This is a genomic window from Bradyrhizobium sp. HKCCYLRH3099 (assembly GCF_051167855.1).
GTDB lineage: Bacteria > Pseudomonadota > Alphaproteobacteria > Rhizobiales > Xanthobacteraceae > Bradyrhizobium.
Window position 1 is genome coordinate 56,266 of sequence record NZ_JBNPTW010000019.1, and the last position, 57,671, is coordinate 113,936.

Sequence of the window (57,671 nt, forward strand, 5' to 3'; positions counted from 1 at the left end):
CTGCGAGATTTCGATCTCAATCCTCATGGTGAGGAGGCGCCCCATGGCGCCGTCTCGAACCATGAGGCCCCAGCAGCGGCCTCGCCCTTCGAGACGCCCGCCTATGGCGGGCTCCTCAGGGTGAGGGGAGGGGGCGGTTCGAGCAGCCCGGGCGCGCGGGGCGGTGCGAAGCTCCGGGCTCATCTCCCGAGCTCTCAGCCGATAGCTGATGTGCGCGCCGCATTCGGAACTCAAACCCTCATGCTGAGGAGCGCCGCCTTGGCGGCGCGTCTCGAAGCACGAGGCCCCAATCGTTCGATGTCAATCCTAGGTCGGAGTCTTCAATGAAAATCACCAAACTCATCAGCACCGCTCTCGCCGCCCTCGCTCTCTCCTCCACCCTCGCCGCCGCCGACTCCATCCCCGGCCTGCGCGGCCACGACCACACCGGCATCACCGTGCCGGATGTCAAAGCCGCCATCGCCTTCTTCACCGACGTGATCGGCTGCAAGCAGGCGATGTCGTTCGGGCCGTTCTCCGACGAGAAGGGCACCTTCATGCAGGACGTTGTCAACGTGCATCCGCGCGCCGTCATCCACGAGATCAGCATGGTCCGCTGCGGCTATGGCTCCAACATCGAGCTGTTCCAGTACGAGTCGCCGGACCAGGCCAAGACGCAGCCGAAGAACAGCGATTTCGGCGGCCACCACATCGCGCTCTATGTCGACGACATCGACAAGGCCGCCGCGTATCTGAAGTCGAAGGGCGTGCGCACCATGCAGGGCCCGATCCCGATCAATGAAGGCCCGGCGGCCGGCCAGTCGATCCTGTACTTCCTGACGCCCTGGGACCTGCAGATGGAGCTGATCAGCTACCCCAAGGGCATGGCCTACGAGAAGAACGCGACGACCCTGCTGTGGTCGACGACGGAGCCGCAGAAGTAATAAGGCGACGAGAAGCCTCTGGCTCCACGCCGGCGGTGCCTCGACTCCCTCTCCCCGTTCTTAGGGGGAGAGGGTTGGGGTGAGGGGCTGCCGCACGGGACGTGCGAGCGGAACGACTTGTCCCTCTCCCACCCGGCTTGCATCCGATGATGCAATCCTCTCGCGTTTGAAGATCGTCGTTTCGCGCTGATCTCTCTCCGTCATGGTGGCCGGGCTTTTCCCGGCCATCCACGTCGTTCGGCACCCGTGGATGGACGTGGATGCCCGAGCCTCCGCCGCGCCGAAGCGGCTTCGGCCGCGCAGGAGGGACAGGCCCGGGCATGACGGAGTCACTCACTTGCAGGATCGTACGTCGCGACAGCCTCACTTCAAGAGAGGAGGGAGCGACCTCGTCCTAATTGAATGCCATCGGCGCCGCGCTGGCCATCCACCCATCCGAGCGCGTGTTGCGCGCCACCCGCTGATAGCGCGACGCACGGGCTTCGCGCGTGGCTCCGGCTGCCGCGCCGAACATCGTCGAACCACCCCGCGGATTCACGATCGTATATCCGGCGATGGAGCGCGGATGCTCGCGGGTGACGTGGCCGCCGGAATTGCCGTCATGCACCAGCCACACATTGCCGGCGACCTGCTGCTGCAGGATCATGACGTGGCCGGAGCGGACGGCCGCCATGCCCGGCGCCGGCATGGCGCGCGGAAAGCGGCGCCAGTTGGACGCGAGGTTCAACTCGGGAATGATCCGGCCAAACGTATAGAGCGACGCTTCGCAGCCGCAGAAGGCATGGGGACATCCCGACGGTCGACCGGCCACGACACGGGCTTCGCCCGGAATCGAAGCCATCGCGTTCATGAAGGAGTGCTGGCGATAGGCGTAGCGGTGATGGGAGGAGTGATGATGATAGGAATAGTGATGATGATGATGACGAGGACGTGCCTCGGCTTGAACGGAGAGAGCCAGCAATGCGGCGACGACAAGAACAACGCGGTACATTCGGAGGACTCCTGTACACTGTGAAATCCCCCTGCCGCGCGCCAATCAACCGGCAAACGTGTCCTCAACGTGACGGAATCGCTCGTGAGCCATGCATTTCTGGGATGCGACTGCCCGCTGCGGCAGTTCCGAATTGATCAATTTGCTTGACTCGGTCTAGCCGCGCGTCGCCGGCGGCCGCTTGTCAGCTCGATGGCAAAAGGAGGAAGAAATGACCGCGTTTCGTGGCAGCTGTTTGTGCGGCCAGGTTGCGTTCGAGGTCGATGCTCCGTTCGATCGATTTCTCAACTGTCATTGCTCGCGCTGTCGCAAGGCCAGCGGCGCGGCACATTCGTGCGAAGTCATCGTCAAAGCGCCGGCTCTCCGCTGGCTGCGTGGTGAGGAGAGCGTCTCGCGCTTCGACCTGCCGCAGGCGCGAAGCTTCGCCACGGCGTTCTGCTCGCGATGCGGCAGCCCGATGCCGCATCTCACGCGCAGCGGCAGGGAGGCGATCATTCCCGCCGGCAGTTTCGATCAGCCGCTCGGCGCTGTGCCGGATCGCCACGTCCACTGGGCGTCGCGCGCGGACTGGTACGTCCATGGTGAGGATCTCCGCGTAGAGGACTGACAGATTGCGGCGCGATGCATGACGGAAAGGGATTCCGCGTCGGCAACCTTTGCCATTCGTGACCGCGCGCGACCTCGTGCAGATGGCCGCTGCGTCACGCGTTGTCCTTTCAAGGTTGTCATCGTGAGGACGGCAAGCTCTCCACGCTCCCTCCCCCCTTGTGGGGCAGGGGGGTAGCCGAGAGGGTGGTGGGTGTGGCCACCCCCCTCCCTAGCCCTGCCCCACAAGGGGGGAGGGAACGAACTCGGGCGAGGAGAGGGCACGGCTCATTGAGCCGGCAGGCATCTGAGCTACGAGCTCATCCGCCTGCCAGTTCGTCCTCGTTAGGAGTGCAAGATCTCCACGCTCCCTCCCCCCTTGTGGGGGAGGGTTGGGGAGGGGGTAGCCGAGAGGACGGTGGGCGTGGCGCCCCCCTCCCTAGCCCTCCCCCACAAGGGGGAGGGAACGACCTCACGCGAGGAGAGTGCACGGCTCATCGAGTCAGCAGCAGGGAGGCCCGCTGTCGGCAGGCCCAGAGCAACGCGCCATCGGCCAGCGCGCAGAATCTGATTTCACCTTTGCGTTCAAGCTGATTTGGGCTGTCCAGTCCTGTTAGTAAAAATATTCCGCTTCGCGATTTCGGAAAATCATGATCTTATCTCCCTCGTCCCGCCTCATCGACGAGGGGCGCTGCGCGGTCGTCACGAAGCGTGGGGTGCGGGATGTGGTGGGCGGGCCGGTTTGCAGCGTGATCACATCGCGCCGACGAACAGATTGGTCCGCACGGTCAAGTCGCGTGGTCCTGACACCCCGATGCTGGTGTCCCGCGCAAGGCGCGAGAAGCGCATTGTCGCGACAAGGTGGCCAGAAAGCCCGGTGCACCTGGGAGAGCGCGAAGCAGCCGTAAAGCCATCGCGCAGGGAGGGCCGGGTCGTTCCGGCTGGACCTGTGGTACCTGCCGCCTGCATTTTTTCCGCAGGCGGGCCACGGGCCTCAGTCGAGGCCCGGCTCTCCCTGCACCCTCGGTGGAGAGGGTGACTGAACGAGCAACACTCGGACGCGAAAGCGGGCGCGAGGATGAATGTCTGTGCCACAATCCGTTGTCGTCCCGGACAAGCCGTGACGCGCAAGGCGCGTCGCGGCGCTGATCCGGGACCCATACTCCGCAGCGTTCGTATGAGGCACGCTGGAGCGGCCAGCTCGCGCAACGACTCCCCCGGTGGCTATGGGTCCCGGGTCGGCGCCACATCGCGCTGGCGCGCGCCGTGGCTTGCCCGGGACGACGGTGGAGAATGCGGCGCGGCCTTCGCCATTGACCGCTCCATCCATTGGCCTATCTCTTCAACATCCCAAGCAACGGAACTGGATACAAGATGACCGCACACCCCCGAAGCTTCGATACCGCTATCGATCCCGTGAAGCTTGACCGCCTTGCCGAGGTGGCGGTGAAGGTCGGGCTGCAACTGCGGCCGGGGCAGGATTTGCTGCTGACGGCGCCGTCGGTGGCGCTGCCGCTGGTGCGCAAGGTGGCCGAGCACGCCTACAAGGCCGGCGCCGGCATCGTGACCTCGTTCTTTTCCGACGAGGAGCTGACGCTCGCTCGCTATCGCTATGGTCACGACACCAGCTTCGACCGCGCCGCGGACTGGCTCTACCAGGGCATGGCCAAGGCGTTCACCGAGAACACCGCGCGGCTCGCGATCGTCGGCGACAATCCGATGCTGCTGTCGGGCCAGGATCCGGCCAAGGTCGCGCGCGCCAGCAAGGCCAACTCCAAGGCCTATCAGCCGGCGCTGGAGAAGATCACCAATTTCGAGACCAACTGGAACATCATCGCCTATCCGAGCCCGGCCTGGGCCAAGCTGGTTTTCCCTGATGTGCCGGAGGAGGTCGCTGTGGCGAAGCTTGCCGACGCGATCTTCGCCGCGTCGCGAGTCGATCGCGAGGATGCGGTGTCCGCCTGGGAGCGCCACAACGCGGTGCTGCGCGAGCGCACCGAATGGCTCAACGGCCAGCGCTTCCATGCGCTGCATTACACCGGCCCCGGCATGGATCTCACGATCGGCCTGGCCGACGGGCACGAATGGGAAGGCGGCGCCTCGACCGCGAAGAACGGCATCACCTGCAACGCCAACATCCCGACCGAGGAGGTGTTCACAACGCCGCATTGCCGTCGCGTGTCCGGCCACGTTCGAAGCTCCAAGCCGCTGTCCTATCAGGGCACGCTGATCGACGACATCCAGGTCAAGTTCGAGGAAGGCCGCATCGTCGAGGCCAAGGCGTCGAAGGGCGAGCAGGTGCTGAACAAGGTGCTCGACACCGACGAGGGCGCGCGCCGGCTCGGCGAGGTCGCGCTGGTGCCGCATTCCTCGCCGATCTCCAAGAGCGGCCTGTTGTTCTACAACACGCTATTCGACGAGAACGCCGCCTCGCACATCGCGCTCGGCCAGTGCTACTCGAAGTGCTTCGTCAACGGCACCTCGCTGTCGCCGCAGCAGATCGCCGCGCAAGGCGGCAACCAGAGCCTGATCCATATCGACTGGATGATCGGCGCCGCCGAGACCAACATCGATGGCGTTCATGCCGATGGCCGCCGCGTGCCGGTGTTCCGCAACGGCGAGTGGGCGTAATCCGATTCGCGTGTTGGCGGTCCGTCGCATGACGGGCCGCCGACTGCACGAGAGCGTGAGTAGAGCTGTTGGGCAGCGCGTAGGTCGACGGGAAATCCCGTAAATCTACTGCATCCATGGGTTGAATTGTTTCGTCGTGCCTATCGTAATTAGTTCGTCATTAAGCAAAACGCATAAAACTCGCCGCTGTTACTTCATAGACGCATAGGGAACAGCGATGGTCGTTTCGGATGTGAGTCCGGCGCGCGGCGGAATTCGATTTGGGCTGAGAGGCCAAATTCTTTGTCTTGGAGTGGCCGGTGTTGCGGTCATCGGCTGCCTGTATTTGGCAGGCCTTTCGATCGAGCGGCGCAGCCAGCGGATCGCCGATCGTGTCGCGACGCTCGCCGGCCTGAGCGGCGGCATCTGGGAGGGGCTGTTGCAGGCCCGGGGGACGGCGAGCGAATTCCTGCAGAAGCCGTCGGACGCGAAGGTCGCAACGCACGACCAGACCGTGGCGTCGATTGCGTCGCGGCTCGACCAGGTCGACCAGATCCTCGCGGCGAACCCGGATGACGAGACCGCGCGGCAGGCCGCTGCGTCGCGCGAGGCCGTCAACGGCTATGCGAGCCGGTTCGCCAACCTCGTCGCCGCGCAGAAGCTCATCGGCTTCAACGAGAACGACGGCCTCCAGGGCAAGCTGCGCGGCGCCGTCCGCTCGATCGAGAGCCAGCTGACGAAATACGACCAGCCGCGCCTCGCCGTGCTGATGCTGATGATGCGCCGGCACGAGAAGGATTTCATGCTGCGCGGCGATCCCAAATACGGCGACGATCTGCGCAAGCGCGTCGACGAGTTCGGCCCCGAGCTCGCCAAGGCCGATCTGCCGGAGGCGGTCAAGGCCGAGATCGTCAAGCTGATGACCATCTATCGCGAGAGCTTCCTCGCCTACATGGCTGGACAAACCAAGCTGATGGCTGAAGCGGCCGAGCTGACGCGGCACTATGACAGCATCAGCCCGACCTTGCAGGCGATCAGGTCCGCGGCCGACCAGCGGCTCGGGGTGGTCAAGGCCGAGCTTGCCGCGGTCAAGGACTACGTGTTCTGGTCGATCTGCATCACGCTGCTGGTCACCGCCGCAGGCGCGTTCCTGTTCGGCCGCTGGCTCGCTTCGCCGCTGCTGCAGATGGCCCGCGCGATGGAGCGGCTGGCGCAGAACGATCTCGACGTCCGCCTCGAGAAGGTCAAGCGCCGCGACGAGGTCGGCCAGATCTCGCACGCGCTCGGCATCTTCCACGGCAAGCTGTTGGAGAACCGCCGCCTCACCGAGGAGCAGGCCAGGGCCAAGGAGGTTGCCGAGCGCGAGCGCAAACGGATGTTCGCCGAGATGTGGGAGCTGCTCGAGACGGATCTCGATTGCGCCGTCGCCGAGGTGATGACGATCAGCAGCGACGCCTCGACGCGCAGCGCGCAGGCCGTGTCGGAGGCGAAGACGATCGCGAGCGAGGCCGGCATGGTCGCGCAGGCCTCCGCCAGCGCGAGCAGCAACGTCACCACGGTGTCGAGCTCGGCGGAAGAGCTGTCGGCGACGGGACGGGAGATCGCGCAGCGCGCGGCCGAGACGGCAGAGCTCGCCAGCCGCGCGGCGCGCGAAGCGCAGCAGGCGGGATCGACGGTCGCTGCCTTGAGCGATGCCGCCGAGCAGATCTCCTCGGTGGTCAGCACGATCGCGGAGGTGGCGGCGCAGACCAATCTGCTGGCGCTCAACGCCACCATCGAGGCGGCGCGCGCCGGCGAGGCCGGCGCCGGGTTCGCGATCGTCGCGCATGAGGTCAAGGCGCTGGCGCGCAAGACGTCCGAGGCTGCCGACGACATCGCTCAGCGCATCGACCGCATCTCGAGCGCCACCTCGGACTCGACCGCCGTGATCAGCAAGATCAGCGCGGCGATCGGCAGCATCGATGGCGCGAGCGCCGCGATGGCCGCGGCGGCCGAGGAGCAGGAGGCGACCTTGCGCGAGGTCGCGCGCAGTCTCGCCGAGGCCTCGTCCGGCGTGGCCCTGGTCGCGGAGAATGTCACCCGGATCTCCAGCCGCTCGTCGCAGATCGAGCAGCAGACCCAGGCCGTGTCGGAGCTCGTGACCGGCACCAATGGCCGGGTCTCGGAGTTGCGCGCCAACCTCATGGTGTCGCTGCGCAGCTCGAGCGTCGGCGACCGCCGGACGTCCGACATGCGCCGGCCCGTGAGCATTGCCGCGCGCCTCCATGGCCGCGGAGGACATATCGACGGGACCGTGCTCGATCTCTCCGCGGGCGGCCTGCGCTTCCGCGCCGCGATGGATGTCGTCGGTCTTGCCGAGCAGCAGCCTGTGAAGGTGGACTGCGCGGCGTTCGGCGCGGTCGAAGGCGAGATCGTTGCGATCGGCAATCGCGACGTTCACGTCAGCTTTCGCGATGCCGGCGAGAGCGAGCATCGCGGTGTCACGGCCCTCCTCGCCAAGATCGACGGCGCCGACCAGGCTCAGGTCGATGCGGCAATGGCGGTGGCCGACAGGATCACGGCCGCGATCGAGCAGTCGATCGCGTCAGGCGAGAGCACCATCGCGACCTGGTTCGATTTCGACTACCGGCGGATTGCGGGCACCGATCCCGAGCAGTTCGAAGCTCCGTTCACGACCCTCTGCGACCGCTTGTTGGCGCCGCTCCAGGAGGCGGCCTTGGCCGCCGATCCGAACGTCGTGTTTTGCGTCGCGATCGACAGGAATGCCTACATCCCGACCCACAACCGCAAGGTCTCGCAGCCGCAACGGCCGGGCGACCAGGCCTGGAACGTCGCAAACAGCCGCAACCGCCGCTTCTATAAGGACCGCGCCGGCATGGCGGCTGCGCGAACGCTCCGCGGGCATCTCGCGCAACGCTACGAGCGCGACATGGGCGGCGGAGTCACGATGATCGTGAAGGAGATCGATGTGCCGATCAGGATCAGGGATCGCCACTGGGGCGGCCTGCGGCTGGCGTTCAAGACGTAGATGAGCGCGAGGTGTCAGAAATGCAGCAACGGGAGGCGGCGCAGCTCGCGGGATCACAAGCTGCGCCGGTCCGGACTTATGGAGACTTCGGACTTATGGAGACTTGGCCTGGGTGCTGGGCTCGACGGTGATGGTGATGCGCTCCGACATGACCGGCTTGTTGTGCGGGATGTGGCTCCAGTCGCCGAGCACGAGCTGCAGCGTGTGCTGGCCGGGCGTCAGGTTGACCGAGGCCTCGGTCTGGCCCTTGCCGAAATGCACGTGGCCGGCGTCCACGGGAATGGCCTCGTTCAGCGCGTCGCCCTCGAGCGCGGGCGCGTCGATCAGGAGGTGATGGTGGCCGGTGTTCGGGGCCTCGGTGCCGGACGGCGCGACGCCCATGCCGGACAGGCCGAAGCGGATCAGGACCGGCGAGGCCACCTTGTCGCCGTCCTTCAGGTTGATGAAGTAGGCCTTGGCGTTGTCGGGAGCCGGCGTCTCGCCGGCCATGACGAGGCTGGCGGCTGCAAGCGTGGTTGCGAGCGTGGCGGCGGACAGCGTGAGGGCGAGTCTCAGTCGGCGCATCCTGGAAATCCTTATCTCTGCGACGTCGGCAAATCTCTAAAGGTGAAGGCACGGCGCAAGGCGGCGGACGGCTACCGGAGGTGGCGCGACCGCATCTTGCAGTGCGGGCAAACAGTAGATCATCAGGTTTGGCGAGGCCGCGAACAAATTGCGGCGCCCGCGTGACGTTTATAGCGCTGGCGTGGTTGTGATGCGACCGCAGGTCGCGGCGATTGGATCAAATCTTAACGACCGCGGAAAGCACCGGTTAGGTGCAACCCGCTACGGTCGCGGGCTCATGCCGGCGCCCGCCGGAACATTTCAGCCCGATGCATTTGAGGTCCATGATGTCGCCGTCCCTGATCGAAACCGCCAATCTCACCGTCGACCTGTCGCCCGCGCCGATCGAGCCGTCCTGGATCATCGAGGGCAATCCGACCGCGACCTCCTGCACCATCGCGCGCAGCAGCGACGGCCTCGGGTCGACCATCGTCTGGCATTGCACCGAGGGCAAGTTCAACTGGTACTACGATTTCGACGAGACAATCCTGATCCTCGAAGGCGCGATCGTGCTGGAGAGCGAGGGGATGCCGGCGAAGCGTTACGGGCCGGGCGACGTGGTCTTCTTCCGCGACGGCGCGCATGCGAAGTGGCATGTCGAGGGCCACGTCAAGAAGCTCGCCTTCTGCCTGAAGACGCAGCCTTACGTGCTCGGGCTGGCGGTGCGCGTGATCAACAAGCTCAAGCGCATGTTCCTGACTCCGGAAGGCCGCCGCGGCACCAGCCTCGCGGGCGCCTAGACCCCGTCCAGGATAATAACGGTCGGGCTCGACGGCAAAAGCTCGCGCGACATCTTCAAGGACCGCTCGGTGCGGCGGTCGATCTCGAACTGCTGGCCGATCTTGCGCATGAACTCATCGAGCGGCGTCGCGAAGCGGTGCATCGGCAGCACCACCGAGGCGCGCAACCGCTTGGTGATCTCCGAGATGCCGTCCAGCGACATCGTGTAGGTGCCGTCGATCGGCACCATCACCACGTCGAGCCGGCCGATCGCGGCGAAATGCGTCTCGTCGAGCTTGACGTGCAGATGGCCGAGATGGCCGATGCAAAGGCCGGCGACCTCGAAGATGAAGATCGAGTTGCCGTCCTTGATCATGTCGGCGCCGAGCGAGTCGCTAAAATAGCGGCGGATGTCGGTGGTGATGTTGCGGACCAGCACGTCGCCGATGCGCTCGAAGATCTGCGCCGGCTTGCCGTCGTCGCCCCAGCCGCGCAGCACGTGCGGAATGCGCGGATCGGGCGCCAGCGTGTAGTGCGTCGAATGCGCCCGGTTCATGGTGATGACGTCCGGCAGCCGCCCGACCTGATAGGCGCCGCTGTAGTCGGTGGCGATGCGGATGCCCATCGGCGTGTCGATGAAGTAGGTCGAATGACCGGCATAGGTGATCGTCACTTCGTTGGCGGCGGCTGTCCGGCGCAGGCTGACAGGCATCGCGCGCGGCGTGTTGCCGGCCATCGCGAGACACTCGCTGGTGCGCGGTCCCGATTGCGCCAGCGCAGGCGTTGCGAACGAGATCAGGACGGCGAGCAGCGAGACCAGCGAGCGCAGCATGTCGGTTCCCCTTCAACGGCAGCTGCGAGTGTAGCGCCTAAACCGCATCTTCACTATCCTCACCACAACGCACCGATCGATGAGGGCGGGTGGACGACGTGGGAGGATGTCATGACTGCTCGACTACAGCCGCTGCGCGAGATTGATGCAGGCGTGCTGCGCATTGCCTATTTCGAAAGCGGACCGGCCGATGGTCCGGCCGTCATCCTGCTGCACGGCTATCCCTACGACATCCACTCCTATGTCGACGTCGCGCCGCGCCTCGCTGCCCAGGGCTGCCGGGTGATCGTGCCCTACGTCCGCGGCTACGGGTCGACGCGCTTCCTTGATCCGTCGATACCGAGATCGGGTCAGCAGGCGGCGATCGGCGCCGACCTCATCGCGCTGATCGATGCGCTGGCGATCCCGCGTGCCGTGTTCGCCGGCTATGATTGGGGCGGACGGGCGGCCTGCGTCGGCGCGGCGCTGTGGCCGGAACGCTGCGTCGGTCTCGTCTCGGTGGGGGGCTATGCCATCCAGGATATCGCGAAGGCGCTCAAGCCTGCTTCGGTCCCGCAGGAATTTGCCTATTGGTATCAATGGTACTTCCAGACCGAACGCGGCCGCGCCGGGCTCGCCGCCCACCGCGCCGAAATCGCGCGGCTGCTGTGGCAGCAATGGTCACCGAACTGGCGCTTCGACGATGCGACCTTCGCGCGCTCGGCCGAGGCCTTCGACAATCCGGATCACGTCGATGTCGTGATCCATAGCTATCGCCACCGCTACGGCCTGGCCGAGGGGGACCCGCGCTATCAGGAGCTCGAACAGCGGTTGGCGGCGCAGCCCGTCATCACCGCGCCCACGATCACGCTCGATGGCGATGCCGATGGCGTCACCCCGGCGACCGACGGCCGTGCGCACGCTGGAAAATTCAGCAACCGGATCGCGCATCGCGTGATCCCGCGCGCCGGCCACAATCTGCCGCAGGAGGCGCCCGAGGCGTTCACGGCTGCCGTCATGGAGGTGCTGCGCTGAAACTGTCAGGCCCGAGCCGGGCTCAGCTTCCAGGCGAAGAACAGCAGCGCTGCGGTCATCAGCCCGCAGATCACGGCCCCTTCGGGCAGCGCCAGCGCGAGCGCTGCAGTCGCAGCCCAGCCGATCGAGGAGAAGGCTTCCGCGAAGGTCGCGAGCCGGGACGAGGTCTGGCGGCGGCGGAACTGGCTGCGCCGCGCCTGGATGCGGAACCAGAGCTGGATCGCGGTGGAGGAGATGGTCGCGATCAGCACGGCCGCCGCCGTGACCGCCGCCTGGGCCGGAGCGACCCAGCCGAACGCGAGCACCAGGGGGGCGAAGATCAGCGTGATCGCGATCAGCACCACTTCGATCTTGGCGCGCACGATCCGCGAGGCGGGCAACGGCGCCGTGGCGACCAGCTCCGGCGCGTCCTCGCCGGAGATCGTGAGCCAGGCCAGGCCGCCGGCGAGCTGGCCGGCGGCCATGACGATGACCGGCGTGATCAGGATGACGGCCTGCGAGCTGTCGGAATAGCTCCGCCACAGCAACAAGGCCGGCGGCACCAGATAGAGCAGCTGCATCAGCGTCTGCGAGATCAGCCAGGGGTCGCGCCGCAGCAGCATGAATTCCTTGCGGCGCAGCGCCTGCTGCCGCGAGCCGCCGCGGAACGCCCGGATCTTCGCGCCGGCGCGGGTCGAGACCCCCTGGGCCGCAGCGCTGATCGCCGTGTCGGCAAAGCGCGGCGAGAACACCAGCATGACGACGCCGAGCAGCAGCAATCCGGCAGCCAGCAGGATCAGCAGCGCCTGGCCGTCGCCGAGCGCCGCGCGCGCCGGCAGCCAGACGAGACTGTCGGGATCGGGCGCGATCGCCGCCGCGGCATCGGAGGTGAGGATGGCGAAGCGCGACAGCGTGCCATAGGACATGATGGCCGCGATCTGCAGCATGATCACGAACCCGGCGCCGATCACCGCGGCCAGGATCTGCGCCACCAGCCGTGTGCGCGCAGGACCGATCAGGCGGAACAGGATGATGGTGATGGCGATGGCGATCGCGGCGGCAGACAGTCCCACCGCTGCGACCACGACGAAGGCCGCGAGCCAGCGCACGCCGCCTTCGATCAGCAGCACGTCGACGAACGGTGTCGCCAGCAGCAGCGCCATGCTGGTCACGGACAGCGCGATCGCGGCAATCCGGACCGAGAAGATTTCGGCGAGCCGCACCGGCGACGACATGATCAAATCGAGATCGGCACGGGCGTAGAACACGCGCGTCACCGACTCGATCGCCTGGGACAACATCAGCGCCCACGACAGCATGATGGTCGCGGTGACGACGATCAGCGCGGTCTTGTCGAGCGGCGGCGCGAGATCGGCATAGCGGCCGACCACGACCCAGGCCGGCACGTGCATGACCGCGCCGAACAGCACGAGGCCGATGATAGCGGCGCGCGTGCGGCGGCGCTTGCCGGCGGTGATCATGCCGAGCCATTCGCGCCAAGCAAGCCTGAGCTCGTGGCGCGCGAACCAGGCCAGCGTCGCCGCCCGCGTCATGCCGCGGGCTCCACCTCGACGAGAGCGATGAACAGTTCCTCGAGGCTGGTGTCGGTGCGGCCATTCTGCTGGCGCAATTCGGCGAGCGTGCCCTCGGCCACCACGCGGCCGGCGGCGATGACGCCGATCCGGTCGGCCATGCGCTCGGCGACTTCGAGGATGTGGGTCGTCATGATCACCGTGCCGCCGCGGCGGACGCGCTCGGCCAGCAGTCCCTTGACGTGGCGTGCGGAGACGGCGTCCAGACCGGTGAGCGGCTCGTCCAGGATGATCAGCCGGGGATCATGAATGAGCGCGCCCGCCAGCGCCACCTTCTGGCGCATGCCCTTGGAAAATCCCTCGCAGCGCTCGTGCAGATGCGGCTCGAGCCCGAGCGAGATCAGCAGATCGCGGGCGGTCTGGCCGGACGTCGAGGGATCGATGCCCCACAGCCCGGCGACGAATTCCAGATATTCGAGCGGCGTGAGCTTGTCGTAGATCATGGGCTCGTCGGAGACCCACGCCATCACCTGCTTGGCGGCGATCGGATCGCGCAGCGCATCGATGCCGAAGATTTCCACCTGTCCGGCATCCGGCCGCAGCAGCCCTGCGACCATGCGCAGGGTGGTGGTCTTGCCGGCGCCGTTGGGACCGACCAGCGCGTAGAACTCGCCCGAACGCACCACGAGGTCGAGGCCATCGACCGCCGGCCGTTCGAAGCATTTGGTGAGACCTCGCACGGCGAGGGCAGGGCTGTCTGGCATCATGACCGCTCGTTGGTTCGCGTCGGCAACTTGAACGCAACTCGTTGCGGCGCGGTGAACGGCCGCTCGATCACGTCGGCGGACGCCAGGTCGCGCCTCGAAGCAACGCGTTCCCTGGCGATTGGACCACCGCGTCCGGACGGGATCACGGCGATGATGGGGGCATCGATCGGATCTTTCCAGCTCGAATGCTGGAGGCTAGCGGGTCAAACCGGCCATCTCCGCCAGCATGGGGGCCGGCTGGAATCGGCCGATGCCTGTCTCGTCGAGCACGAACAAGGGGTGGATACGCTGCGCATCGCTGTCCTCGATCATGGCCATGCGCTGGTTGTCGAGCAGCAGCCAGTGTCCGTCGAGGCGGGCGGCGGCGACGGCGTGATCCTCGCCGCGGACGATGTCGCGCAGGATCACGATGCGCAGGTCGTCCGCGTCGATCCCCGCCAGCCGCAGGGCGACGAACTTGGCGATCGCATAGTCCTCGCAGTCGCCGGCATGGCGATCGAAGGTCGCCAGCGGCGAGGCCCAGACGTCCATCTGGCCATACTGGTCGAGGTCGCTGGCCGGCCGGATGGACAGATTGATGGCGCGGTTGATCTCGCCGAGCCGGGCCCGGCCGGTGCGGAGACGGCCCTGGTCGACGATGGCCAAGAGGCTGAGCGCGGCCGGCGAAACGCAGTGCGCGCGGTCACCGTCGCACAGCGCCAATTGAACCCGCTCGTCGTCGAGCTTGCGCGCGAGCGCCGCCCATTTGCTGGCCAGCGAGCCCGTCTGCAGGTCGACTCGTATCAGCCCGAAAGGTTCTGCCGTCGCGCGAATGGTGGTTGCCAGTCCCAACGGCTGGCCGATCGGGCCTGCCCCTGCCGGATCGCCCGTCCAGACGACCGCGACGGCCGCGGCGACGGCCAGCGACGCGCGCATCAGCTTGAGAATAGTCATGTGACGCCCCATGCCCCAGATCTCCTCCGGCGCAATGCAGCGCCTGGCGGAACCCGATGTTGCATGCAGCATGGGCGGGGACCCCTTGGCCCAGACTTACGGCCGGCGCACGGGCGATCAAATCTCGACCTTCACGCTGAACGTTGTGTTGCGCCGATGCGACAAATTCTAACGAAAGGCGAGCCAGGGTCGCGACCATCTCTCGGATTCGCGGCAAGGTTGTGGCCTGCGTCGAGCCGCAGCTCCTGCTAAATTGATGCAAATCTTTGATTCTTGTTGGCCCGATCACACTGCTCGACTTGAAATCCGATCATAAGGGTACGCCGGTGAGGATGCCGAGGTCAGGAAAGGTAATCATGTCTTCCAAAGTACTTCAGATTACTTTGGTTAGCCAAATGACGCTGACTGAATACTTGTAAGTGTTTTGCGGCGTCAGCCGAAAAGACGGCGAAATCTTGACATTATCGAAGCAATCCCGCGGGAGGCGCAGTTTCCAGCCCTCGGGGGCACAAGCTGAAGATGGTTCCTCCAGGCACCCACCAGTGATATGGACGCTTTGAACGCTCATTCTTATGTATTCATTAACCATAGTTCGGTGGCCCCGTGAATTACGCTGGCAAGTCTGACGCCGCGCTTTTCTCCGATGGCCTGGGCACCCCCGCGCACGCGCCTGTGCGGCTGGACGTGCCACCCGCTCACGCGCCGGCGGATGCGATCGTCGTTCCCGACGCGCATTTTCTGTTCAGTGCCGATTTCAAGCGATCCGGCGTCGATCTGATCCTGTCGTCAGACGGTCGAGACCTCGTGCTCCCCGACTATTTCAAGGGCGAGAAGCGGGCGCCGCTGGCCTCGCCGGATGGCGCGCATCTGACCGGCGACCTCGTCAATGCGCTGTCGGGCGCGGTGCAGGTCAGTCAGGCCGGCGCCGCCGCTGCGGGCGGCAAGGTGATCGGGCACGTGACGAAGCTGGTCGGCACCGCGACGGTGATCCGCAACGGCGTGTCGATCCTGCTTCACAACGGCGACAACGTCGAGAAGGGCGATATCGTCCAGTCCGGCTCGAATTCGACGCTCGGTATCACCTTCATCGACGGCACCGTCTTCGGCCTCTCCTCGAATGCGCGGATGGTGCTGAACGAGATGGTCTACGACCCCAACGGGTCGAACAACTCGTCGCTGATCAGCCTGGTCGCGGGCACGATCTCCTTCGTCGCCGGCGAGACCGCCAAGCATGGCGACATGAAGGTCGACACGCCGGTCGCGACCATGGGCATTCGCGGCACCGCCGTCCTGGTCGAGATCGACTTCAACGTGCCGGGTCAGGGCGGTTTGCCGGACGCCAAGTTTCAGGTGCTGGTCGAGCCCGACGGGCGCACCGGATCCTACGTGCTGTTCGACAAAACGACGCTGCAGCCGATCGCCGTGGTCAACCAGGCCGGCCAGCAGATTCAGATCAGCAACGGCGTGGTGAACCAGAGCGCCGTGCCGCTCTCGCCGGATATCCAGAAGCTCATCAACGACGTGTTCTCGCTGAAGTTCACCGACAACACGAATCCGAAATCGAACACCCACTTCACCGATATCGGCGTGCTGCAGCCGTTGGCGCCCCTGACGCTGCCCAACGGCACCAGCGCGACGCCGATCATCAAGCTGACCGACACCACCACCCCGACCACGCCGTCGAGTACGACGTCCGAGCAGCCGTCGCATCTTCCGGGCGCGCCGGAGGTCCGGATTCTCGACAGCAACGGTAAGCTGACGACGTCGTTCGGTCTGGTCGAGCGCGCCGGCCAGACCGGGAATACGACCGATTTCGACACCGTCCTCAGCCGGGTCAATTTCCTCGACGTCAATGCCATCGACAAGCCGACGGTCTCGGTCAGCTTCAAATCCTACGCCTACAAGAGCGCGGATCAGGCCGATGTCACGGGTTCATTGAACGCCCTGCAAGTGCAGGACGTGATGGCGACGGCCGTGAAGATCACGGTGGTGCCCGATCCCACGAACAAGAACTTCGGCTCGGCAACGCTGACCTACAGCGTTCCGGACAAGTCCTTCGACTTCCTGGCCGCCGGCGAGACGCTGACGCTGACCTACGTGGTGCGTGTCGACAACAATTTCGCGCCGTCCAACGAGTACACGGAGGTGCCGATCACGATCACGGTGACCGGCACCAATGACAAGCCCGAGATCGTGGCGAGCGTCCCGACGGTTGCGTTCGAGGGCGGCACCAGCGTTCCCGGCGGGCCGCTGACATCAGATGATCCGACATCGGGCACGTTGACCTTCAAGGATGTCGATCTCACCGATACCCATACGGTCTCGGCCAAGCTGAGCAGCGCGGTTCTCGAGGGCGGTGGCAGCATCCCGCCGGCTCCGCTGGCGCTGTTCGAGCAGGCGCTGACGGCGTCGCTGGCGTTGGACAGCACCGGCAGCGGCACGGGCAAGATCAATTGGACCCTGGCCGACCTTCCGGTCTATGTCGCCGATTTCATCCCGGCCGGGAAGACCCTGACGCTCACCTACACGGTGACCTTGAAGGATTCGCAAGGCGCGACATCGACGCAGACGGTCACGGTCACCATTACCGGTACCGATGATCCCGCGGTGGTCTGGATTGCCACGACCCAGCCCGATGGGCAGAGCGGCGCCCAGGTCATGCTGTGGAGCGACGGCGCGAATTGGGCGACGGGCCTTGCTCCGACCGCGGCCGACGACGTCATCATCATCACCGATCAGTTGCACGGGTTGACGCCCGCCTTCCCGGTGACGATCGACTCGGCCGCCTTCGCCAAATCGGTGAGCCTGAACGATTTCGGCGGCGGGGCGGTCCCGCAGCTCGATAATCACAGCACGCTGACGATCAGCGGCGCGCTGACGGCCAAGGCCGATTCCCGCATCTACAATTTCTCGGATGCGATTCTCAGCGTCGGCGGGTCGGCGCAACTGCTCGACCAGAGCGAGCTGCACAATTCCGGCACGGTGCTGCTGGCGGGCGGCGGCGTGTTCGGCGCCTCGGCGATCATCAGCAACGTCGGAACGATCGAGCTCAGCGCCGGCACGCTGGTCGTGCATGCCGACGTCGAGAACGCCGGTGAGGATCGCTCCGGCTTGATCCAGGTCGACCTCGGCGCCACCCTGACTCTCGATGGCGGCAGCATCGACGGCGGCACCATCCTGATCCAGGGCGTGCCGGTCATCCAGAATATCGGGACGCTGCAGGACGGCGAGGAGAGTCCGGAGCAGCCCGGCGGGGTGCTGCAGTTGACGGGCGGAGCTGAGATCCGTGGCGGCGAGCTCGATAATTTCGGCACGGTCGATGTATCCGGTACAGGGAACACTCTCTCGAATGAGAGCGTGACCAATGTCGGCCTCATCGACATCAAGGCCGATGGCGAGCTGACGCTTGACGGCGGCACCAGCATCGACAATGCGGGCGGCAGCATCACGGTGGAAGACGCCGCGACGCTGACGTTAACGCACGCGAGCATCACCGCGGGCGTGATCACCAACGAGTCCAGCGGAACGATTGCCCTGGCCGGCCATGGCGCCCTGATCGGAGGTATCGTCGACAATTCCGGCGTCATCGCAGTGTCCGGCAGCGGCAATGCGCTGGACGACGAAACCATCACCAATGCGAATGCCGCGGCCATCACCATTGCGCTGAGCGGCGCGCTGTCGCTGAGCGGCACGACCATCGCGGGCGGGGCCATCACCAGCGCGGGGACGATCTCGGTCGATGGCGACAGCGTCATTGACGGCAGCGCCGTCCAGGGCGGCTCCGTTCTGATCGGCGACAGCGTCGGACAATTCGCGGAAGGTTCGGTGGTCCTCACCCTCGAGGGCGGCGCCGTGGTGACCAGCGTCGACGTGACGATCGGCGAGGGCGCGACGCTCGAGGTCGCGTCGGCCGCGGGCGCGACGCTCGTCGATGTTTCCGTCGACAGCTCCGGCATCGTGCAGGTGGACGAGGGCGCGCTGCTGCTGATCGAGGACAGCACGATCACCGGCGGTGATCTCGTCAATCGCGGCACGGTGCATGTCGAGACCGAGGCGGCGTCCACGTTCGACAATGTCACGATCGACAATGCCGGCGGCGTGATCATCATCGACGAGGCCGGCGATACCCCGGTGCCGTCGACCCTGGTGCTCGACGGCGGCACGAGCCTCACCGGCGGCACGCTGGAGGTCCAGATCGCGGGCACGCTGGAGATCGCCGGCCACGACGTGACTCTGTCCGGCGTGCAGGTCGAGAATGCCGGCGTGTTCACCGTCGACCTCGATGCGATCCTCGCTCTGGTCGACACCAAGGTGAGCGGCGACGGCGAGTTGCACGTCTACGGGACGATCACGGCGAGCGGCGTGAGCGGTCTCAGCGGAACGATCTACAACGAAGGCACGATCGAGATCGTCGCCGGCAACTTCGAGATCACCGGCAACGTCGAAGGCTCGGGCCAGATCAAGGTCGACGCCGGCGCGACGCTGAAGGTTGACGGTCATGTCGATCAGACCATCGACTTCAGCAGCGAGGGAAGCAGCGAGCTCGTCGTCGACGACGCGGGGCTGTCCGCCAAGATCGCCGGCCTCAGCGTCGGCGACAAGATCGACCTGTCGACCATCGCCTGGAGCGCCACGACCACCGCGTCCTACGACGCCGAAACCGGCGTGCTGACCGTGACCGACGGTCAGGGGCACAGCATTGATCTCACTCTTGTCGGCGATTACAGCAACGCCCATTTCGCCGGAAGCACCGATGGGCATGGTGGAACGCTGATCACGCTGACGGCGGAGGATGCCGCGCCGGTCATCGCCGATCCCGATCAGGCGGGCAGCATCGCGGAAACCGCCGAGCAGACCGGGTCGTCCGCTCCGCACACCGCCACCGGCACCATTCACTTCACCGATGTCGATCTGACGGATCGTCCGGCGGCTTCGATCCTCGCCGACTCTCAGCAAGTCAAATGGACTGCGGCCGATCACCAGACCGATCTGTCGAACCAGCTGACATCGACCCAGATCGCGGCGTTGGAGCAGGCGCTGCAACTGAGCCACGGCGCCAACACCAATAATGGCGCGGTGGACTGGACCTATGCGATCGCCGACGGCGCGCTCGATTTCCTCGGCGCCGGCGAGACCGTCATGGTCACCACCAAGGTCACGGTCGACGATCACCAGGGCGGCACCGCGATCTCCACGGTCGTCGTCACCATCACGGGGACCAACGATCAGCCCGTCATCACCTCGGACGTGCAGGCTGCGGAGATCTCCGAGCGCGCGGATACGTCCGGCTCGAAACTCCGAGATACGGCAACAGGCACCATCACCTTCACGGACGCCGACGTCACCGACACGCACGCCGTGAAGGTGACCGGCGTCGCGGTCGAGGGCGCGCATGACGGGCTTCCGTCGGACAGTTCGGTATTGCTGAGCTGGCTGTCGCTGGGGCCGCTGACGGATTCCGGCTCCGGAGGCACGGGATCTCAGTCCTGGACCTTCTCGGCCAAGGACAAGGGCTTCGACTATCTCGGCGTCGACCAGCAGGTGACGCTGACCTACACGGTGGAAATCGCGGACGGTCGCGGTGGCGTGGTCGACGTGCCCATCACCATTACCGTCAACGGCGCCAATGATGCGCCCGTCATCGTCGCTGAAACCAACCCGCCGGTGCAGACCGTGATCCTGGCGGAGCGGGCAATCGAGCTGGCGAGTTCCGCCACCGCCAACACCGCGGGCATGGCAACCGAGACCTTCGATCACAACTCGTGGGACTTCGAAGGCGAGGGCCGCGGCCATGACGGCTTCTACAGCCAGGCCCTGCACGCAACCTTCACGGCGAGCGGCGCCGCGGGGATCGTGCAAGGCTCCTCGTCGGTTTTGTCGGCGCCCTACATGGATGGCGGCCGGGACCAGACCAAATATCTTACCATCGGCGCCAACGCGCACGAGACGATCACCTTCGACAGCATCAAGAACAGTTTTGGGCTGTATTGGGGATCGGTCGATGCCTACAACAGCATCTCGTTCTACAGCAACAACAAGCTCGTCGCGTTCTACACCGGCAGCGATGTCGCGCCCTTGATCGCCAATGGCGGGCAGACGTCGTCTGCGTCGAACGGCTATGTCGAGTTTCTCGGTCTGACGCCGTTCAACAAGGTCGTGCTCGCCAGCAGCCAGAACGCCTTCGAGCTGGACAATGTGTCGGCCGGCTACATCCCGGATCAGCCGGTGAAGCTGTCGAGCGACATGTCCGGCACTCTGACGGTTCGCGACAAGGATATCGGCGATACGCTGACCGCGTCCGTGCTCGGCCAGGGTGTCGTGAAGTACAACGGCTCGTCGAACCTGCCCGAGAATGTCCATGTCGACGCGCTGGCGAGCGCAGCGGCGATCACCTTCGATAGCGCGACCTCCGATGGCCACAAGGAGGTGCTGCACTGGACCTATCATCCGGACGCGGTGAACCTGGATTTCCTCAAGCCGGGCGATACGTTGACCGTGACCTATCAGGCCGTGGTCAGCGATGGCCACGACACGTCTGCTACCAAGCCGCTCACAATTACGCTGGCCGGCGACGGCGCATCGACGATCAACGGCACGGGGCAGGACGACAATTTCGTTAATGTCGGCGGCGGCGTCACGATCTTCGGCAAGGGTGGCAACGACACCTTCGTCTTCAACCCGCATTTCGGCAGCGCCACGATCGGCGATCTCAATCTCAACAAGGACATCGTCGAGATCGACCATTCGCTGTTCGCCAGCGTCCAGGCGATGGTGGATGCGGCGCAGTCCGCCAACGGTGGTCAAGACACGGTCATCACCGATGCCGCGCACGATACGCTGACGCTCAAGGGCGTGACGCTCGACCAGTTCAAGGCACATCACGACGGCTTCCACCTGGTTTGAGCGCCGTCGTGCAAGGCTACGCAGGAGTTCTCTTCGGCATGACCGCTCGTTCCGGTTGTCCGGCCTTGGCGTGATGGCGGCATGAAACGACTGAAGGCAGTGCCCCGATGGTTCGCGCGCCGGTTCGGCTATGCGCGCGTGATGTGCCTGCTGCTGCTGGTCGCCTTCGCGGCGCTACGCGTTGCCGATCCGCCGCCGGTGCAGGAGTTCCGGCTTCGCACCTTCGATAGCTTCCAGGCCTTCAGCCCGCGCCCCAAGACGATCCGGCCGGTCACGATCGTCGATATCGACGAGAAGAGCGTGTCCGATCCCAAGCTCGGGCAATGGCCTTGGCCCCGGACGCGAATCGCTGAGATCATCGATCAATTGACTCGCATGGGGGCGCTCGTGATCGCCTTCGACGTGGTCTTCGCCGAGCCCGACCGGCTCAATCCCGCGCTCGCCGCCGAGACTTTTCCCAATCTCGATGAGACGACACGCGAGAGATTGAAGGCGCTGCCGTCGAACGATCAGGTGCTGGCCGACGCGCTGCGCAGGTCGCGCATCGTGCTCGGCGAGACCGGCAGCCCGGAGCCGCGCGCTGATCTCGACATGACGTTGCCAGTGACGGGGTTCGCGATGCTCGGCGACGATCCGATCCCGTTCATGCAGCCGTTTCCGGGCCTGCTGCGCAACGTCCCGGTGATCGAGCATGCGGCGGCGGGGCGAGGGCTGTTCACGATCCCGCCGGAGCGCGACGGCATCATCCGCCGGGTGCCCATGATCATGCGGGCGCAGGACGTGACGATGCTCGCGCTCAGCTTCGAGATGTTGCGGGTTGTCACGGCGTCCGACACAGTGCTGATCAAGACCGCGGAAGGCGGCATCGTCAGCCTTGGCTTGCGCGGCTTTCAGATCCCGACCGACGGCAACGGCAAAATCTGGGTCCACTATGCCAAGCATGATCCGTCGATCTACGTGTCCGCCATCGATGTGCTCGAGGGGCGGGTCGCGCCGGAGAAGATCGCCAAGAAGCTGGTCCTGATCGGGCCATCCGCGATCGGCCTGAACGACATCAAGACTACGCCTGTCGACCCAGCCATGCCTGGCGTGGAGGTGCACGCCCAGGTGCTGGAGTCTGTCCTGACCGGATCGATCCTGACACGGCCGTATTGGGGCATCGCGGTCGAGTTCGGCGGCGCCGTGGTGCTCGGACTGCTCGTCATTCTGTTCGCACCGCGGCTGGGCGCGATCACGCTGGTGGCGGTGGGAGGGCTGTTTGCGAGCGCGCTGCTGGGCGTCTCCTGGTACTTCTACACCCAGCAGCGAATCCTGATCGACTTCACCTATCCGATGCTCTCGACGACGGCGGTCTATCTGACGCTCATCTTTGCGAACTTCGTGCGCGAGCAGGAGCAGCGGCGGCAGATGCGCTCGGTGTTCGGACAATACCTGTCGCCGGTCCTGGTCGAGCAACTGGCTGACTCGCCGCCCAAGCTCGGCGGCGAGGAGCGCGAGATCACGGTGATGTTCTCCGACGTGCGCGGCTTCACCTCGATCTCGGAGAGCTACAAGCACGATCCGCAGGGCCTGACCCAGCTGATGAACCGCTTCCTCACGCCGCTCACCAACGCCATCATCGCCCGCAAGGGCTATGTCGACAAATACATGGGCGACGCCATCATGGCGTTCTGGAACGCGCCGCTGGCCGACAAGGACCATCAGCTCAATGCCTGCGAGGCGGCGCTCGACATGCTCGATCGGATCGATCGGGTCAATGGCGAGCGTGAGGACGAAGCCGCGCATGGCGGCCACGTCTACATTCCGCTTAAGGTCGGCATCGGTCTCAACACCGGCATCGGCGTCGTCGGCAACATGGGCTCCGACCTGAAGTTCAACTATTCGGCGCTCGGCGACAGCGTCAACCTCGCCTCACGGCTGGAAGGCCAGACCAAGGAGTATGGCTTCCCGATCATCGTCGGCGCGGCGACCGCGATGGAGGTGAAGGACAGGCTCGCGATCCTCGAGCTCGATTTCATCATGGTGAAGGGCAAGAGCGAGCCGGAGGTGATTTATGCGATCACCGGCCGCGAAGACGTGATGCATTCCGAGCGCTTCCAGCTGCTGCGCAACCTGACCATCGAGATGCTCGCCGCCTATCGCAGCCGCGACTGGGAGGAAGCGCTGGCGGCGATCGCGCGAGGGCGCAAGAAGGACGAGGCGAAGGAGCTGGCGAAACTGTTCGATCTCTACGAAGAGCGCATCCGCGCCTATCGGCAGAATCCGCCGCCAGAGGACTGGAACGGCGCTCACGCGCTGACATCGAAGTAGTGCTAACTAAACCCCTAGCAACGATGAATTACCCCCTTCAGGGTGCGGTTGCCGGGCGATGAGTGCAGTGCTTATGAATGCGCCCTCTCCCCTTGTGGGAGAGGGGGTGTAGGACGGCTCGGCGAGCTCGGTTGGGTGAGGGGGTTCTCTCCGCGAGTTGCGCCCCGTTGAAAGAGACCCCTCACCCAACCGCATTCGCGGATGGGCCGCACATGCCCTCTCCCACAAGGGGAGAGGAGAGGGCGCGTTATCTGACAGCCGCTTCGCCGCGAGGCTGGGACGACAGCTCGTTACTCCGCCCCGATCGTCGTCAGGTCCTGGAACCAGTGTTGGGCCTGGACGAACTTCTTCACCTTCGGCGACAGCGCGTGAGGGTTGGTGTCGTGCACGACCCACACCAGCACGGCATCATCCACGACCTGTGCATGCGCCTGCGCGATCAACTCATCCTGCTTCGCCGGATCGAACGTCTGCTTGGCCTCGGCGATCAGCGCATCGACCTTCGGATTCTTATAGCCGCCCCAGTTGACGCCCACAGGCGCGATCTGGTCGGAGGCGAAGAAGCGGACGATGGCGTAGAGCGGATCTGACGTGACGTAGGCGATGTTGTTGGCGGTGATGCCGGCGTTCATCTCGTCAGCCGCGCCCTTGCGCCAATGCGTGTAGAGCGTCTCGAGCTCGACCACCTTGAACTCGATGTTGATGCCGATTTCCTTGAAGCTCTGCTGCAGGTATTCGTTCATTGGCAGCGACAGCATCTGGCCGGTGCCGCCCTGTGCGATGATGAAGGTGGTCTTCAGCGGCTTGGCGGGAGAGTAGCCGGCTTCCTCGACCAGCTTCTTGGCGGCGGCGAGATCATATCTCAGTTCGAAGCTCGGCTTGCCGAACCAGGGACTCGACGGGTCGACCTGGCCCTTCGCCGGCTTGGCGAGACCGTTCATCAGCCCGACGACCTCGTCGCGGTTGATCGCGAGGTTGAGCGCCTTGCGCAGCCGGATGTCGGTCCAGGGCGAGCCCGGCAGCACGCTGAGATGATAGTTCCAGACATGCGGCGTGACGTTGTCGACGAGCTTCATGCCGGCGGCCTTGAGCTGCGGCACCGCGTCCGGCGCCGGCGTCTCGATCAGGTCGACCTGGCCGGCGAGCAGCGCGTTGGTGCGGGTCAGCGCCTCCGGCATCGGCACCAGCACCAGCTTGTCGGTTTTGGGCAGCCGGTCCTTGTTCCAGTATTCGGAATTCTTTGTCAGTTCCGCGAACTCGCGCGGCACCAGCTTGGTCAGCTTGAACGGGCCGGTGCCTGACGGCTGGCTGGCGAACTTGTCCCAGTCCTTGCCGAGCTTCTCATATTGCGCCGGGCTCGAAATCAGGAACCACAGCATCTGATAGGGGAAGAAGGAGTCGACGGTCTTCGTCGTGATCTCGACCGTGGAGTCGTCGATCTTGGCGTAGCTCGCCACCGACGGAAGCCGTGTCTTGACCTGCGCGCTCTGCCGCTTGTCGAACTGTGGTGCCTTATCGTTGAGCACCTTGTCCAGATTCCAGATCACCGCATCGGCATTGAAGTCGCTGCCGTCGTGGAACTTGACGCCCTTGCGCAGGGTGAAGCGCCATTTGGTCTTGTCGGCGTCGTCGACCTTCCACTCGGTGGCAAGGCCCGGGATCAGCTTGCCCGCCTTGTCGGCGACGCTCATGTCCCACGCGACCAGCGGATCGTAGATCGTGTATCCGGTAAACTGATAGGCGCCGGCGCCGCGATCGGGCTGGCCGGTCGTCAGCGGGATGTCGGCCATCGAGATGCCGTAGCGCAGAACCGTTTCAGCATGCGCGGCCATAGTAGAGATGCCGAGCGCAAGCGCAGTCGCCAGCAAGGACAATTTCATACGCATCAGTGTGAAGCTCCGTAAAAACCGGATCAAATTCGACGCGCCAAACCTGCAATACGGGTGCCAAGCCCTCCGGCGGGATCGTTTGAGCACAAACGGTTGTGACCACGCGTCGCAGGCGGGCGCTTGGGAGCACCGCTGGCATAGGCGTTGCATAATGCTGCCCAGAAATTAGCCAGCTGATCGGAGATATCCATCGTGCTTTTGCGTCTTGCGACCTCACTGAAAAAGCGCGCGGCCGTTGCGACCGCGATGATGACGAGCGCCGCCATCCTCATGCTGCCGGCGCAGGCCGGCGCGGAGTCGGTGCTGCGCATCGGCATGACTGCCGCCGATATTCCGCGCACGCTCGGCCAGCCCGACCAGGGTTTTGAGGGCAACCGCTTCACCGGCCTCACGATGTACGACGCGCTGACGATGTGGGACCTGTCGTCCGCGGACAAGCCGAGCGTCGTCATTCCCGGCCTTGCCACCGAGTGGAAGGTGGACGACGCCGACAAGACCAAGTGGACCTTCAAGCTGCGTCCCGGCGTGACCTTCCATGACGGTTCGCCGTTCAATGCCGACGCCGTGGTGTGGAACGTCGAGAAGGTGCTGAAGCAGGACGCACCGCAGTTCGATCCGAGCCAGGTCGGCGTCACCGCCTCTCGCATGCCGACGCTCGCCTCTGCGCGCAAGATCGATGATCTCACGGTCGAGCTGACGACCAAGGAGCCGGACAGCTTCCTGCCGATCAACCTCACCAACCTGTTCATGGCGAGCCCGGCGAAGTGGCAGAAACTCTATGAGTCCGCCACCGGCGCCGATGACAAGGCGAAGTCGCAAGCCGCGTGGGCGGCGTTCGCCAAGGACGCCGCGGGCACAGGCCCGTGGAAGATGGCGAAGTTCACGCCGCGCGAGCGGCTGGAGCTCGTCAAGAACGAGGCCTATTGGGACAAGGCGCGCGTCCCAAAGACCGACAAGATGATCCTGTTGCCCATGCCAGAAGCGAATGCGCGCACCGCGGCGCTGCTGTCCGGCCAGGTCGATTGGGTCGAAGCGCCGGCGCCGGATGCGCTGCCGGAGATCAAGCAGCGCGGCTTCAAGCTCTACGCCAATGAGCAGCCGCATGTCTGGCCGTGGCAGTTCTCGCGTATCGAAGGCTCGCCGTGGAACGACATCCGCGTCCGCAAGGCGGCCAATCTGTGCATCGATCGCGAGGGCCTGCGTGACGGTCTGCTGGCCGGCCTGATGGTGCCGGCGAGCGGCACCTTTGAGAAGGGCCATCCCTGGCGCGGCAACGTGACCTTCGAGATCAAGTACGACAAGGCGGCCGCGCAGAAGCTGATGCAGGAGGCCGGCTACGGCCCGAACAAGAAGCTCGAGGTGAAGACGCAGACTTCGGCGTCGGGCTCGGGCCAGATGCAGCCGCTGCCGATGAACGAGTATCTGCAGCAGGCGCTGGCGGAGTGCTATTTCGACGTCAAGCTCGACGTCATCGAGTGGAACACGCTGTTCACCAACTGGCGCCGCGGCGCCAAGGATGCCTCGGCCAACGGCGCCAACGCCACCAACGTGACTTATGCGGCGATGGACCCGTTCTTCGCGCTGGTGCGCTTCCTGCAGTCGTCGATGGCGCCGCCGGTGTCGAATAATTGGGGCTTCATCAACAACCCGAAGTTCGATGAGCTGGTGAAAAAGGCGCGCCAGACCTTCGATCCGACCGAGCGCGACAAGGCGCTGGCCGAGTTGCATGCGGCCTCCGTCGACGACGCGGCGTTCCTCTACGTCGCCCACGACGTCGGCCCGCGCGCGATGAGCCCGAGGGTCAAGGGCGTGGTGCAGCCGAAGAGCTGGTTCATCGACTTCTCGCCGATCTCGGTGGAGTAGTTGTTGGCGTGGTGGAGTATTCGTCCACGTTCGCAGGCTGATCTCGCCGCTTGCCCCGCTGCGCTCCCTCCCCCCTTGCGGGGGAGGGGTGGGGAGGGGGGTACCCCGGCGGCAGTCTTCGTGGGGACCCCCACCCCCGACCCCTCCCCGCTGCCGATAATCGCTTCGCGATTGCGGCGTGGGGGAGGGGAGCTTTCTTCGTGACGCTTGTTTCTCGCGACTCTCTGCAGCGGTGGAGAGTCAACCGAAGGTGACTCGTGCTCTCTTATGCTGCCAGGCGGATGGTCTATGCGATCCCGATCATCATCGGTGTTGCGCTCGTCTGCTTCATGCTCGTTCACATCACGCCCGGTGATCCCCTCGTCGCGGTGCTGCCGGCTGACGCCTCACAGGAATTGGCGCAGCAACTGCGCACCGCCTACGGCTTCGACAAGCCGCTGCCGGTGCAGTTCGGCCTGTGGCTGTGGCGTGCGATCAATGGCGATCTCGGCAGCTCGATCGCGACCGGCCGCCCGGTGCTCGCCGAGGTCCTGCGCGCCGTCTCGAACACCGTGACGCTCGCGATCGCCGCCGCCATCATCGGCTTCTCGCTCGGCCTGTTCTTCGGCCTCGTCGCCGGCTACTTCCGCGACACCTGGATCGACAAGGTCGCGACCTCGATCGCGATCGCCGGCGTGTCCGTGCCACATTATTGGCTCGGCATGGTGCTGGTGATCATCTTCTCGGTCGAGCTGAACTGGCTGCCGGCTGTCGGCGCCGGTCCATCCGGCTCCGGCGCGTGGTCATGGGACTGGGCGCATATCCGCTTCCTGATCCTGCCGGCGATCACCACCTCCGTCATTCCGATGGGCATCATCACGCGCACCGTGCGCGCGCTGACCGGCGACATCCTGAGCCAGGACTTCGTCGAGGCACTGCGCGCGAAGGGCTTGCGCGAAACCCAGGTGTTCCGCCACGTGCTGAAGAACGCCGCGCCGACCGCGCTCGCGGTGATGGGTCTGCAGCTCGGCTACATGCTGGGCGGTTCGATCCTGATCGAGACGGTGTTCTCCTGGCCCGGATCGGGCCTGCTGTTGAACTCGGCGATCTTCCAGCGCGATTTGCCGCTGCTGCAGGGCACGATCCTGGTGCTGGCGATGTTCTTCGTCATCCTCAACCTCGTGGTCGACATCGCGCAGGCCGCGATCGATCCGCGCATCAAGCGGGGCTAGCGATGAACGTGAGTTCCCCGAGCGCGGTCAACGACCCGTCCCTGCAGGCCGCGCCAATGGCCAACGCGCGCGGCTATTGGGCCACCGTCGGCCGCCGCATCGTCCGGGACAAGGTCAGCATGGTCTGCGTCGCGATCCTGCTGCTGATCTTTCTCTCCGCCTTGCTCGCGCCCTATCTGCATCTCGCCGATCCCTATCAGGGCTCGATGATCCGCCGCCTGCGCCACATCGGCACGCCGAACTATCCGCTCGGCACCGACGAGCTTGGCCGCGACATGCTGGCGCGGCTGATCTATGGCGGCCGGCTGTCGCTCCTGATCGGCATTTCGCCGGTGATCCTGGCCTTCGGCATCGGCACCATGCTCGGCCTCGTCGCCGGCTATGTCGGCGGCTGGGTCAACACGATGATCATGCGCACCATCGACGTGTTCTACGCCTTCCCCTCGGTGCTGCTGGCGATCGCGATCTCCGGTGCGCTCGGAGCGGGCATCACCAACTCGATTGTCTCGCTGACCATCGTGTTCGTGCCGCAGATCACGCGCGTCGCGGAGAGCGTCACCACGGGCGTGCGCAATCGCGATTTCGTCGAGGCCGCGCGGGCGTCGGGTGCGAACGCCTTCACGATCATGCGGGCGCACATGCTGGGTAACGTGCTCGGGCCGATCTTTGTTTATGCGACTGGCCTGATCTCGGTGTCGATGATCCTCGCCGCCGGTCTGTCCTTCCTCGGCCTCGGCACCAAGCCGCCGGAGCCGGAATGGGGCCTGATGCTGAACACTCTGCGCACGGCGATTTACGTCAATCCCTGGGTGGCGGCGCTACCCGGTGTGATGATCTTCGCTGTGTCGATCTGCTTCAATCTGCTGAGCGACGGCCTGCGCAGCGCGATGGATATCCGGAGCTGATGGTGATCATGCTGATTTGGAGCGACAATCGCGCGGCATCGGCAGTGCACCTCGCCCCGCTTGCGGGGAGAGGTCGGATTGCATCGACAGATGCAATCCGGGTGAGGGGGTACAGGTCTCACTTGAGGTACTTCCCGTGCGGCTGCCCCTCACCCCAACCCTCTCCCCGTGAAGAACGGGGAGAGGGAGCGTACCGTCTCTGTCGCGTAAGTTCGGGTGCATCATGAGCGAAGCAGCAACCGTGACCGGTCTCGCGCCGATCGAAGACCTTGGCGGCAAGGCGCAGCCGTTGTTGCGCGTCGACGGACTGACCAAGCACTTCCCCGTGCGCGGCGTGTTGTTCGGGGCGCGCAAGACGGTGCGGGCGGTGGATGATGTCTCGTTCAACATCGGCAAGGGCGAGACGGTCGGCATCGTCGGTGAGTCCGGTTGCGGCAAGTCGACGACGGCGCGGCTGCTGATGCACCTGATGGACCGCGATGCCGGCGAGATCATCTTCGACGGACGTCAGGTCGGGCATGAGATCTCCCTGCGCGAACTCCGGCGCGGCATGCAGATGGTGTTCCAGGACTCCTATGCCTCGCTCAATCCGCGGCTGACGATCGAGGAGTCGATCGCGTTCGGGCCGAAGGTGCATGGCATGGCCGACGGCGCGGCCCGCGCGCTCGCGCGCGAGTTGCTCGGCAAGGTCGGCCTGCGCCCGGAAACCTTCGCCAACCGCTATCCGCACGAGATCTCCGGCGGCCAGCGCCAGCGCGTCAACATCGCCCGCGCGCTCGCTCTCTCGCCGCGCCTCGTCATTCTCGACGAGGCCGTCTCCGCGCTCGACAAATCGGTCGAGGCGCAGGTGCTGAACCTGCTGATGGACCTCAAGCGCGAGTTCGGCCTGACCTATCTGTTCATCAGCCACGACCTCAACGTCATCAACTACATCTCCGACCGTGTGCTGGTGATGTATCTCGGCGAGGTGGTCGAGCTTGGTCCGGTCGAGCAGGTCTGGGCCAAGCCGGCGCATCCCTATACGCGCGCGCTGCTCGCGGCGATGCCGTCCTCCGATCCGGACCGGCGCACCGAGACGCCGCCGCTGTCCGGCGATCCGCCCAATCCGATCGACCCGCCCGCCGGCTGCCGCTTCCACACCCGCTGCCCGTTCGCCGAGGCGCTATGCGCGAATGCCGCGCCAAAACTGACGGAGCTGGATACAATGGGCCATCAGGCCGCCTGCCACATGGCGATCCCAGGCTCGGGACACAGCCGTGCACCGGCCTGACGGACACCAGAAGCGAGACGCGCAGATGACCAGACCCACGCCCCAGCAAGTCCATGCCATCGCGGAGGCCTCCGGCCTGCCGGTCGACAAGGAGGTCGCGACCCGCATCGCCGAGTCGATCGGACCGGCCTTTGACGGCTTCGCCGCCGTCGCCGGGACGCTGCCGTTCGATCTGGAACCGGCGAGCTACGTCGTGGCACAGACGCTGAAGGTGGGCCGATGAGCACCGAACCCGCTCTGATGACGTTGACCGCGGTCGCCAAGGCGATCGCCGAGAAGAAGCTGTCCTCCGTCGAGGTGACGCGCTCCGTCCTGCATCGTATCGCGCAGTGGCAGCCGAAGCTGAACGCCTTCATGGCGATCGAGTCCGAACCGGCGCTGAAGGCCGCCGCCGAGGCGGACGCTGCGCTCGAGAAGGATGGTCCGAAGGGACCGCTGCACGGCGTGCCGCTCGCCCACAAGGACATGTATTACGAGGCCGGTTACGTCTCGACCTGCGGTTCGCTGATCCGCCGCGACTTTGTCGCGACCACCACCTCGACTGCGGTGCAGCGGCTGAAGGATGCCGGTGCGATCCGGCTCGGCACCTTGCAGATGGCGGAGTTCGCGTACGGCCCGACCGGCCACAACGCGCATTACGGTCCGGTGCACAATCCCTGGAAGCTCGGCTACGTCACCGGCGGCTCGTCGTCCGGTTCGGGCTCGGCGGTCGGTGCGCGCCTGACCTTCGCCGCGCTCGGCTCGGACACTGGCGGCTCGATCCGCATGCCCGCGAATTTTTGCGGCGTCACCGGCCTGAAGGTCACCTGGGGCCGGGTCAGCCGCGCCGGCGCGATGCCGCTGTCGCAGTCGCTCGACACAGTCGGGCCGCTGGCGCAGACGGCGGAGGATTGCGCGCTGCTGCTTGGCCTGATGGCCGGCCCGGATCCGGAGGATCCGACCGCCAGCGCCGCGCCGGTGCAGGACTATGTCGCGGCCACCCAAGCCTCGATGAAGGGCCTCAAGATCGGCGTGCCCAAGGCGTTCTATGTCGACGACCTCGATCCCGAGGTCGCGGGCTGCCTCGATGCGACGATCGCGGTGCTGAAGACCGAGGGCGCCGATGTCGTGCAGGTCGAGCTGCCCGACCAGCGCCAGCTCACCGCCGCCTGCCAGCTCGTGCTCGCGGTCGAGGCGGCCGCGTTCCACAAGCGCTGGATGATCGAGCGGCCGCAGGACTATGGCCCGCAGGTGCTGATGCGGTTGCAGAATGCGCTGGCCGTCTCCGGCGTGGCCTATCTCGAAGCGCTGCGCTGGCGCGGCGCGGCGCTGGCCGCGCATGTTGCGGCGACCTCGGGCGTGGATGCCGTGATCGCCCCCGTCTCGCCGCTGGTGACGCCCTCGATCGCTGACAGCGATGTCGGTGGCGCGCCGGGCGCGGAGGCCGTGATCCAGCGCATCACCCGCTTCACGCGGCCGGTCAACTACCTCGGCCTGCCGTCGCTCGCGATTCCAACGGGCTTCACGTCGACGGGGCTGCCGGTCGGCATGCAGCTGATCGGTCGCTCCTTCGACGAAGCCACGATCCTCACGATCGGCGCCGCCTTCCAGCGCGCCACCGACTTCCACGCCCGGGTGCCGACGCTGCCATGATGGGGACCCGTACATCCTGTTCGACGCTCTCACCCTCCGCTGGAGGGGGAGGGTCGATTGCGCATGCAATGCGCAATCGGGGTGGGGTGACAGTCTCTCCTTCACGAAGCGAGTTCATGAAGGGGCCGTCACCCCACCCCGTCTCGCATTCCGCTGCGCTGCATGCGAGCCGACCCTCCCCCTCCAGGGGAGGGTGGCAGTTTGCGTCCCAATGGGGGACGGCGCTCCTGACGGCCAGGTGAGATAGCTTCCAATGACCAACCTCGTCGAGATCAATAACCTCACCATCCGCTTCACCGGCGAGCGCACGGTGCATGCGGTGAACGATGTCAGCCTGTCGCTCGGCGACGGCGAGGTGCTGGGCCTGCTCGGCGAATCCGGCTCCGGCAAGAGCGTCACCATGCGCGCCCTGATGCGGTTGTTGCCGAAGAAGCGTTCGCAGATCTCAGGACAGGTCCATGTGATGGGCCGCGACGTCCTCGCCATGAGCGACGAGGAGCTGTCGCAGTTTCGCGGCCGCACGGTGTCGATGATCTTTCAGGAGCCGGGGCTGGCGCTCGATCCGGTCTACACAATCGGCCGGCAGATCGCCGAGACGGTGATGCGCCACGAAGGCAAGAGCTACGCGGAGGGTATGGCGCGGGCGCTGGAGATGCTCGATGTCGTCCGCATCCCCTCGGCCAAGCGCCGGCTGGAGTCCTATCCGCACGAGATGTCCGGCGGCATGCGGCAGCGCGCGATGATCGCGCTCGCGCTGGCCTGCCGACCGAAGGTTCTGCTCGCCGACGAGCCGACCACCGCGCTCGATGCCACCGTGCAGATCCAGATCCTGCTGCTGCTGCGCGAACTGCAGCGTGAGTTCGGCATGTCCGTCATCTTCGTCACCCACGATATCGGCGTCGCCATCGAGATCTGCGACCGGGTCGCGGTGATGTATGCCGGCCAGATCGTGGAGCAGGGATCCTTGCGCGACATCGTGCGCCAGCCCGTCCATCCCTATGCGCGCGGCCTGCTGGCGTCGACCGTCCATGGCGCCAAGCGCGGCGAGCGGCTGCAGACCATCCCCGGCACGCCGCCGTCACTCGACCAGGCGCCGCAGAGCTGCTCGTTCGCGCCCCGCTGCAGCCACGCCCAGCCGCGCTGCTCGGAGGCGCTGCCGCCGAACGTTCAGCTCGGGCCGCAGCGGCTGGCGCGCTGCGTCCTCGCCGAAGCCCCGGCAAGTGTGGCGGCGACGTAACGGTTCGCGCGAAACAAGCTGGTCGCACGCGGGAACCATGCATCGCGTGTCGAAGCGCCGCAGCCGCCTCGCTAAGGTGCCGCCGCCGGACCGCTTGTCCGAGCCACGTCGAGGACACGCCATGCACGTATCGAACGAAGGTATTCTGGTCATCCTGTTCGTCGGCCTGATCGCGGGCTGGCTGGCCGGCAAGATCGTGCGCGGCACCGGCTTCGGTCTCATCGGCGACATCGTGATCGGTGTGCTCGGCGCGCTCGTCGCCAGCCTGATCTTCCCGCGGCTCGGCATCCGCCTCGGGACGGGCCTGGTTTCCGAGATCGTTTATTCGGCGCTCGGCGCCATCATCCTGCTGCTGGTGGTCCGGCTGGTGCGCACCGGCGGACGTCTCTGAGGCCGCGCATCGACGACGCTGAACGTTTGCGCAGCGCCGCAAGACCTATCGGAGATATCGCCCGTTTACGCTGAATTGAGCGTCGTTGGACGCTCGCCTGAGGAATCAGTATATTTTGCCTTGGTTGCCGCCCGTTTCTGGTTTTGATCGGCGGCCACGCAGCTCATTTGATCGAAAGAGATGGTGGTGATGGCGGCCGCACCTCACGTGAGGCAATCCGAGCTGAGCGATGCCTTGCGCGGTTGCCGCAGCGCCTTCATCGGCGTCGGGCTGATGAGCTGCATCATCAACCTGCTGTATCTCACCGGCTCGATCTTCATGCTGGAGGTCTATGACCGGGTGCTGCCGAGCCGCTCGGTGCCGACCCTGATCGGCCTCATCATCATCGCCGCCGGTCTCTACATCGCCCAGGGCGCGCTGGACATGATCCGCAGCCGGATCCTCGGCCGCATCGGATCGGCGCTGGACGAGAGCCTGAATGCGCGCGTGTTCGACACGGTGGTGCGCTTGCCGCTGTCGGCCGGCGGCCGCAACGAAGGTCTGCAGCCGCTGCGCGACCTCGACAACATCAGGAGCTTCCTGGCGAGCCAGGGGCCGGGCGCATTCTTCGACCTGCCGTGGCTGCCGCTGTATCTGGCAATCTGCTTCGCGTTCCACGTCCTGCTCGGCGTCACCGCGCTGGTCGGCGCGATCATCCTGGTGACCTTGACGCTGATCACCGAGTTCCTCACCCGCACGCCCGCCAAGGAAGCGATGGGCCTCGCCGCCCGCCGCAACGATCTCGCCACCACCAGCCGCCGCAATGCCGAGGTGCTGGTCGCGATGGGCATGACGGGGCGGATGCTGCAGCGCTGGAACGAGACCAACGAGAAATATCTCGCCGGCAACCAGCGCGCCAGCGATGTCGCCGGCGGTCTGGGCGCCATCGCCAAGGTGCTGCGCATGATGCTGCAGTCTGCGGTGCTCGCGGTCGGCGCCTATCTCGTCATCCATCAGGAGGCGACCGCCGGCATCATCATCGCCGGCTCGATCCTGAGCGCGCGGGCGCTGGCGCCGGTCGATCTCGCGATCGCCCACTGGAAGAGCTTTGTCGCGGCACGCCAGAGCTGGCATCGCCTCAACCAGCTGCTGCAGACCATGCCGCAGCGCGTGGCGCCCACGCTGCTGCAGCCGCCGGTCAGCAAGCTCGCAGTCGAGGGTGTCTCGATCGTCGCGCCCGGCGACACCAAGGCGATCGTCCAGGACGTGACGTTCGCGCTGTCGGCGGGCAACGGCTTGGGCATCATCGGCCCGAGCGCATCGGGCAAGTCGTCGCTGGTGCGCGCGCTGGTGGGCGTCTGGCGTCCGGTGCGCGGCCATGTCCGGCTCGATGGCGCGGCGCTCGATCAATGGTCCTCGGACGAGCTCGGCCGCCATGTCGGCTACCTGCCGCAGGATGTCGAGCTGTTCGCCGGCACGGTGGCGCAGAACATCAGTCGCTTCGATCCGCAGGCCTCCGCCGACGGCATCATCGCCGCCGCAAAGGAGGCCGGCGTGCACGACATGATCATCAAGATGCGCGAGGGCTATGACACCCAGATCGGCGAGCAGGGCACAGCGCTGTCCGCCGGCCAGGCGCAGCGCGTGGCGCTTGCGCGCGCGCTCTATGGCAATCCGTTCCTGATCGTGCTGGACGAACCCAACTCCAATCTCGACACCGAAGGCGACGAGGCGTTGTCCCGCGCGGTGCGCTCGGCGCGGGCGCGCGGCGCGATCGTCGTCGTTGTCGCGCACCGGCCGATCGGCATCGAGGCGGTCGATCAGGTGCTGGTCATGAAGGATGGCCGCGCCCAGGCGTTCGGACCGAAGGAGACGGTGCTGGCGCAGGTGCTGCAGCCGCGTCCGCCGGCGCCGATCAAGATCGTGTCCGAGGCGGGAGTGACGAAGTCATGAGCAGCCAGGTGATCACCGGCCCCATTCCAGGCCTGCGCAAGCCGGCGAGTGTGCGCGAGTCGATCCGCCGTCACCTCCTGGTCGGCATGGGCGTCGTCATTGCCGTCGCCGGCGGAATGGGCGGCTGGGCGGCCACGCAGGAGATTTCCGGCGCGCTGATCGCCCCCGGCCAGATCGTGGTCGAATCCAACGTCAAGAAGGTGCAGCATCCGACCGGCGGCGTGGTCGGCGAGCTCCGCGCGCGCGACGGCGACGTGGTCAAGTCCGGCGACATCGTCGTCAGGCTCGACGACACCGTGACCAAGGCGTCGCTCGCCATCGTCACCAAGAATCTGGATGCGCTGCAGGCGCGCGCCGCGCGGCTCGAGGCCGAGCAGCGCGGCTGGGCCAAGATCCTGTTCCCGCCGCAGATCCTGCAGCGGATGAGCGATCCCGACGTCAAGAGCCTGACCGCAAGCGAGACCAAGCTGTTCGAGGTGCGCGTCAACGGCCGCATCGGCCAGAAGGCCCAGCTCCGCGAGCGCGTCGCCCAGCTGAGCGAGGAGATCGAGGGGCTGTCGGCGCAGGTCGCCGCCAAGGACCAGGAGATCGCGCTGGTGCAGAAGGAGCTCGATGGCGTGCGCCAGCTCTACGAGCAGCACCTGGTGCAGCTGTCGCGCCTGACCAGCCTGGAGCGCGACACGGCCCGCCTCAATGGCGAGCGCGCGCAATACATCGCCGCCCGCGCCCAGGCCAAGGGCAAGATCAGCGAGACCGAGCTGCAGATCATCCAGATCGACAAGGACATGGTCAGCGAGGTCTCCAAGGACCTGCGCGAGACCACCGACAAGATCGGCGAGTTCGTCGAGCGCAAGGTCACCGCCGAGGACCAGCTTCGCCGCGTCGACATCCGCGCGCCGCAGGACGGCATGGTGCTGCAGTCCTCGGTCCACACCGTCGGTGGCGTCATCACCGCGGGCGACACCATCATGCTGATCGTGCCGCAGAGCGATGATCTGCAGGTCGAGGCCAAGGTCAATCCGCAGGACATCGACAAGCTTCAGGTCGGCCAGAAGACCCTGCTGCGTCTGTCCGCCTTCAACCAGCGCACCACGCCGGAGCTGAACGGCGTCGTCAGCCGCGTCTCGCCCGACGTCACCACCGACCAGCGCACCGGCCAGAGCTACTACACCATCCGCGTCTCGATGCCGCCGGAGGAGATCGCCCGGCTCGGCGACGTCAAGCTGATCCCGGGCATGCCGGTCGAGGCCTTCGTGCAGACCGGCGACCGCACCGTCATCTCGTACCTGATGAAGCCGCTGCACGACCAGCTGATGCGAGCGTTCCGGGAGAAGTGAGGGCTGCGGCTGTTCACTGGGCCACATCCGGCGCCACACATTCAGTGTCATCCCGGCGAACGCCGGGATCCATAGCCACAGGACCCCGTTGTGGCGCGAGATGCTCGTGACCTCCAGCGTCGCGCCTCACTTCTGCTGCGGCGTATGGGTCCCGGATCGGCGCCCGCCGACGCTTCGCGTCACCGGGCTTGTCCGGGACGACAGCGGGGCTATTCGGCGAGCTTCGTCAACAACAGCTGCAGCGCACTTTTCGCGAACAGCTGCATGTTGGCGGCCCGGTCGCTGCTGCCGCTCTCCAGCGTGACCACAGCGGACGCAGGCCCGGACACTGCAAAACACGCATGTCCCGCCGCATCGCCGTAGCGATTGCCGGTCGGGCCGGCCGCTCCGGTCTCCGACAATCCCCAATCGGTCGCAAAGCGTGTCCGGATCTGCCGCGCCAGCATCTCGGCATACGGCTCGGATGCCGAGCGGATGCCCTTCATCGCCTCGTCCGGAATGTCCATCAGCACGCGGCGGGCATCGCGCGTATAGACCACGGCGCCGCCGAGGAAGTAGGCCGACGCGCCGGGCACCGCAAGCAGTGCGGCCGCGATCAGCCCGCCGGCGGAGGACTCCGCCACCGCGATGGTCTGCTTGCGCGCGATCAGCCGCTTCGCGACCTGCTCGGCAACCACGATCAGTTCATCCATCACAGACCTCGCCTCGGCTTCCGCCGCAAACAAAAAGGGCGGCATCCGATGATGCCGCCCTTGGCGTGAACAGACAACCCGGTCAGGCCGTGACCGGCTCGCGCGCCGCAACCGCCTGCTGGCCGCCGCGATAGACGGTCAGCGCGGCGATGATGCCGAGCACGGCGGCGAGTATCAGCCAGTAGCCCGGCGAGGCCTTGTCGCCGGTCTTCTCGATCAGCCAGGTCGCGGCGAACGGCGTGAAGGTTCCGAACAGCGCTGCGGCGAGTGCGAAGGCCAGCGAGAAGCAGGTGGTGCGGACATGCGCCGGCACGATCTCGACCAGCGCGCCCAGCATGGTACCGCTGTACATGCCGAAATAGAACGAGAACATCATTTCGACCGCGAGCATCTTGCCGAAGCTCGGCGCAGACACCAGCCAATGCAGGGCAGGATAGGCCGTGAGCAGCGAGAGTACCGCAATCGCGACCAGCACCGGCTTGCGGCCGATCCTGTCGGACAGCGCGCCACCAACCGGGTTCCAGATGAAGTTGGTCACGGCGACCAGCAGTGTCACCAGCAGGGCATCCGCCGTCGACAGCTTCAGAACGGTCTTGCCGAAGGTGGGGGTGTAGACCGTGACGAAGTAGAACGTCGTCGTGGTCAGGATCGCGATCATCATGCCGAGCAGGACGATGCGCCAATTGGCGAGCGCTGAGGCGAACACCTCGCGGGCGGTGGGATGCTTCTTCATCGCGAGGAAAGCCGGGGTCTCCTCGAGCGTGCGGCGCAGGAAGAAGATCAGCGGGATGATGAGGCAGCCGACGAAGAACGGGATGCGCCAGCCCCACGCGGTCACGGTCGCCGCGGGCATGGTCTCGCTGAGGAGAAAACCGAGGATCGAGGCGACGAAGATCGCGACCTGCTGGCTCGACGACTGGAACGAGGTGTAGAAGCCGCGATTGCCGGGCGTGGCGATCTCCGACAGATACACCGAGACGCCGCCGAGCTCGACACCGGCGGAGAATCCCTGCAGCAGCCGGCCGAGCAGCACGATGATGGGCGCGGCGATGCCGATGGTTTCGTAGGTCGGACAGAAGGCGATGACGACGGTGCCGGCAGCCATGATGCCCAGCGTCACGATCAGACCCTGGCGGCGGCCGATCTTGTCGATATAGGCGCCGAGCACGATCGCGCCGACCGGGCGCATCAACGCGCCGAGCCAGAACACGCCGAAGGTGTTCAGGAGCGAAGCCGTCTCGTCGGTCGACGGAAAGAACGCCTTGCCGATCGCGGCCGCATAGAACCCGAACAGGAAGAAGTCGAACTGCTCGAGGAAATTGCCGCTGGTGGCGCGCAGGATCGCGCCGACCCGCGACTGGATGGTGGCGGGCGGGGTGGCAGAGGTGGATGACACGCTTAGAAGCTCCTACCGTCGAATGGCTCGTGCGGAGGGACGTCTGCGCCGGCCGAGGGGATGAGGTGCGGCAATCTGCCACGCCAGGCGGCCCTCGGCCAATCGATTTTCCGTCGATTCCTTAACGCAGTGACGGCTCTGCCGCGCGGTTCTGCTGCGCCGCACCCTTCAACCACTGCCGGAACGCCTTCAGCTTCGGCGGATCGGTGCGGCCCTCGGGCGTGACCAAGTAAAAGCCGGCGTCGCTCGGCAGCGTCATCTTGAACGGGACCACCAGGCGCCCCTTGGCGATGTCGTCCTGGACATAGGCCGTGCGGCCGATCGCGACGCCAAGGCCGTCGATCGCGGCCTGGACGGTCATCAGCGACAGGTCGAAACTCAGCCGGCTCTGCCGGGACATCTCGACCGGCAGGCCCGCGGCAGTGAGCCACAGCCGCCAATCATCGTCATAGCCGCCGCTCGCCTGCAGCAGGGTGTGATGCGCGAGGTCTTCGGGGCAGCGCAGCGGCTTCGGTCCCTGCAGCAGTGTCGGGCTGCACACCGGAAACAGCTCGTCCGCCATCAGCCATTCCGCGCGCACGCCCGGCCAATGGCCGCGGCCATAGCGGATGGCGGCGTCGACATCGTCCTTGCGGAAGTCGACCAGGCTGGTCGAGGTCGTGATGCGCACATCGATCGTCGGATGGGCCTCCTGAAAGGTGGTCAGCCGTGGCAGCAGCCATTTGGCGGCCAGCGAGGCGATGGTCGAGACCGTCAGCACCTTCGCATTGTCCTTGCGCACCAGCCGCTCTGTCGCCAGCCGGAGATCGTCGAAGGCGGCGCGGACCAGCGGAAGGTAGTCGCGCGCCTGCGGTGTCAGCGCGAGGCTGCGGTTCTGGCGGACGAACAGGCGAATGCCGAGTTCGTCCTCCAAGCGCTTGATCTGATGGCTGATTGCGGTCTGCGTCACGTTCAACTCGGAGGCCGCGCGGGTGAAGCTGAGATGCCGCGCCGCAGCCTCGAATGCCCGCAATCCATTCAGCGACGGCAGCCGGGTCATCCAGGGCCTCCCAATAACATGAGCTTATTTCATCCGAAACGGTAGTAAATGTCGTTTGTAGATGAAGAGCAAGCCTTCGATAGTGCAGCCTCACTGCTTTTCAGGAGGCTTTCATGTCCCTTTACGTCTCCTCGTCAATGACGAAACATCATGGTCCGGGCTTCTGGTCCGGGGTGGCCGAGCTGCTCGCCGCCTGGCGCTTCCGCTACCGCACAAGGCACGAGCTGGCGCAATGGTCGGAGCGTGACCTGCACGATCTCGGCCTGTCCCGCAGCGACATCGCCGCCGAGATCGACAAGCCGTTCTGGCGGGGTTGAGCCCCTCACTCATCCCGCCCCGCCGGCGCCGCTCCGCAAAGGAGGGCGCCGGCAACTCTCTCGCCGGAGCCCGCCATGTCGACGCCCGCCATCGCTGCATTCGCGTCCGCGTCCGACGTCATCACCACACGGCGTGGCGAGGAGGTGCGGCTGCGTTTCGTGACGCCCGGCGATGCCGAGGCGCTGCAGGACTACGTACGGTCGTTGAGCCCGCGCTCGCGGAATAAGCGCTTTCTTGGCGCGCTCAGCGAACTGCCCAAGGCCGTGCTCGACGATTTCGTCGCGCTCGGCCGCAATGATCGCTACAGCCTGTTCGGTGTGATGGAGCACGACGGTGTCGAGAGCATCGTCGCCGAGGCGCGCTATGCTCTGGATCGCAGCACGGGTCGCGTGGAATTCGGCCTGTCGGTGCATGACCGCTGGCAGGGTCACGGCATCGGCCCGGCGCTGATCGCGGATCTTGAGCGCCGCGCAGCCGCTCTCGGCGGGGTCACGCTGTCAGGCGACGCGCTGCGGACCAACGATGTGATGATCGCGCTGGCCAGGAAAGCCGGCTTCACGATCCAGCCGCACGCGGATGATTGGACTTTGGTGCGGTTCGAGAAGGGCGTAAGTGCCAGCCACGTGCATGTCGCCTTGCTTGACTTGATGAAATGACAGTCATCAGCTCTCCAGCGCTGCGGCCAAACTCGCAAGAACGTACGACGCACGGGGATCGATCGCGATGCCAATGATTGCGTCCTCTCCCCTTGTGGGAAAGGGCATGTAGGAAGGTGCTGCAAACTCGCTCGGGTGAGGGGTTTCTATCCACGAGCGTTGTTTGCCGAGAGAGACCCCTCACCCGACCGCGCTTGTGGACGGGCCAAACTTGCCCTCTCACACAAGGGGAGAGGGCGCATTCACGTGCAGTCTGCTTCGTTGTCAGATGTTCAAGCGTACTCAGAACGTCTCCACCCACGGCCGCAGCTCCATCTCCCAGCTCCACGCGCTGCGCGGCTGCTGCAGCACGCTCCAATAGCTTGCCGCGATCGCGTCGGGGTCGAGCATCGAATCCGGGCGCTCGGCCGGCTCCTGCCGTGCGGCGCTCTTGATGCCGCCGTCGATGACGAAATGCGCGACGTGGATGCCCTGCGGCGACAGTTCGCGGGCCATGCTCTGGGCGAGGCCGCGCAGCGCGAACTTGCCCATCGCGAATGGTGCCGACTGCGCATAGCCCTTCACGCTGGCCGAGGCGCCGGTGAACAGGATGGCGCCGTGCTTGTTCGGCAGCATGCGCTGCGCCGCCTGCTGCGCCACCAGGAAGCCGCCGAAGGCGCTGACGGCGATCGATTCCTGCACCTCGGCCGGCACGAGGTCGGTGAGCGGGCCGCGCGCCCGGGCGCTGGCATTGTAGACGACGAGATCGGGCTCGCCGATTTCGCGCGAGACGAGGCCGAACAGCCGCTCGACCTCTTCTGGATTGGTCGCATCACAGGGATAGGCGCGCGCGCCGGTTTCGCTGCACAGCGCGCCGAGCTTCTCGGTCTTGCGCGCGGCCAGCGCGACGCGGATCTTCTCGCGCGCGAACAGCCGCGCCAGCGAGGCGGAGAGCCCTTCGCCGGCACCGACGATCAGGGCGATCTTGTAGGCAGGGATGTCCATGGGCATGTCCTTGAAGGGGGCGTGGCCACGCGGCCGCTGTGCTCAAGCTAGTGCGGCGAGAGCCAACTTCCCACCACTCATTCCCACAATTTTGCCGCAGCTCAGGCCGCGGCGGTCTGTAGGGCTGCGAGGCAGCCGATCTCTTCCAGCACGACGTCCAGCCGGCTGCGGTCGTGCAGGAAAGCGTATTTCGAGCGCAGCATCGCCAGCGATCGCGCGTGATATTTTTGCGGCTTCTGCGTCCACACGACATCGCCGAGCTCGACGCTGAACGTATCGCGGCTGTCCTTGATCGCCTTCTCGTTCGCGAGCGACCACGGCATGAACAGACCGCCGACCTGGCGTGTCAGGATCGGCATCAAGGTGAGCGACAATTCCGGCCACAGCTCGAACTCTCCTTCCGCGCGCGGCCACAGCATGCGCTGGATCCAGGCCAGCACATGCGGCGCGCGACCTTCGATCAGGGCACCGGCGGTCGGGTCGGTCCAGAGTTCGTAGAACTGGCCCCACAGGCCGAAATCTCCATAGGCCGGCCTGGCGCCGAACAGATAGGGCCTCAGCGCGAGATGACGTTCCAGGAGATCGAGCATCTCGACGAAGCCCTGCTCGATCTGCGGCGCGTTGGCCTCGTTCGATCCGACATAGGCGAGGCGCGCGACCATGCGCGCGCGGATCTTGTCGGCGAGCCGCGCGACGTCGGCATCGGCGGCCTTCGGCGCGACCATGCGGGCGATGCGCCCGGCCGAGGCGCGCTGGTCGAGATCGCCGGCCCAGCGATAGTGGAACATCCATTTGTTACCCCACTCGTCGCCGAACTCCTCAATGAGAGCGGAGATGAAACTGGTCAGCACGTCGCCGGGGTGGACCGAGGGTTCGGGAAAATCGAGCTCGAGCGCGTCGATGATCGGCGTCGAATCCTGCAGCGGCACCTCGTCGGGCGCGACCACCAGCGGCACGAGCGGCAGCTTGGCGTGGCGGGTGAACTCCGCCTCGGTTTCCGCGCTGCGCAATATCCACTGATGCGGAATGCCCTTGTAACGCAGATACGATCGCACCTTGACCGAATAGGGCGACATCTCCGCCCCGAAGATGCGATAAACATCCGTCGGCTGATTGGTCATGGACCGGCTCCCTCGAACCTGCGGGCGTGGGACTGGTGTACCCGATCAGATGCAACCTGAAGAGTCCATCAGAGACTTGAGAAAACGAACGAGGGCTTAACGCTCATGCACCAGTTCCTGAAGCGCGACGACGTCATGACGGGCGGGAAGAGGCCGGAGCTGCTGGCGCCCGATACCACCGGGCTGAACTTCTATCGCGCCGATCCCGCGCTTGCGGACCTCCTGCGCATTCACCTGCCCGACGCACTGTTTCGTCACCTGGTGCCGCATCTCGATCGGCTCGGCGAGCTTGCCGGCGGCTATCTCGACGAATGTGCCAGGCTCGCCGACCGCCATGGGCCCGTGCTGCATCAGCGCGACCGCTTCGGCCGCGACGTGCAGTGGATCGAATATCATCCGGCCTATCGCGAGCTGGAGCGCGCCGCCTTCGGCGAATTCGGCATTCACGCGATGTCGATCCGCAAGGGCATTCTCGGCTGGCCGAGCAAATATCCTGTCGCCGCCAAGCACGCCTTCACCTTCCTGTTCAATCAGGCGGAGTTCGGTCTCGGCTGTCCGATCAACGTCACCGACGGCTGCGCCAAGCTGCTTTCGAGCTTCGGCAGCGAGGCGCTCAAGGCCAGATATCTCGACGGCCTGACGCAGACCGACATGCGCAAGCTGACCCAGGGCGGCCAGTTCATGACCGAGAAGGAGGGCGGCTCCGATGTCGGCACGCTCACGACCGTCGCCGTGCCTGAGGGCGATCACTGGCGGCTGCATGGCGAGAAATGGTTCTGCTCCAACGCCGATGCGAAAGTGGTGATGCTGCTGGCGCGGCCCGAAGGCGCCGAGCCCGGCACGCGCGGCGTCGGCCTTTTCCTGATGCCGCGCTTCCTCGACGACGGCAGCCAGAACCACTACCGGATTGTCCGTTTGAAGGAGAAGCTCGGCACCCGATCGATGGCGTCGGGTGAGATCAAGCTGGAGGGCGCGATCGCCTACGCGGTCGGCCGGCTCGACCGCGGCTTCGTGCAGATGGCCGAGATGGTCAACTCCTCGCGGCTGTCCAACGGCGTCAAGTCGACGGCGCTGATGCGGCGCGCCTGGCATGACGCGATCACGGTCGCGCGCAATCGCGTCGTGTTCGGACAGCGGATCGTCGACCTGCCGCTCGGCCGTCGTCAACTATTGAAGATATTGCTCCCGACCGAGCAGGCGCTGTCGATGAGCTTCCTCACCGCCTATGCGCTCGACCGTGCCGAGGGCGGCAGCCAGGATGCCGCTGCGCTCTTGCGCATCCTGACGCCGACCTTGAAATTCCGCGCGACCCGCGATGCCCGCAAGGTCTGCGGCGACGCATTGGAGATGCGCGGCGGCATCGGCTATGTCGAAGAGTTCGCCACCTCCAGGCTGTTGCGTGATGCGCATCTCGGCTCGATCTGGGAGGGCACCGGCAATATCGTCGCGCTCGATGCACTGAAGCGCGCGGTCGGCCGTCATGGTGCGGAGGCGGCGCTGGCAGCCGATCTGCATGCGCGGCTCGACGACAGCGCCGCCGTGCCGCAGGCTTGGCGCGATCAGCTGCATCGCCTTGTCGGTCGCGCGGTCGGCTTTGCCCGTGAGGTGGCAGGTCGTGCTGACAACGAAGCGGAGTCGCGCCGCGCGACCAGCCTGCTGTATCACACGGCGAGCGCCGTCTCCCTCACCTGGGAAAGCGCGCGCATCCACGCGATGCGTGGCGATGCACGCCGGCTGTTGCTGGCGAAGTTGGTTGTTGATCACCGGCTGACGTCGTCGGATCCCTTCCGGCTCGCGGAAAATAAGACGGATGATACGATTGCAACGCTGCTGCTCGGTGAGCACGATGCGACCATGGCGGAGGTTGGCGAACTGATAGCTACGGCGTAGGCTGCTTTCAGTCGGATGGTCGTGATGAGCAAGGTGGTTGCCCCGGGCGCGGTTCTTACCTCGCCCCGCCAGGGCGAAGCGAAGCTTCGCTAGGGCGGGGAGAGGTCGGATTGCATCGCCAGATGCAATCCGGGTGAGGGGGTACAGGTCTTACTAATTTGCACCACTCGTGCGGCTGCCCCTCACCCCAACCCTCTCCCCGTGAAGGACGGGGAGAGGGAGCGCGGCGAGTGCGTCGAAACAGATGAGTAGCAAAAGAAAACAACAGGGAGAACGTCAATGAAAGCCGCCGTGCTGATGGAGGTCAACAAGCCGCTCGTCATCGAGAACATCAGCGTGCCCAAGCCGGGCCCGCGCGAGGTGTTGATCCGCACGAGCGTGGCCGGCCTCTGTCATTCCGATCTGCACTTTATCGAAGGGCTCTATCCGCATCCGCTGCCGGCCGTGCTCGGTCATGAATCGGCAGGGATCGTCGAACAGGTCGGCTCCGACGTCACCTATGTGAAGCCCGGCGATCATGTGGTCACCTGCCTGTCGGTGTTCTGCGGCACCTGCGACAACTGCACGAGGGGCCGGCCGGTGCTGTGCACCGACACCACGGTGAAGATGCTGCCGGGCGCCTCCAACCGGCTGTCGTGGGGGCGAAGTGAGAAGCTGCACCAGTTCCTCAATCTGTCGTCCTTCGCCGAGCAGATGCTGGTGCACGAGAACGCGATCGTGAAAATCCGCCAGGACATGCCGCTCGAGCTTGCGGCGCTGATCGGCTGCGGTGTGATCACCGGCTATGGCGCGGTCGTCAACACCGCGCGGGTAACGGCCGGCGAAACCGTCGCGGTGATCGGTTGCGGCGGCGTCGGCATGGCGGCGATCAACGGCGCGGAGATCGCCGGCGCCGGACGCATCATCGCCATCGATACCAACCCGGCCAAGCTGCAACTCGCGACGAAGCTCGGCGCCACCGACATCATCAATCCGGCCGATGGCGACGTCGTGGCGCAGGTGCGCGAACTCACCAAGGGCGGCGTGCATCACGCCTTCGAGGTGCTCGGACGCAAGGAGACCGCGGAGCAGGCCTTCGCGATGCTGGCGCCGGGCGGCACCGCGACCATCGTCGGCATGATCCCGTTTGGCCAGAAGATCGAGCTGCACGGCTTCGACTTCCTGCGCGAGCGCCGCATCCAGGGCTCGTCGATGGGCTCGAACCACTTTCGGGTCGACATGCCAAGGCTTGTTGAGTTCTACCTGCGCGGCAAGCTGCATCTGGAGGACTGGATCTCGGCCAAGCTGAAGCTGTCCGAGATCAACGAGGGCTTTGCCAACATGAAGGCCGGCAAGACGCTGCGCAGCGTCATCATGTTCGATGCGTAAGGGGCTTGGTCCCGTGTGACGTGGCTGAGAGGTGAGGTGGCCTGCGTATCAGTTGCTCGTCATGCCCGGGCTCGACCCGGGCATCCATCCTTCCCGAACGATGGATGGCCGGGTCAAGCCCGGCCATGACGATGGAGAGGTTGGGTGAGACGCCGTCGAATAACTCGAAGATCGAACTAATCCGCGAACATCGGCGGGGGCGTGAAGCCGCCGAACTCGCGCTCGATCAGTTCGGCGAGCTTGATCGGCGTGCGGTCTTCGAGGAAGGGGCCGACGATCTGCACGCCCACGGGCAGGCCATCCGCGAGCCCGAGCGGAATCTGCGTGGCCGGCAGACCGGGCAGGGTGGCGATACCCGGCCAGGCGAGCTGATCATTGTAGTCGTGCTCCACGCCATCGATCTTGATTCGGCGCTCCCGCTGATCCGGCGAGTGGTCGTGCGGAAACGCCGGCGTCGGCATGATCGGGCAGATCACCGCGTCGAACTGCGCGAACAGCGCTCGCCACTGCGCGCGCAGGCCGAAGCGGGCGTTGTTGGCCTGCACCCAGTCGCGATGGCTAAGCGCGAGGCCGCGCAGCCGCTCGGCCGCGAGGCTCATTGCCTCCTTCGGCAAATGCGCGACGGCCTGGCTGGCCTCGGCGTGGACCTGCGGCGGCATGGTCGCGCCGAGGAAGCCGAGCAGCAGGCGCATATAGAGCCGGCTGGTTGCTGCGAAGTCCGGCAGCAGCGGGCTCTCCCTCACGACATTGACGCCGGCCTTCGCCAGATCAGCTGCGAGCCGCTCAATGGCGCCGCGCACGGCGCTGTCGGTCGGCAGCAGCGGGTCGCTCGCCACCACCAGCACGCGGAAATCCTGCAGGCGCGTGTGCCGCGCGGGTGGCAGCTCCAGCCGATACGCCTTGCCGGCCTCGATCGGATCCGGTCCCGCCATCACGTCGAGCAGCAGCGACAGATCCGCCGCCGAGCGCGCCATCGGGCCGACCACGGCGAGGTCGGCCTCGTTCGGCAGCGGCTGGAACGGCGGCGGCGTGTGGCCGCGCGTCGGCACGAGGCCATAGGTCGGCTTGTGCGCGGTGACGCCGCAATGAAACGCCGGCACCCGCAGCGAGCCGCCGATGTCCGAGCCGAGCGACAGCGAGCCGTAGCCGGCGGCGAGCGCCGCCGCCGATCCGCCGGACGAGCCGCCCGGCGTGCGGCCGAGATCGTAAGGGTTATTGGTCGTGCCGTAGATGTCGTTGTAGCTCTGCCAATCGCCGAGCCCGAGCGGCACGTTGGTCTTGCCGAGCACGATGCCGCCCGCGTCCTTCACGCGCGTCACCGTCAGCGCATCCTCGGCCGCGACGAAATTCTTCTGCTGCGGAAAGCCCCAGGTCGTCGGCAGGCCGGCGACGTTGTAGGATTCCTTCACCGTCAGCGGCAGGCCGAGCAGCGGGGCGCGCTCGCCGCGGGCCAGCCGCGCGTCGGCCACGCGGGCGGCCTCCAGCGCGCGATCGAAATCGCGCACGCAGATCGCGTTGATCTTGTCGTCATGTTGTTCGATGCGGTCAATCGCGAGCTGCGTCAGCTCGACCGATGAGACCTCGCGATGTGCTAGAGCTTTCGCCGTCTCGACGGCGGTTGCGAACGTCCATTGCGATGCAGCCAAGGTCCTGCTCCTCGTGCGCGTGGAGGTTCCTTTCTACCCCAGGTGCGCAGCAGGCGCTTGATCGAAATTGCGGAGGGCGCGCCGTCAACCGGGCAGCATGCGCTGCATGACGCGGTCGCGATAAACGAAGATGTGGGCCAGCGCCGCGCCGACATGCACGACGATCAGGATCAGCAGCAGCCACTCCGACGCCTGGTGCAGCCCGTCGATGGTGCGATTGCCTGCGGGATTGCGCGCCGCCAGCATCGGCAGCTGGAACAGATAGAAGTACGACACGCTCCAGCCGCGATAAGAAGCAAACAGCCAGCCGGTCATCGTGGTCGCCAACACCATCACATAGAGCATCCAGTGCACCGCTTCGGAGCTCAGACGTTGCCAAGGCGGCAGCGAGCTTTCGGGCGCAACGGGATGGGTGAGCCGCCAGACAAAGCGCAGCACGATCAGCAGCAGAATGGTGAGGCCGAACGAGACGTGCAGGATCATCGGTGCGCCCGGCGGCGTGTCGGCGTGCAGGTCGGGCATCAGCCAGCCGATCGGATATTGGATGGCGAGCAGCGCCACCACCAGCCAATGCAGGACCTTCGCGGGCGTGCCGTAGTGCAGGCGTGGTGTCATCACGAGCCTTCCGTTGCGATCGATGGGGCGCCATCGGCGCCGTGGCTGGACGTTCCGCCTGCCGGGGCGATGCTAGGCTGCGCCGATCAATATTCCCACACCCAGCACGATGATGCCGCCGAGCACGATCTGGAACACGGCCTGCATGAACGGCGTGTCCATGTAGCGCGCGCGAATATAGGCGATGGCCCACAGCTCGAAGAACACGACGAGGCTGGCGATCGCCGTCGCGATCCAGAACGCGTTGGGCCAGGAGTCCGGCACCAGATAGGGCATCGTATGGCCGAGGCCGCCGAGCGTCGTCATCGCGCCGCAGACCGCGCCACGCAGCCAGGGCGAGCCGCGCCCCGTGAGCGAGCCGTCATCAGACAGCGCCTCGGCAAAGCCCATGCTGATGCCGGCGCCGATCGAGGCGGCGAGGCCGACCAGGAAGGTCTGGAAATTCTGATGCGTGGCAAAGGCGGCCGCGAACAGCGGCGCCAGCGTGGAGACCGAACCGTCCATCAATCCGGCGAGACCCGGCTGCACATATTGCAGCACGAACACGCGGCGCCGCGTCTCGTCTTCCTTGTCGCGGACGTCCGGGCTGAGGATCTTGTCGGTCAGTTGCGCCGCGACCTTCTCGTGGCCCTTCTCCGCCTCGGCGAGATCGCCGAGCAGCCGGCGCACGCCGACGTCCTTGGCCTGTTCGGCGGCCTTGGCATAGAACCGCTCGGCCTCGAATTCCATGGTGCCGACTTCCTTGCGGATGGCGTCGAGCGACAGGTTCTTTGTCAGCCAGATCGGCCGGCGCTGCATGAACCCTTTGACGTTCTCGCGCCGGATCGGCGGCAGGTTCTTGCCGAAGCGCTCCTCATAGAGCTCGAGCAGCATATGGCGGTGGCCCTTCTCCTCCTCGGCCATCTGCTCGAACAGTTTCGCCGAATCCGGATACCGCTCCGCCAAGTCTTCCGCGAAGCTCATGTAGATGCGGCCGTCTTCCTCTTCGGCCGAGATCGCGATCGCCAGGATCTCGCGCTCGGTGAGGTCGGCGAAATTCTTCATTCCAAGGTCCCCGGATTGCCGTTCTCAACGCAGTCGAGTTTAGAACGTTTCTAAACGCTATATGGTTTTGCCGCAGCGCGGTCAAACTGCCGCCGCGCGGTGGTCGCGAAACGTTTTCGTGAGGTCGCATTCAGGCCCCAGTCAGGGAACCCCTGGGCAAATTCACGGTTCGCGTTTCCGCTTGGCTACCTAAGGAGTTCCAATGACCAGCGTCAAATACCGGCTGAATGATCCGAGACTGGCGCCGCGACGGACCAGGATGGATATTCCGGGCTGGGCCGGCGAGCGGCAGCCGCGCGCGAATGGCTCGCACGAGCAGGTCTGGCACTGCGTGCCGTTCTCCGAAGGCGCGCAATACGGCATCGAGCTGTTCTATCCGTATGATTTCGAGCTGCAGGTGACGACGCGCGACGGCAAGCTGGAGCTGTCGGGCGATTGGGGCGAGCCGCCGAGCCCGAGCCTGCAATGGCCGCCGTTCCGCAATTTCGGCGATGCGTTCTACACCTATCAGATCCTGATCGATCTCAAGGTGCCGCCTGGCTTTGCGATCCGCACCGAGCCGCATCCGCGCTTCTACACCGACCGCACCGACACCTGCCCGATCGCGGTTCCGGCGCTGGTGCGCAATTTCTGGCCGATGCTGTTCTTCTGCGTGTTCAAGGCGCCGGCCGAGGGGCGCACGCATATCTTCCGTCCGGGCGAGCCGTTCGCGCAGGTGATCGTGATTCCCGAGGAGGCCAACTTCACGGTGGAGCCGATGAGCCCCGACGAGGCCGCCGAGCGCGAGCTGCAGTCGCGCCGCATCCACGCCAGCCGTCCGGTGCTCGCCAAGGAGACCGAATGGGTGTCGAGCACCGACACCGTGTTCGACGGCACCTACCGCCATCTCCACCGCGCGGCGAAGGAGAAGGCGCGCAAGTCCTGAAAGCAGCAAAACAGGGCTGTCGCATGCGACCATCGAAGTTTTGCGCTCATCTCTCCACGACGTCATGGCCGGGCTTGTCCCGGCCATCCACGTCGTCCGGCATGCTGAGAACCACGTGGATGCCCGGGTCAAGCCCGGGCATGACGGAGTAACAATTTGACGACCCGCTCGTTTCGGTAGTGCCGCCACACGCGATTGTCTCGCCCCCAAAAACGAAAGGGCGCCGACCTTGCGATCGACGCCCTCACGGCCTTCACCTGACGACGATCAATAGCGATCGTAGTACCAGTGGTGATGGTGATGATGGTGGTGGTGATGGTAGTACCGGCGCGGCACCACATAGACCCGGGGACCGTAGCCATATCCATAGCCGGGGCCGTAGCCATAGCCGCGCCAGTAGCCATGGTGATGGTGGTGATGATGATGGTGGTGATGGTACCACTGCGCCAACTGCACCTTCGGCTCGGCCTCCGGCGGCGCCTGCTCGTCGAGCGCCTGCAGCACCTTGGCCGCATTCGGGATCGGCTCGAGCAGATCGGCGTAGGAATTGGCCTTCAGCACGTCGGTGGGGGCCGGAGCCGCTGACGCCTGGCCCGTGCCGAGCGCGCCGACAGCGGCGACCGCGCCCAACAAGCCTGCGATCTTCTTATCCATGAATTCATCTCCTGATGCGCATCGCCCGGATGCCAAAACGTCGCACCCCGAATGTTCGTTCCTCGATTCGCCTGATGAGGCCGCAACGCGTCCAAAATCAGGCTGTCGATTTGTTCAGGAACGTGAACAGGAGCTCATTGACTTTGTCATGCTGCTCTTGCTGCACCCAATGTCCGGCGCGATCGATCAGCTCGCTCAGGATAATGTTGGTGCACACTCGGGACTGCATCGCTTCAAGCACGCCGGGCCGTTGGTAGATGCCCCAGTCTTGCAGCCCTGAGATGAATGCGGACGGAACGTCGATGGTGCGGTCGGACCATGTCTGCAATTCCGCGTCGAACAGGCCTGACGTGCCGCAGCGATACCATTGCAGGCCGCCCTGGAAGCCGGTCCGTTCATATTCGGCGGCGTAGACCGCGAGCTCATGATCCGGCAGCCAGCGATTGCCCGCGATCGTCGCAGAGTCAGGCATCACCTCGGCGACGGTCTCGGCCATCGTCTTGTCCAGGTCCATGACGTAGTAGGTCGGCAGCTTCGACAGCTCGCTCGCTGTCCATGCCTGCAACGGTGCGGGACTGTTGTCAGGCCAATCCGCGCTCTTGTGGTGATAATAGGCGCGCAGGAAGGCATGCAGGCCCTGCGGCGCGCGATGCATGTCGGCGTTGGCCTCTCGCGTCGAGTAGTACCATTGATAGTGCTTGCGTCGCCGCGGCAGCGCGGCGAGATCGCGATGCACGGGATCATCGGGTGGCACGAGAGGATGATTGGCGATGTCGAACGGTGCCGCCGGCGGGCCCGCGAACGGCGCGCTCATCATCACCACCGATCGAAACACGTCGGGACGGATCAGGGCGCACCACGCCGCGACCGGGCTGCCGAAGTCGTGTCCGACCACCGCCGCCACATGACGATGGCCAAACGCGTAGACGACGCCGAGCGCATCGCGCACCAGATTGGTGAAACGGAACGGCGCGAGGTCGCCGTCATAGTCCGCGCTCCAGCCGGTGGTGCGGCCATAGCCGCGCTGGTCCGGCGCCAGCACGTGATAGCCCGCCGCCGCCAGCGCCGGCATCACCTTGCGCCAGCTATAGGCGAGCTCGGGAAAGCCGTGCAGCAGCAGTATGCATGGCCGGCCGGGCGTCTCGAAGCCAGCTTCGAGCACGTGCATGCGCAAGCCGTTGATGCCGTCGACGAAGCGCGAGCGGATAGTGGGAGGAAGAGGGAGAGGGGGAAGAGCTGGAAGTGGAAAAGAAGAGGTCATCGCGGCCCTCATCTGTGTCGTCCCGGCGAACGCCGGGACCCATAACCACAGGATAATGTGGTAGGCAGCGCTGGCAGCTCCAGCTTTCGCAAAACTCGGGACGGTGGCTCTATGGGTCCCGGCTCAAGGCCGGGACGACACCGTTGCTTTGAGCTGCAGGCGCGGCCCGCTTACCCCGCGCCCTTCTTCGGCCAATAGCGCTCGCGCAGATGGCGCTTGACCAGCTTGCCGGTCGGGGTGCGCGGCAGCTCCGGCTCGAAGTCGATCGAGCGCGGGCATTTGATCGGCGAGAGATGCTGGCGGCAGAACAGCATCAGCTGTTCCTCGAGCGCCTTGCCGGCGCGCGCCATGTCGTGCGGCTGCACGACGGCCTTGACCTCTTCGCCCATCTCCTCGTTCGGCACGCCGAACACCGCGACATCGGCGACATCCGGATGCGTGATCAGGACGTCCTCGGTCTCCTGCGGGTAGATGTTCACGCCGCCGGAGATGATCATGTAGGACTTGCGGTCGGTCAGATACAGGAAGCCGTCGGCGTCGAGATAGCCGACATCGCCCAGCGTCGACCAGCCCTTGTCATTGTAGGCGCGCTTCGTCTTCTCCGGGTCGTTGTGATAGGAGAAAACAGGCGCATCGGCAAAATACACCGTGCCGATCTCGCCGGTCGGCATCTCCTGGTCGTCCTCGCCGAGGATCTTGATCTTGCCGACCACGGCGCGGCCGACGCTGCCGCGATGCTCCAACCATTGCTTGGAGGTGCAGACCGTGACGCCGTTGCCTTCGGAGCCGGCATAGTACTCGATCAGGATCGGCCCCCACCAGTCGATCATCCTGGCCTTGACGTCGACAGGGCAGGGCGCCGCCGCATGGATCGCGCCCTTCAGGGTGGAGACGTCGTACTGCTTGCGGACATCCTCCGGCAGCTTGAGCATGCGCACGAACATCGTCGGCACCAGCTGCGACTGCGTGATCTTGTACGTCTGGACGAGCTTCAGGAACTCCTCGGCGTCAAAATGCTCCATGATGATCGACGTGCCGCCGAGCGTGATCGCCATCATGTTGAAGCGCAAGGGGGCCGCATGATACAGCGGCGCCGGCGACAGGTAGATGCTCTCGGCATTCATGCCGCACATGTCGGCGCACAGCACGCGCAGGAACTGGTTGGGCTGATCGATCGGATTGCCCTCGAAATCCTTCTTGATGCCCTTCGGCCGCCCGGTCGTGCCCGACGAATACAGCATGTCATAGCCGGCGACCTGGTCGGCGATCGGCGTCCTGGGCTGCGCGCCGGCTTCCTTGTCCCAGGAGCGAAAGCCGGGCTCGGGCTCGTCGACCATGAAGAACAGCGGGCCGTCAGCCGTGACGAGGTCGCGCACCTGCTCGGCGCATTTCGGCGAGGTGATGAAGACCTTGGCGCCGCAATCCTTGATGATATACGCGATCTCGTCCTTGGTGAGGTAGCGGCTGATCGCGGTGTAGTAGAGGCCCGAGCGCTGCGCGGCCCAGGCGATCTCCATGAAGGCGAGCCGGTTCTCCATCAGGAAGGCGACGTGGTCGCCGGCCTTCAGCCCGAGCGATCGAAACAGCTGGGCGCCCTGGTTGGAGAGCTCGTCGAGCTCGCGATAGGTGATGGCCTTGCCGGTGCCGGCCATCTGATAGGCGATCTTGTCGGGATGGCTCTGGGCGTAAATGGACGGGTGGGTCATGATGGGCTCACCGCTAAATTAGGAAAAAGCTGTCGTCCCGGCCTTGAGCCGGGACCCATAACCACAGGGGCCTGTGGTGAGAGCGAGCTGTGGCTCCAGCTCGCCCAAAATCGATTTCGGTGGCTATGGGTCCCGGCTCAAGGCCGGGACGACACCGGTGGTGTTGCGAGAGCTACAGCCGCTCGACGATCGTCACGTTCGCCATGCCGCCGCCTTCGCACATCGTCTGCAGGCCGTAGCGCTTGTTGCGCTGCTTCAGCGCATGCAGCAAGGTCGTCATCAGCTTGGTGCCGGAGCCGCCGAGCGGATGGCCGAGCGCGATCGCGCCGCCATTGACGTTGAGACGGCTCGGATCGGCGCCGGTGGTCTTCAGCCACGCGGTCGGCACCGAGGCGAAGGCCTCGTTGACCTCGTAGAGGTCGATGTCGTCGATCGACATGCCGGCCTTCTGCAGCGCGCGCTGCGTCGCCGGCAGCGGGGCTTCCAGCATGATGACGGGATCGCCGCCCATCATGGTCATGTGGTGCACGCGGGCCAGCGGCTTGACGCCGAGCGATTTCAGGCCGCGCTCGTTGACGACCATCACGCCGGAGGCGCCGTCGCAGATCTGGCTGGCGGACGCCGCCGTCAGCTTGCCGTTCTCGGCAATCAGCTTGACGCCCTTGATGCCGTCGAGGCTGACGTCGAAGCGGATGCCCTCGTCGATATGGTGGGTGTCGGTGGAGCCGTCCGCGCGGGTGATCTGCAGCGGGATGATCTCGTCCTTGAAGTGCCCTCCTTGCGTCGCCGCGATCGCGCGCTGGTGGCTGTTATAGGCGTATTCGTCGAGCTCATCCTTCGAGAGACCGTACTTCTCCGCCATCATCTCCGCGCCGGTGAACTGGCTGAACTGGATGTTCGGATAGCGGCTCTCCATGCTCGGGCTTTTGTAGTGCCCGAAGCCGTTCTTCGCCGGCAAGGTGGAGGACAGGCCCATCGGCACGCGCGTCATCGACTCCACGCCGGCGGCGATCACCACATCCATCGCGCCCGACATCACTGCCTGCGCGGCGAAGTGCAGCGCCTGCTGCGACGAGCCGCACTGGCGGTCGATCGAGGTGCCCGGCACGCTCTCCGGCAGCTTCGAGGCCAGCACCGCATTGCGCGCGATGTTGGTCGACTGCTCACCGGTCTGCATGACGCAGCCCATGATCACGTCCTCGACCTGGTCCGGCGCGGCGCCGGAGCGCTCGACCAGCGCGTCCAGCACCTTCGCCGCCAGATCCGCCGGATGCCAGCCGGACAGACGCCCGCCCTTGCGACCGCCGGCCGTGCGCGCAGCCGCGACGATATAGGCTTCCGCCATGAGGTTTCCTCCCTAGACTTGGTTCGTTGATTGGGAGGGATTTAAATGCGCGATTGAGCTTTAGTCAATCGATCAATTAACTCTTGAGATCGCCTCCGGCTTCGGCTTATCTGGCCCCAACAATCAGGTGGGAAACGTCCAAGGTGGGCACCGTTTTGGGACCTCAGCTGCAGACCAGCGCGCCGGAGAAGCTTGCCGTGGGGCGGAATGCCACCGCGGAAAAGCTGCTGGATGCCGCCAGCGAGCTGATGATCCAGCGGTCCTCGATCGAGATCTCGCTCAGCGACATCGCCCAGAAGTCCGGCTCTAACGCCGCGCTGGTGAAATACCATTTCGGCAACAAGGACGGCCTGCTGCTGGCGCTTCTCGCGCGCGACGCGGCCACTGAGGTCGCCAATCTCGAATATCTCTTGGCGCAGCCGCTGCCGCCGACCGCCAAGCTGAAGCTGCACATCAGCGGCATCATCCGCGCCTATCACCGGTTTCCCTACATGAACCGGCTGATCCACTATCTTCTGCACGAGAGCAGCGCCGACGCCGCCAACGAGGTGTCGAAATTCTTCGTCGCGCCGCTCTTGGAATTCCATCGCCGGCTGATCGAAGAGGGCATCGCCAAGGGCGAGTTCCGCGCCGTCGATCCCGTGCTGTTCTACACCAGCCTGATCGGCGCCTGCGATCACCTGTTCTTCGGCCGCCACGCCATGTCGCGCGCGATCGGCGTCGGCCCGGTCACCGACGAAGTCTGCCGCCAGTACATCGCCCACATGGAGGCGCTGATCTGCGGCGGGATATTGAAGAGGGCGAATGGCGAGTAGGTGTTTGCCGCTCGCTCCTTGCCGCCAACAAGAAACATCCACGGAGGAAACTTAACCATGCAGTTGAACAACGTTGCCGTTCTCATCACCGGCGGTGGCTCGGGTCTCGGCGCCGCCACGGCGCGCGCCATGGCCGCGAAGGGCGCCAAGATCGCCGTGCTCGATCAGAGCCTGGAGAATGCCGAGAAGGTCGCGGCCGAGCTCAAGGGCGTGGCCCTGCATGCCGACGTCACCAATGAGGAGCAGGTCAAGGCTGGCATCGCCAAGGCAGAAGCCGCGCACGGCGTCGCCCGTGTGCTGGTGAACTGCGCCGGCATCGGCGGCTCGCAGCGCATCGTCGGCAAGGACGGCGTCTATCCGCTCGCCAAGTTCGCGCGCATCATCAACGTCAACCTGATCGGCACCTTCAATGTGCTGCGCCTGTTCGCCGAGCGTCTCGTGACCGCCGAGCCGATCGGCGAGGAGCGCGGCGTCGCCATCAACACCGCGAGCGTCGCGGCCTATGAAGGCCAGATCGGCCAGATCGCCTATTCGGCGTCGAAGGGCGGCGTCGTCGGCCTCACCCTTCCGGCCGCGCGCGATCTCGCCAGCCAGAAGATCCGCGTCAACACCATCGCGCCCGGCCTGTTCCTGACGCCGCTGCTGATGGGCCTGAACGAAGAGGCGCGCAAGAGCCTCGGCGCCCAGGTGCCGCATCCCGCCCGCCTCGGCGACGCCTCGGAATACGGCAACCTCGCCGTCCACATCGTCGAGAACCCGATGCTCAACGGCGAAACCATCCGCCTCGACGGCGCCATCC

General features: G+C 65.6%; 45 protein-coding genes (1 of these 45 running past the window's edge). 25 read left to right on the forward strand and 20 right to left on the reverse strand.

What is annotated here, in order from left to right:
- The first annotated feature begins 323 nt into the window (after positions 1 to 323).
- A complete protein-coding gene (locus ACQR1Y_RS28340) occupies positions 324 to 923 on the forward strand; it encodes a VOC family protein (protein WP_434878997.1) in 600 nt (199 codons plus the stop codon).
- A gap of 394 nt (positions 924 to 1,317) precedes the next feature.
- Here the strand turns inward: ACQR1Y_RS28340 and ACQR1Y_RS28345 are convergent, their stop codons facing one another.
- Positions 1,318 to 1,914, reverse strand: a complete 597-nt coding sequence (locus tag ACQR1Y_RS28345; RefSeq protein WP_434861726.1) for a hypothetical protein — start codon at positions 1,912 to 1,914, stop codon at positions 1,318 to 1,320.
- Between the two features lie 211 nt (positions 1,915 to 2,125).
- Between ACQR1Y_RS28345 and ACQR1Y_RS28350 the strand changes: the two genes are divergently transcribed.
- The 3 genes from ACQR1Y_RS28350 (at position 2,126) to ACQR1Y_RS28360 (ending at position 8,137) form a co-directional block, all read left to right on the forward strand.
- The gene (locus ACQR1Y_RS28350; RefSeq protein WP_434878996.1) at positions 2,126 to 2,521 is read left to right on the forward strand and encodes a GFA family protein; all 396 of its coding nucleotides are present in this window, start codon (positions 2,126 to 2,128) and stop codon (positions 2,519 to 2,521) included.
- Positions 2,522 to 3,873: 1,352 nt separating this feature from the next.
- On the forward strand, positions 3,874 to 5,130 hold the full coding sequence (locus tag ACQR1Y_RS28355; protein ID WP_434878995.1) for an aminopeptidase: 1,257 nt from the start codon (positions 3,874 to 3,876) through the stop codon (positions 5,128 to 5,130).
- A gap of 325 nt (positions 5,131 to 5,455) precedes the next feature.
- On the forward strand, positions 5,456 to 8,137 hold the full coding sequence (locus tag ACQR1Y_RS28360) for a methyl-accepting chemotaxis protein (protein WP_434878994.1): 2,682 nt from the start codon (positions 5,456 to 5,458) through the stop codon (positions 8,135 to 8,137).
- Positions 8,138 to 8,230: 93 nt separating this feature from the next.
- Here the strand turns inward: ACQR1Y_RS28360 and ACQR1Y_RS28365 are convergent, their stop codons facing one another.
- Positions 8,231 to 8,701, reverse strand: coding sequence for a DUF4399 domain-containing protein (locus ACQR1Y_RS28365; protein WP_434878993.1), 471 nt, complete (start codon positions 8,699 to 8,701; stop codon positions 8,231 to 8,233).
- A gap of 326 nt (positions 8,702 to 9,027) precedes the next feature.
- On the opposite strand from ACQR1Y_RS28365, the gene ACQR1Y_RS28370 reads away from it, so the two are divergent.
- Complete coding sequence (locus tag ACQR1Y_RS28370) at positions 9,028 to 9,480, forward strand: cupin domain-containing protein (protein ID WP_434879045.1); 453 nt, start codon at positions 9,028 to 9,030, stop codon at positions 9,478 to 9,480.
- Here ACQR1Y_RS28370 and ACQR1Y_RS28375 read toward each other — a convergent pair.
- Positions 9,477 to 10,292: an MBL fold metallo-hydrolase gene (locus tag ACQR1Y_RS28375; RefSeq protein WP_434859609.1), complete on the reverse strand. Its 816-nt coding sequence runs from the start codon at positions 10,290 to 10,292 to the stop codon at positions 9,477 to 9,479. The two genes, ACQR1Y_RS28370 and ACQR1Y_RS28375, sit on opposite strands and share 4 nt — an antisense overlap.
- A gap of 111 nt (positions 10,293 to 10,403) precedes the next feature.
- Between ACQR1Y_RS28375 and ACQR1Y_RS28380 the strand changes: the two genes are divergently transcribed.
- Positions 10,404 to 11,306, forward strand: a complete 903-nt coding sequence (locus tag ACQR1Y_RS28380; protein WP_434878992.1) for an alpha/beta fold hydrolase — start codon at positions 10,404 to 10,406, stop codon at positions 11,304 to 11,306.
- Positions 11,307 to 11,311: 5 nt separating this feature from the next.
- Here the strand turns inward: ACQR1Y_RS28380 and ACQR1Y_RS28385 are convergent, their stop codons facing one another.
- The 3 genes from ACQR1Y_RS28385 to ACQR1Y_RS28395 form a co-directional block, all read right to left on the reverse strand.
- Entirely contained in the window at positions 11,312 to 12,838 is a 1,527-nt protein-coding gene (locus tag ACQR1Y_RS28385) for a permease (protein WP_434878991.1), read from the reverse strand.
- Positions 12,835 to 13,584, reverse strand: a complete 750-nt coding sequence (locus tag ACQR1Y_RS28390) for an ABC transporter ATP-binding protein (protein ID WP_434878990.1) — start codon at positions 13,582 to 13,584, stop codon at positions 12,835 to 12,837. Before ACQR1Y_RS28390 ends, ACQR1Y_RS28385 begins: the two co-directional genes overlap by 4 nt.
- 195 nt (positions 13,585 to 13,779) lie before the next feature.
- Positions 13,780 to 14,517 carry a transglutaminase-like cysteine peptidase gene (locus tag ACQR1Y_RS28395; RefSeq protein ID WP_434878989.1) on the reverse strand — a complete coding sequence of 246 codons (738 nt, stop codon included), beginning with the start codon at positions 14,515 to 14,517 and terminating at the stop codon, positions 13,780 to 13,782.
- A 603-nt stretch (positions 14,518 to 15,120) separates the two neighbouring features.
- On the opposite strand from ACQR1Y_RS28395, the gene ACQR1Y_RS28400 reads away from it, so the two are divergent.
- A complete protein-coding gene (locus tag ACQR1Y_RS28400) occupies positions 15,121 to 21,420 on the forward strand; it encodes an Npun_F0296 family exosortase-dependent surface protein (protein WP_434878988.1) in 6,300 nt (2,099 codons plus the stop codon).
- 81 nt (positions 21,421 to 21,501) lie between these two features.
- Positions 21,502 to 23,730 (forward strand): CHASE2 domain-containing protein, encoded by a 2,229-nt coding sequence (locus ACQR1Y_RS28405; protein WP_434878987.1) that lies wholly within the window; start codon positions 21,502 to 21,504, stop codon positions 23,728 to 23,730.
- 290 nt (positions 23,731 to 24,020) lie between these two features.
- Here the strand turns inward: ACQR1Y_RS28405 and ACQR1Y_RS28410 are convergent, their stop codons facing one another.
- Both ACQR1Y_RS28410 and ACQR1Y_RS28415 read right to left on the reverse strand, forming a co-directional pair.
- Positions 24,021 to 25,616 (reverse strand): ABC transporter substrate-binding protein, encoded by a 1,596-nt coding sequence (locus ACQR1Y_RS28410; protein ID WP_434878986.1) that lies wholly within the window; start codon positions 25,614 to 25,616, stop codon positions 24,021 to 24,023.
- A 26-nt stretch (positions 25,617 to 25,642) separates the two neighbouring features.
- Complete coding sequence (locus ACQR1Y_RS28415) at positions 25,643 to 25,885, reverse strand: hypothetical protein (RefSeq protein WP_434878985.1); 243 nt, start codon at positions 25,883 to 25,885, stop codon at positions 25,643 to 25,645.
- On the opposite strand from ACQR1Y_RS28415, the gene ACQR1Y_RS28420 reads away from it, so the two are divergent.
- The 10 genes from ACQR1Y_RS28420 to ACQR1Y_RS28465 all read left to right on the forward strand — a co-directional run bounded on the left by ACQR1Y_RS28420 (position 25,866) and on the right by ACQR1Y_RS28465 (position 37,397).
- The gene (locus ACQR1Y_RS28420) at positions 25,866 to 27,482 is read left to right on the forward strand and encodes an ABC transporter substrate-binding protein (protein WP_434878984.1); all 1,617 of its coding nucleotides are present in this window, start codon (positions 25,866 to 25,868) and stop codon (positions 27,480 to 27,482) included. The two genes, ACQR1Y_RS28415 and ACQR1Y_RS28420, sit on opposite strands and share 20 nt — an antisense overlap.
- Positions 27,483 to 27,739: 257 nt before the next feature.
- The gene (locus ACQR1Y_RS28425; protein ID WP_434878983.1) at positions 27,740 to 28,693 is read left to right on the forward strand and encodes an ABC transporter permease; all 954 of its coding nucleotides are present in this window, start codon (positions 27,740 to 27,742) and stop codon (positions 28,691 to 28,693) included.
- 2 nt (positions 28,694 to 28,695) lie between these two features.
- On the forward strand, positions 28,696 to 29,598 hold the full coding sequence (locus tag ACQR1Y_RS28430; RefSeq protein WP_434878982.1) for an ABC transporter permease: 903 nt from the start codon (positions 28,696 to 28,698) through the stop codon (positions 29,596 to 29,598).
- A gap of 223 nt (positions 29,599 to 29,821) precedes the next feature.
- Positions 29,822 to 30,868 carry an ABC transporter ATP-binding protein gene (locus ACQR1Y_RS28435; RefSeq protein ID WP_434878981.1) on the forward strand — a complete coding sequence of 349 codons (1,047 nt, stop codon included), beginning with the start codon at positions 29,822 to 29,824 and terminating at the stop codon, positions 30,866 to 30,868.
- Between the two features lie 25 nt (positions 30,869 to 30,893).
- Positions 30,894 to 31,091, forward strand: coding sequence for a hypothetical protein (locus ACQR1Y_RS28440; protein WP_434878980.1), 198 nt, complete (start codon positions 30,894 to 30,896; stop codon positions 31,089 to 31,091).
- Positions 31,088 to 32,500 carry an amidase gene (locus ACQR1Y_RS28445; RefSeq protein ID WP_434878979.1) on the forward strand — a complete coding sequence of 471 codons (1,413 nt, stop codon included), beginning with the start codon at positions 31,088 to 31,090 and terminating at the stop codon, positions 32,498 to 32,500. Before ACQR1Y_RS28440 ends, ACQR1Y_RS28445 begins: the two co-directional genes overlap by 4 nt.
- A 253-nt stretch (positions 32,501 to 32,753) precedes the next feature.
- The gene (locus tag ACQR1Y_RS28450; RefSeq protein WP_434878978.1) at positions 32,754 to 33,737 is read left to right on the forward strand and encodes an ABC transporter ATP-binding protein; all 984 of its coding nucleotides are present in this window, start codon (positions 32,754 to 32,756) and stop codon (positions 33,735 to 33,737) included.
- 121 nt (positions 33,738 to 33,858) lie between these two features.
- Entirely contained in the window at positions 33,859 to 34,128 is a 270-nt protein-coding gene (locus tag ACQR1Y_RS28455) for a GlsB/YeaQ/YmgE family stress response membrane protein (protein WP_009030922.1), read from the forward strand.
- Between the two features lie 189 nt (positions 34,129 to 34,317).
- The gene (locus ACQR1Y_RS28460) at positions 34,318 to 36,060 is read left to right on the forward strand and encodes a type I secretion system permease/ATPase (protein WP_434878977.1); all 1,743 of its coding nucleotides are present in this window, start codon (positions 34,318 to 34,320) and stop codon (positions 36,058 to 36,060) included.
- Positions 36,057 to 37,397 (forward strand): HlyD family type I secretion periplasmic adaptor subunit, encoded by a 1,341-nt coding sequence (locus ACQR1Y_RS28465; RefSeq protein ID WP_434859626.1) that lies wholly within the window; start codon positions 36,057 to 36,059, stop codon positions 37,395 to 37,397. Before ACQR1Y_RS28460 ends, ACQR1Y_RS28465 begins: the two co-directional genes overlap by 4 nt.
- Positions 37,398 to 37,606: 209 nt before the next feature.
- Here ACQR1Y_RS28465 and ACQR1Y_RS28470 read toward each other — a convergent pair whose 3' ends face one another.
- The 3 genes from ACQR1Y_RS28470 to ACQR1Y_RS28480 all read right to left on the reverse strand — a co-directional run bounded on the left by ACQR1Y_RS28470 (position 37,607) and on the right by ACQR1Y_RS28480 (position 40,524).
- Positions 37,607 to 38,089: a CinA family protein gene (locus ACQR1Y_RS28470; RefSeq protein ID WP_434878976.1), complete on the reverse strand. Its 483-nt coding sequence runs from the start codon at positions 38,087 to 38,089 to the stop codon at positions 37,607 to 37,609.
- Positions 38,090 to 38,171: 82 nt separating this feature from the next.
- Positions 38,172 to 39,485 carry an MFS transporter gene (locus tag ACQR1Y_RS28475; protein ID WP_434878975.1) on the reverse strand — a complete coding sequence of 438 codons (1,314 nt, stop codon included), beginning with the start codon at positions 39,483 to 39,485 and terminating at the stop codon, positions 38,172 to 38,174.
- A gap of 121 nt (positions 39,486 to 39,606) precedes the next feature.
- Positions 39,607 to 40,524 carry a transcriptional regulator GcvA gene (locus tag ACQR1Y_RS28480; RefSeq protein WP_434859629.1) on the reverse strand — a complete coding sequence of 306 codons (918 nt, stop codon included), beginning with the start codon at positions 40,522 to 40,524 and terminating at the stop codon, positions 39,607 to 39,609.
- A gap of 113 nt (positions 40,525 to 40,637) precedes the next feature.
- On the opposite strand from ACQR1Y_RS28480, the gene ACQR1Y_RS28485 reads away from it, so the two are divergent.
- Positions 40,638 to 40,841: a DUF1127 domain-containing protein gene (locus ACQR1Y_RS28485; protein ID WP_434878974.1), complete on the forward strand. Its 204-nt coding sequence runs from the start codon at positions 40,638 to 40,640 to the stop codon at positions 40,839 to 40,841.
- A 75-nt stretch (positions 40,842 to 40,916) separates the two neighbouring features.
- Entirely contained in the window at positions 40,917 to 41,498 is a 582-nt protein-coding gene (locus ACQR1Y_RS28490) for a GNAT family N-acetyltransferase (RefSeq protein WP_434859631.1), read from the forward strand.
- 282 nt (positions 41,499 to 41,780) lie between these two features.
- On the opposite strand, the gene ACQR1Y_RS28495 is transcribed toward ACQR1Y_RS28490, so the two are convergent.
- Positions 41,781 to 42,482 carry an SDR family NAD(P)-dependent oxidoreductase gene (locus tag ACQR1Y_RS28495; RefSeq protein WP_434859632.1) on the reverse strand — a complete coding sequence of 234 codons (702 nt, stop codon included), beginning with the start codon at positions 42,480 to 42,482 and terminating at the stop codon, positions 41,781 to 41,783.
- A 101-nt stretch (positions 42,483 to 42,583) separates the two neighbouring features.
- Positions 42,584 to 43,603 carry a glutathione S-transferase family protein gene (locus ACQR1Y_RS28500; RefSeq protein ID WP_434878972.1) on the reverse strand — a complete coding sequence of 340 codons (1,020 nt, stop codon included), beginning with the start codon at positions 43,601 to 43,603 and terminating at the stop codon, positions 42,584 to 42,586.
- A gap of 105 nt (positions 43,604 to 43,708) precedes the next feature.
- Here ACQR1Y_RS28500 and ACQR1Y_RS28505 point away from each other — a divergent pair, with 105 nt between their 5' ends.
- Together ACQR1Y_RS28505 and ACQR1Y_RS28510 are read left to right on the forward strand one after the other, a co-directional pair.
- On the forward strand, positions 43,709 to 45,493 hold the full coding sequence (locus tag ACQR1Y_RS28505) for an acyl-CoA dehydrogenase family protein (protein ID WP_434878971.1): 1,785 nt from the start codon (positions 43,709 to 43,711) through the stop codon (positions 45,491 to 45,493).
- Positions 45,494 to 45,772: 279 nt separating this feature from the next.
- A complete protein-coding gene (locus ACQR1Y_RS28510) occupies positions 45,773 to 46,861 on the forward strand; it encodes a Zn-dependent alcohol dehydrogenase (RefSeq protein ID WP_434878970.1) in 1,089 nt (362 codons plus the stop codon).
- A gap of 176 nt (positions 46,862 to 47,037) precedes the next feature.
- Here ACQR1Y_RS28510 and ACQR1Y_RS28515 read toward each other — a convergent pair whose 3' ends face one another.
- The 3 genes from ACQR1Y_RS28515 to mbfA form a co-directional block, all read right to left on the reverse strand.
- The gene (locus ACQR1Y_RS28515) at positions 47,038 to 48,507 is read right to left on the reverse strand and encodes an amidase (RefSeq protein WP_434878969.1); all 1,470 of its coding nucleotides are present in this window, start codon (positions 48,505 to 48,507) and stop codon (positions 47,038 to 47,040) included.
- An 84-nt stretch (positions 48,508 to 48,591) separates the two neighbouring features.
- Complete coding sequence (locus ACQR1Y_RS28520) at positions 48,592 to 49,122, reverse strand: cytochrome b (RefSeq protein ID WP_434878968.1); 531 nt, start codon at positions 49,120 to 49,122, stop codon at positions 48,592 to 48,594.
- Positions 49,123 to 49,194: 72 nt separating this feature from the next.
- Positions 49,195 to 50,166, reverse strand: a complete 972-nt coding sequence (gene mbfA, locus ACQR1Y_RS28525; RefSeq protein WP_434859638.1) for an iron exporter MbfA — start codon at positions 50,164 to 50,166, stop codon at positions 49,195 to 49,197.
- A gap of 202 nt (positions 50,167 to 50,368) precedes the next feature.
- On the opposite strand from mbfA, the gene ACQR1Y_RS28530 reads away from it, so the two are divergent.
- Positions 50,369 to 51,091 carry a hypothetical protein gene (locus ACQR1Y_RS28530; RefSeq protein WP_434859639.1) on the forward strand — a complete coding sequence of 241 codons (723 nt, stop codon included), beginning with the start codon at positions 50,369 to 50,371 and terminating at the stop codon, positions 51,089 to 51,091.
- 267 nt (positions 51,092 to 51,358) lie between these two features.
- Here ACQR1Y_RS28530 and ACQR1Y_RS28535 read toward each other — a convergent pair whose 3' ends face one another.
- The 4 genes from ACQR1Y_RS28535 to ACQR1Y_RS28550 all read right to left on the reverse strand — a co-directional run bounded on the left by ACQR1Y_RS28535 (position 51,359) and on the right by ACQR1Y_RS28550 (position 56,057).
- Positions 51,359 to 51,745: a hypothetical protein gene (locus tag ACQR1Y_RS28535; RefSeq protein ID WP_315722176.1), complete on the reverse strand. Its 387-nt coding sequence runs from the start codon at positions 51,743 to 51,745 to the stop codon at positions 51,359 to 51,361.
- Positions 51,746 to 51,842: 97 nt separating this feature from the next.
- Positions 51,843 to 52,913, reverse strand: a complete 1,071-nt coding sequence (locus tag ACQR1Y_RS28540) for an alpha/beta fold hydrolase (RefSeq protein WP_434879044.1) — start codon at positions 52,911 to 52,913, stop codon at positions 51,843 to 51,845.
- Between the two features lie 263 nt (positions 52,914 to 53,176).
- The gene (locus tag ACQR1Y_RS28545; RefSeq protein ID WP_434878967.1) at positions 53,177 to 54,712 is read right to left on the reverse strand and encodes an acyl-CoA synthetase; all 1,536 of its coding nucleotides are present in this window, start codon (positions 54,710 to 54,712) and stop codon (positions 53,177 to 53,179) included.
- Positions 54,713 to 54,884: 172 nt separating this feature from the next.
- Complete coding sequence (locus tag ACQR1Y_RS28550; protein ID WP_434878966.1) at positions 54,885 to 56,057, reverse strand: acetyl-CoA C-acetyltransferase; 1,173 nt, start codon at positions 56,055 to 56,057, stop codon at positions 54,885 to 54,887.
- A 155-nt stretch (positions 56,058 to 56,212) separates the two neighbouring features.
- Here ACQR1Y_RS28550 and ACQR1Y_RS28555 point away from each other — a divergent pair, with 155 nt between their 5' ends.
- The gene (locus ACQR1Y_RS28555; RefSeq protein ID WP_434859884.1) at positions 56,213 to 56,872 is read left to right on the forward strand and encodes a TetR family transcriptional regulator; all 660 of its coding nucleotides are present in this window, start codon (positions 56,213 to 56,215) and stop codon (positions 56,870 to 56,872) included.
- 57 nt (positions 56,873 to 56,929) lie between these two features.
- Positions 56,930 to 57,671, forward strand: partial view of an SDR family NAD(P)-dependent oxidoreductase gene (locus tag ACQR1Y_RS28560; RefSeq protein ID WP_434859642.1) — the 5' portion only. It continues 17 nt past the right edge of the window; only the first 742 of its 759 coding nucleotides appear in the window; its start codon is at positions 56,930 to 56,932; its stop codon lies off the right edge, out of view.

Coding starts and splice junctions, on each gene's coding strand:
- ACQR1Y_RS28545 (WP_434878967.1), bottom strand. CDS start 54,712: ATGACCCACCCGTCCATTTACGCCCAGAGCCATCCCGACAAGATCGCC.
- ACQR1Y_RS28520 (WP_434878968.1), bottom strand. CDS start 49,122: ATGACACCACGCCTGCACTACGGCACGCCCGCGAAGGTCCTGCATTGG.
- ACQR1Y_RS28460 (WP_434878977.1), top strand. CDS start 34,318: ATGGCGGCCGCACCTCACGTGAGGCAATCCGAGCTGAGCGATGCCTTG.
- ACQR1Y_RS28535 (WP_315722176.1), bottom strand. CDS start 51,745: ATGGATAAGAAGATCGCAGGCTTGTTGGGCGCGGTCGCCGCTGTCGGC.
- ACQR1Y_RS28490 (WP_434859631.1), top strand. CDS start 40,917: ATGTCGACGCCCGCCATCGCTGCATTCGCGTCCGCGTCCGACGTCATC.
- ACQR1Y_RS28495 (WP_434859632.1), bottom strand. CDS start 42,482: ATGGACATCCCTGCCTACAAGATCGCCCTGATCGTCGGTGCCGGCGAA.
- ACQR1Y_RS28370 (WP_434879045.1), top strand. CDS start 9,028: ATGTCGCCGTCCCTGATCGAAACCGCCAATCTCACCGTCGACCTGTCG.
- ACQR1Y_RS28420 (WP_434878984.1), top strand. CDS start 25,866: ATGATGACGAGCGCCGCCATCCTCATGCTGCCGGCGCAGGCCGGCGCG.
- ACQR1Y_RS28470 (WP_434878976.1), bottom strand. CDS start 38,089: ATGGATGAACTGATCGTGGTTGCCGAGCAGGTCGCGAAGCGGCTGATC.
- ACQR1Y_RS28505 (WP_434878971.1), top strand. CDS start 43,709: ATGCACCAGTTCCTGAAGCGCGACGACGTCATGACGGGCGGGAAGAGG.
- ACQR1Y_RS28355 (WP_434878995.1), top strand. CDS start 3,874: ATGACCGCACACCCCCGAAGCTTCGATACCGCTATCGATCCCGTGAAG.
- ACQR1Y_RS28465 (WP_434859626.1), top strand. CDS start 36,057: ATGAGCAGCCAGGTGATCACCGGCCCCATTCCAGGCCTGCGCAAGCCG.
- ACQR1Y_RS28405 (WP_434878987.1), top strand. CDS start 21,502: ATGAAACGACTGAAGGCAGTGCCCCGATGGTTCGCGCGCCGGTTCGGC.
- ACQR1Y_RS28375 (WP_434859609.1), bottom strand. CDS start 10,292: ATGCTGCGCTCGCTGGTCTCGCTGCTCGCCGTCCTGATCTCGTTCGCA.
- ACQR1Y_RS28540 (WP_434879044.1), bottom strand. CDS start 52,913: ATGCACGTGCTCGAAGCTGGCTTCGAGACGCCCGGCCGGCCATGCATA.
- mbfA (WP_434859638.1), bottom strand. CDS start 50,166: ATGAAGAATTTCGCCGACCTCACCGAGCGCGAGATCCTGGCGATCGCG.
- ACQR1Y_RS28340 (WP_434878997.1), top strand. CDS start 324: ATGAAAATCACCAAACTCATCAGCACCGCTCTCGCCGCCCTCGCTCTC.
- ACQR1Y_RS28480 (WP_434859629.1), bottom strand. CDS start 40,524: ATGACCCGGCTGCCGTCGCTGAATGGATTGCGGGCATTCGAGGCTGCG.
- ACQR1Y_RS28365 (WP_434878993.1), bottom strand. CDS start 8,701: ATGCGCCGACTGAGACTCGCCCTCACGCTGTCCGCCGCCACGCTCGCA.
- ACQR1Y_RS28550 (WP_434878966.1), bottom strand. CDS start 56,057: ATGGCGGAAGCCTATATCGTCGCGGCTGCGCGCACGGCCGGCGGTCGC.
- ACQR1Y_RS28410 (WP_434878986.1), bottom strand. CDS start 25,616: ATGCGTATGAAATTGTCCTTGCTGGCGACTGCGCTTGCGCTCGGCATC.
- ACQR1Y_RS28445 (WP_434878979.1), top strand. CDS start 31,088: ATGAGCACCGAACCCGCTCTGATGACGTTGACCGCGGTCGCCAAGGCG.
- ACQR1Y_RS28530 (WP_434859639.1), top strand. CDS start 50,369: ATGACCAGCGTCAAATACCGGCTGAATGATCCGAGACTGGCGCCGCGA.
- ACQR1Y_RS28485 (WP_434878974.1), top strand. CDS start 40,638: ATGTCCCTTTACGTCTCCTCGTCAATGACGAAACATCATGGTCCGGGC.
- ACQR1Y_RS28385 (WP_434878991.1), bottom strand. CDS start 12,838: ATGACGCGGGCGGCGACGCTGGCCTGGTTCGCGCGCCACGAGCTCAGG.
- ACQR1Y_RS28350 (WP_434878996.1), top strand. CDS start 2,126: ATGACCGCGTTTCGTGGCAGCTGTTTGTGCGGCCAGGTTGCGTTCGAG.
- ACQR1Y_RS28415 (WP_434878985.1), bottom strand. CDS start 25,885: ATGGCGGCGCTCGTCATCATCGCGGTCGCAACGGCCGCGCGCTTTTTC.
- ACQR1Y_RS28435 (WP_434878981.1), top strand. CDS start 29,822: ATGAGCGAAGCAGCAACCGTGACCGGTCTCGCGCCGATCGAAGACCTT.
- ACQR1Y_RS28380 (WP_434878992.1), top strand. CDS start 10,404: ATGACTGCTCGACTACAGCCGCTGCGCGAGATTGATGCAGGCGTGCTG.
- ACQR1Y_RS28430 (WP_434878982.1), top strand. CDS start 28,696: ATGAACGTGAGTTCCCCGAGCGCGGTCAACGACCCGTCCCTGCAGGCC.
- ACQR1Y_RS28455 (WP_009030922.1), top strand. CDS start 33,859: ATGCACGTATCGAACGAAGGTATTCTGGTCATCCTGTTCGTCGGCCTG.
- ACQR1Y_RS28500 (WP_434878972.1), bottom strand. CDS start 43,603: ATGACCAATCAGCCGACGGATGTTTATCGCATCTTCGGGGCGGAGATG.
- ACQR1Y_RS28390 (WP_434878990.1), bottom strand. CDS start 13,584: ATGATGCCAGACAGCCCTGCCCTCGCCGTGCGAGGTCTCACCAAATGC.
- ACQR1Y_RS28450 (WP_434878978.1), top strand. CDS start 32,754: ATGACCAACCTCGTCGAGATCAATAACCTCACCATCCGCTTCACCGGC.
- ACQR1Y_RS28395 (WP_434878989.1), bottom strand. CDS start 14,517: ATGACTATTCTCAAGCTGATGCGCGCGTCGCTGGCCGTCGCCGCGGCC.
- ACQR1Y_RS28440 (WP_434878980.1), top strand. CDS start 30,894: ATGACCAGACCCACGCCCCAGCAAGTCCATGCCATCGCGGAGGCCTCC.
- ACQR1Y_RS28345 (WP_434861726.1), bottom strand. CDS start 1,914: ATGTACCGCGTTGTTCTTGTCGTCGCCGCATTGCTGGCTCTCTCCGTT.
- ACQR1Y_RS28510 (WP_434878970.1), top strand. CDS start 45,773: ATGAAAGCCGCCGTGCTGATGGAGGTCAACAAGCCGCTCGTCATCGAG.